We start from the raw sequence: 57,671 nt of genomic DNA, 5'->3' as shown, positions 1-57,671 counted from the left end.
GGTTTGCATTCCGCACGTCCGCGAATGTAGGCACCATATCGATGCCGGTGATGCGGATGTCGGCAACATGCAGCGCCAGCGGATCGGCGTACGTGATATGCAGTCGCGTCGTCGAAGACCGCCTGCCCCGCTGCACGTTCGCACGCAGATACCGAACGTCGAACATACGGTGCGGACTGTGCATCGTATACGCCACCTCGCCGTACCGGTATACGAGCACAGGCAGTTGGAACCGGCAATCCCATTCGCCGTCCGGCATACGGCGCGGACGACGGAAACGGTACACATGGAAATCAGTACCGAGTCTGGCATTGATGAGACCGGCATCATGGTTCATCATACGCATGGGCCGAAAGCCCTGTGCATACCGCAAGGCAAGCACGGCCCTGCCTTCGTCGTCGTTCCCGCGCGACACACTCGACATGATGCACACGTTCCTTTCCGCTCGTCGCGACCGTCGCTCTCACTTCCTATAACCGGACAAATGGCGGGACGACAGCGGATGGCGGACGACCGGCGTGTCGATACGTCGCCGAATCGTACGAACAGTGGTTTGTCCGGTTATAAGAAGTGAGTGCGGAACGATACGGACACGACGCCCGCACGGAACGACCTCACGCGGAAAGAAGTGAATCATGCAGGAACGATCATCGTTCGACGGCATCGCCGACACGTACACGTACCGGTTCGCATGGTCGGAACGTCGATTGGAGTTCTTCATCACCTGTGACGAGATGCCGTTCCGCAATCCTGAATCATCGCCGTATGCCGACCAGCTGCTGCGACGGACAAAACAGGACATCCGTTACTATCTCACCCGTCTGCGCGATTCAATCGAACCGATCCCCAAGCCGCTCCACACGAACGCCGATGCAATCACCCGCCGGTCGATGCTGAGCGCCACGCGCGACGCCGCGTTGGCGCGATCATCCGACCCGGATCCGTGGCCGCGGTTCACCGCCGAGGAGCGGTCGCTGCTCGACGAAATCCCGCTCTGGGCTCCCGTGGACACCTGCCAGTTCAACAAGGAGCAGCTGTTCCACCGTGCCACGGATGCCTACCACGGCGCGATGGACGTGCTGCTCATCATGGCCGCGAACCGTCGCGACAGCGGAGATGTCGACGACGCCGACCGAATCGACCGGATTCGCTACGGCTACGAACGCCGATTCACCCGACTCAACCCGAACAACCGCCGCAAGGCCATCGCGTTCATGGCCGACTGCCTGCACGAGTGCGCCGCCCAACTGCAGACCATGGTCGCCGACTACTATCCCACGTCGAACCATGATCTCGCACCATGGCTGCGATCACACGCCGACACATCTCCCGTTCCGCCCACCTCGATCATGCGCGCGGCGCTGCACTTGGGCACCACCCGATACGACGCGACCGTGTTCGAGCACCAATACTGGCCGTGGCTGCCTGAGACCGGCCACCTGCAGGCCGGCTGGCACATCCGGTTCGGCGTCGACATGTATATGGACTTCCAAACCGTCCTGGACTCATTGGACCGCCCCTTCCGCATCGTGCAGTACCAGCATGTCGACGGCCTGCCGCGCTTCGTCTTCACACCAACGAACAGGGGGTCACGTCTCATGCCGGACGCACTGCCCGAATCATTGCATCTCGTCGCACGGCTTTATGAGATGCTTGCCTCGCGGACATGCTTCAGCTGCGGCACCCAGCATGACGTTCGCTGGCTCATCCGCCGCCCCCGCGACTGGCGGAAACCGCTCTGCAGGAGGTGCGTACGCACGTCGCGATACTGGAGGCGCGAATGGGACGAGTTCAAACCGATCCCCGACAACGTGCTCGACGATCAGCAGACCCGGTACATGGCCAGGCGACTTCGTGAACTCGGATTCGACGCTTTGCGCATCCACGGGCTGATTGCGACGTGTCTGAACGAAACGGGGCAATCAGAACAATCACCGAAACGGACACCGGAACGAACGCCGGAACTAGCGACGCCGGCAGAACAAACGAAACAAACGAAGACAGCGAGACCGCAGTACGATCAGCCACAAGGAAAGGAACGGAATCATGCGGATTGACGATCTCATCTTCGGCACGTACGATGCCGACGACTAAGACGGGTCTGCGGCCGTCGCCAAGGCGCGCGTATTGCCCGAACCGCCGCAGCGTGCGAAACGATGGCGGCGCGGACTTGGACAGGATGGTTCGCGCGCCGACCACATCCTCTTCTCCGGCGACATCCACTGCAAGGGCACGAAGATCTGCCCGATCATCGAGGAGGCGGCGGATCGCACTGACGCCGGCACGATCGTCCTGCTTGGCGACCTGCTCAACGAGTGGGGCATCAGCGCCGCCGGCGAGATCGCCGCGTTCGAGCGGCTTGCGGAGTGGGTGAATCGGCAACGTGAGCAGCGCGAGGTCGTCGTCCTGCTCGGCCATCACGACCTCACCTACTGGGCGGATTCCGCGATGGCCGACCATCGCGCGTTCCGCGACACCTGCCCCGGCTACAACGATGGCGCCTATCCGGACGTGCATTATCTGCTGCACATGATGCGCCCGCGACTCGCCTACGGGTTCGCGGATGCGCGGGGGAATCAGGTGCTCGCCTCGCATGCCGGCGTCACGCAGGCATGGTGGGAATGGATGATCGGCAAACTCGCCGACGCGGGCGAACCACTGCCGGGAGAACCATTGTCAAACAAGCCGCTGCCGGATGAGACACTGCCGGGCGGCGACTCCGCCGAAAAGACCGGCGCCCGCTCCCCCATCCCCGGCGCGGCACAGGTAGCCGATGCGATCGACGCGTTCGCGCAAGGGCATATCGCCGGCGGCATCCGGCCGTTCGGCGTAATGGTCGGATATGAGCGCGGCGGCTGGCCCGGATCGATTCCGTCGCCAGTCTGGACCGGCATGGAGGAGTTGGCGCTCGACCCGCTCGCCGGATACCGGCAGATCGTCGGCCACACGCCGGTCACCACGACGCTCTACCGCCGCTGTGGCATCGGCACGGGTGCGCCTGCCGCAGCCGGACGCCAGTCGGGGCGCCATCGCGCGGAACTGTGGTATTGCGACACTCATTCGCTGTATCGCAACGGACGGCCGATCGGCGACGACTCACTGCTACTGTACGACCGTGCCGCCGGCGGCGCGTGGAGCGTCACGCCGCACACGCAGTGACGCGACGACGACAGGCATCACGGCCGCGACAGGCGATGATTTCATCATGGTGTTTCACGTGAAACATCACCGCGAAAACCATCGCGCCCTACATCCACGTCGACCGGCGCAACCGCGCCCCACGCGCGCCTTATGCCGACATTCACCTCATGTCGACACTCACCCCGCATCAGATTCGCATCCACATCGAAGCAGTCCCCGCCGTGTCTCATATAGCGCATATGCTATATTAAAGACATGAAAAGCATTGAGGAGCTGCGCGAGGAGCGCCGGCGACTGCACGTCACGCAGGGCGCGGTGGCGAAGGCCATGGGGACCACCCAGTCGGCGCTGTCGCGCGCGGAACGCGAAGGGAATCCGACACAGGATTTCCTGCAACGGTACGAGCAGGCGCTCGACGCCCTCGCCAGCCCGCTCACGCCGGCCACGGCAAGCTTCACCGGCATCATCTTGCCCGATGTCGATGATGAGCCCGACGTGGCCGCATCATCAGACATCGTCACGAAAACGCCGCCCCACGAATCAGCCAAGAACATTGAACTGTACCGTTCCGAGGATGGCACCATACAACTGGAAGTCAATGTGAATGGCGACACGGTATGGCTGACTCAGGCCCAGATGGCGGAGCTGTTCGGCCGTTCCGTAGCGTCGATTTCCCGGCATATCACCAACGCCATTGCGGAAGGAGAAATCAACGGAGAAAGCAATTTGCAAAAAGTGCAAATTGCCCAATCCGACAAGCCTGTCACCTACTACGATCTCGACGTCATCATCTCCGTGGGTTATCGCGTGAAATCGCAACGCGGCGTGCAATTCCGCCGCTGGGCCACCACCGTGCTGAGGCGATATCTCATCGAGGGCTATGCGGCCAACAAGCGACGTCTGGAACAGCTGGGAAGAATCGTCAACGTGCTTGCCCGCAGCGACAACCAGCTGGCAGTCGGCATCGCGGATGTGGTATCAAGCTACCTGCCGGGATTGGACATGCTGCGCGACTACGATGCGCGCGAACTGTCTCCTGAACCGCAAACACATCCGGTCTGGAAGCTCGGGACTGATGACGTCCATGCTCTGTCGATGCGTCTGAGACAGGCATACCCCGCCGATTCGTTGCTCGGGCAGGAACGGGGCGAATCCGTGGAACGCATCATCGGCGCCATCTATCAGAGCTTCGACGGTCAGGACCTGTACCCGACAGTCGAGGAGAAAGCCGCGCATCTGCTGTATTTCATGGTCAAGGACCATCCATTCGCCGACGGCAATAAACGCATGGCCGCCGCACTGTTCGTGCGATTCCTTGAAGGAAACGCCGACGCCTTCGCCGGCGGCCATACGCCGGAAATCACCAACAACGATCTCGCGGCCATCACGTTACTCGTAGCGGTAAGCGACCCTGACGAAAAGGACGTGATGATCGATTTGGTGGAACGGATGCTGACCGAGCCGCGGCGTCACTCGCTGGTCACGCCGGCCACACCAGCCGCACCGGCACCATCACCGTCGGCATCGCCGTCGACCACCGGGATCCACTTGGCGTAGCCCTCCTCCTCCATACGGGAGAGCGGCACGAAACGCAATGCGGCGCTGTTCATGCAGTAGCGCAGGCCGCCGCGGTCGGCGGGACCGTCCTCGAACACGTGGCCGAGATGAATCTGCGTGTCCGCGGTGCGGATCTCGATGCGCGGGCGGCCGGGCACACGGTCGTCGGCATGCTCGGTCAGCGACGACGCCGCAATCGGCTTCGAGAACGCGGGCCAGCCGCAGCCGGAATCGAACTTGTCACGCGACGAGAACAGCGGCTCGCCGCTCACGATGTCCACGTAGATGCCCGGCTCGAACGTGTGGTCGTATTCGTTGACGAACGGGCGTTCGGTGGCGGCGTTCTGCGTCACCGCGAACTGTTCGAGCGTCAGATCCCAGATCTTCTCCACGTACTTCTGGCGGCGCTTCACGTTCGCGATCGCGGCGAGCGGGATATGGCAGTAGCCGCCGGGATTGTTCACCAGATAATCTTGATGATGCGCCTCCGCCGGGTAGAAGTTGCGTAGCGGCTCGATGAGCACGGCCGGACGCTGCGGCTGGCGGTCGATCAGCTGCTCGATCGCGGCGATATAGGTCGACCGCTGCGCATCGGACGTGAAGAACATGCCAGTGCGGTACTGTCGACCGGAATCCTCGCCCTGACGGTCCACGGAGAACGGGTCGATGACCTCGAGGAACAGCAGCGAAAGCGTGCGCAGGCTCACGCGCGACGGGTCGAACGTCACCTTCACGGTTTCGGCGGCGTCGGTCTGGCCCGCACACACCTGCTCGTAGGTCGGGTTCTCGACGGTGGACTGCGCGTAACCGACGGTCGTGTCGGTCACGCCGTCCACGTTCTGGAAGTAGCGTTCCAGCCCCCAGAAGCAGCCGCCCGCGAAATAGGCGACGTTCGTCGCGTTGTTCTTGTTCTCGTTCGTATCAGTCATACGCCCAAGACTACTTGCGCAGGGTCCTGAGCATGCCGGCTATCTCGCCGGGCGTGACGGACGGCACGTAGGCGTGCGTGACGGCCAGGCCGATCTGCGCGAGCTTCGCCGGATCCGGGTAGCACACGTACACGGGTTCCTCGCTCGGTTGGAACTTGCGTTTGAAGTTGAACAGCGAGTGGAAGCCGTACGCGGGTTCCATCCAGTCGGCCACGAGCTGGAGCGCATGTTGCAGCACCGCGACGCCCTCGCCGCCACCGCCCGGCAGCGTGTTGTCTCGCTCCGGATTCATGCCGGCCAGCGGCGCGGCGGACAGGCTCATGAACTCGACGGCCGAGCCCGCCCCAGCCGAAACACCAGCCCCAGCCGAAGCCGAAACCCCAGCCGAAGCCCCCTCATCCCGCAACCGTTCCGCCATGCGCGCGATCAGGAACTCCATCACGCCGTTCGGGCTGTCCGTCCGATGCCGCATGAAGTCGAGCGTCCATCCGACGATCCGCCCGTCGCGCCACGTGGGCAGCCAGCTGGTCACGCCGAGCACGCGACCGCCCGCATCCACCGCGTACAGCAGCCGCACGCGCGGGTCGCGCAGCTCCTCGACGCCGCCCAGCGTGAACTTCATCTCCGGCAGCGCCTTGCCTTGCGCCCACTCCTCGGAGATGTCCTCGATCTGCTCGCGCACGTCGAGCGGCGCATCAAGGAACGTGGAGCACACGTCCACGACGCCCTGACGCTTCGCCTTGTTGATCGCGGTGCGGATGTCCTGCCATTTCTTGCCGGTCGTCTTCCACTGCCGCGGGTCGACGACCATCTCGCCGCCCACTTCGATCGACTGCCATCCCATCGCGAGCAGTCGGTCGCGCTGTTCGCGGTGCACCGCGTAGAACGCGGGCGTCAGCGACCGCGACGCGCAATACTTCGAGAACGCGATCAGATCGTCATCCCACTCGGACGGATCACCGAACGGCCCGGTGCAGGTGAGCGCCACGCCGCCCCACACACGGTACGCGACCGCGGACCGCCCGGAATCGGACATCCAATACTCGTTGCCCTCCCACGTGGTCATGAAGCTCATCGACTCGCCGCCGGCCTCGACGAGCCGTTCCGCACGGGCGCGCGCACGCTCGTCGACCGCCGTCACGTCGCCCATCCACCGCACGACGACCACCAGCACGACGATCCAGAACACGAGTCCCACGCCCTGGTACACGATCGACGCGAGCGGCGTGACCGGCACGAACGCGAGTCGCACGTGACTGAGAAACCCGATCGGCAGGAACCGTCCCGGCAGCTCGGCGAGCAGCGTCGCGGCCGTGGCGCGCGGCGCGAACTCGCCCGGAAGCGCAAGGCCGTACAGCAGGTACACGGCCGTGCATGCGAGCAGCGCGAGCACGCACGCCGCCGCGCCGCCGGCGAGACGCCGCCATCCGACGCGCACCGGGAACCGGCGCAGGCCGACGATCAGCGCCACGGCGAATGCGAACGGCGGCAGCGCGTTCGCGACGCACGCGGCGAACGCGCCATGGTCGACGAGCGAGTAGACGCCGTCCGGCGCGAACCGCAGCGGCACGACGAGATAGTAGGCGATCGCGACGCCCGCCGTGACGAGATTGACGGCGATGGAGGCGACCGCGGCGAACCGGCGGCCGCGGTACAGGCCCCACGCGAGCACGAGCGTGACGGCGGTGGGCAGCAGCGAGCGCAGCACCGCGCCGGGCATCGACGTGCGCAGCAGGTCGAACTGGAGGAAGCAGTCGGTGCGTGTGGAGCCGGCGATGCAGCGGGCGAGCGTGCCGTCGTCGGCCGCGGCGGGGCTCATGATGAGTCCCAGCGTGCTCAACGGTCCGGCGTGCGTGTGCGCGGTGATGGCGAGCACCGGGCCGAGCGCGAGCACGACGGCGATCGCGGCGTAGAGGCGGCGAATCTCGTACGAGGTGCCGCGCAGCCAGTGCCAGCGGATTTCGGCGGATTCGTCAGAATCCTCGTCGAACGCGCGCAGCCGCCGTTCGCGCTGCCGCAGCACCACGCCGGCGACGTGTCCGATGATCGCGGCGGCGAGGATGCAGTAGCCGCCGGGATTGCCGCTGTACAGCAGCGTGACCAGAATCGCCACGTAGCCGACGAGGCGGATGCGCTGCCGCCACAGGTGCGTGCAGTACGCGCTGGCGGCCATCAGCGCGCCGACCGGCAGCGTGAGCGGGCTCAGCACGAACGAGATGCGTTCGACGATGCGGGTGTCGTGCAACAGCGACCCGGTCGCGGCGCACAGCGCCAGTCCGACGATCACGCCGCCGAACGCGCATGCGACGGCGATGCGCACGGTGCGCGCGCGGCCCAGCCATCGTTCGGCGAGGGACAGCATGACGAGCCACAGCAACGCGTCGAAGACCAACTGGATGATGCCGCGCGCGAGGAACAGCGAGCATACGAGCTTGTCGAGGCTGAACTCGGCCATGCTGGTGTGCAGTCGCAGCGGGAAGTCGAATCCGGTGATGGCCGCCACGATCCACGCGACGAGGTTCACCGCCACGAACGCGAGCGTCGCGCCGACGGCGAACCGGTGCGCGGCAACCCATCGCCGCGCGTCGCCGGCGAGCGCCTGCCACGCCTGGCTGTTCCGACGGGACTTGCCAGTCTGACGGGACTTGCCGGCCAGGCGGGGATTACCGGTCTGACGGGGATTACCGGTCTGACGGGATTGCGGTCGGCCGGTCCGGCTGGCCTGACTAGTTTGGCCGGCTCGGCTAATCTGCGTGCCCTGGGCGGCCTGGCTAGTCTGACCGGTCCGGCTGGCCTGGCCTGTCTGGGGGGCCTGACTTGTCTGGGTAGCCGGGCCTGTCTGGGTGGTCTGACTTGTCTGGCTGGTCTGCTGGGTCTCTCCGCTCATTCCTGCACCTCCGCTCATTGCTGTACCTCCACTTGCGGGTACTCCTTGATGCTCTTCGTCATCTCACCGAGTCCGGTGCGCGCGCCGAACCAATCGACACCGGGGCGCCACACGGCCTGTACCGCATGCCAGTCGTGGCCGCGCCCGGGTACGACGATCTCGGTTATATCGCTCACACCGGCCTTGCGCGCGGCCGCGGCGATTGTGCGCATGTTGCGGATGGAATCCTTGTCGCGCTCCCCCGCGCCGGCGAACAGCGCGAGCCCGCGCGCCTCGTCGGGGTCGAGCGCGGCGAGCGCGTTGACCGGCACCTGCGCGTCGTAGTCGGCGCGGCGGCCGCGGAAGTAGTTCGTCGTCATGTCGGCGACGGACCCGTTGGTCGGCTTGAGTTCGCCGTCGACGGGCAGCATCGCGCTGTACAGGTCGGGGTGGCGCGGCGCGAGCTGCGTCGTGCACGTGCCACCCTGCGAGAATCCGCCAATCGCCCACATGCGCGGAGTGGCCGCAACGGGCAGCGTGCGTTTCGTCCACGCGACGACGTCGCGCGTGAGATACGTTTCGGCGTTGCCTTGGCTGGTGTCGGCGCACAGGCTGTTGTGCGTGTCGGCACCGTTCTGGTCCGGCACGACGACGACCGGCGCGAGACCGTCATGCGCGTCGGCGTACGCGTCCATCATGCGCGCGAGTCCGGCGGCGGCGACCAGCCGCCCCGGGCTGCCCGGCTGCCCGGCGAGCAGTTCCATGACCGGCAGTCGCGGCGGCCGCTTCGCGAGCGCGGCCGGCGGCAGGTACACCATCGCCTTGCGCGCGTTGAAATGGGATTTCGTGTTCGGGATGGTCACGGACAGTATGCGGCCGTGCGCGGGATGGTCCGGCGCGGCGTGGCGCGCGGCGGCGGCGCGCCACTGCGCGACCGTCATCGCCGCGCGGTGGACGGTCACCGAGTCGAGCGACGGGTACGGCGTGTATCCGACGAGACTGCCGATGGTCTGGTATTCGCCGAAGATCGCGTCGATTCTGAGTCCGGTGGCGACGAGCGTGAGCGGGATGAGGATGACGGCGATCGCGCGGGTGATGCGGCGGGCGGCGGCGCGGGGCGCACGGCGACGGTTCGCGACGACGATTGTGGCCGCGATCGCGCCGAGACCGGCGAATCCACAGGCCGCGGTGATGATGACCGGCCAGCCGAGCGAAACGCCGAACACCATGATGCCGTCGGAAAGGAACCAGGCGAGCAGCAGGCCGGCGAGGCCGGCGATCGCTGTGGTGGCGGGGATGGCGAGAATGGGGAGGAGGAGGGCGGGTGGGGCGGCCGGGGTCGAGGTCGGAGTCGGGGCGACCGTGGTCGGAACCATCTCGGACAGAGTCGGGATGACCGTGGTCGGAACGGTCTCGGTCGGAGTGGCCGCGCGGCGGGTGGGGCTGGATGATTCGGCGGAGCCGACGGAACCGGCGCAATCAGCACCGCTGACGGAATCTACGGGCTTGCCGGGAGCTGGGCGGACGAGCGCGATGACGAGTGATATGACGAGCGCAATCGCGGCGCATGCGGTGACCGCGAACACGGTTCGTGGCAATACGCCCCGGACCAGTGACACCTGCATCAGCCATGCCGACGACGCAACCGCAGTTGAGACCGAAGCAGAACCCATCTCGATCATCCCCATGACGTACTTCACAATGCGCACGTAAGCCTAACGCGCGATTCAGGAAGAGCCGAGAAAACCCACGATTCTCCCCGACGATTCCCATAATTCCTTCAGGTAGAGTGTTGCCGCCGGCACCCCGCAGACTCCCCCCTCTCCGCTCCCGCCGGCGGAAGCCGGCATACCATTCCCCCTCCCACTGGCGGACATTGCCATACCATCCCCGCTCCCGCCGGCAGAAGCCCGCACAGTCAGACGCATCCACCATCCATTCCCGCTCCCGCTGGCGGGAGCTGTCAGACGAAGTCTGACTGAGGGTGGTTCCCGCAGGTGATTTCCCACAAGTGATTCCCCGGGGTTGTCCCCGCGGGTAGGTTTCCCGGGGCCGTCCCCGCAAGCTCAAACAAAAGAGGCCGGCACATCGGGAATCAACCCGATGCGCCGGCCTCCTGTTAGCTGGCATTGTTTCCGCGTCGCCCGTCTACTCAATCCCAAGGAAGGGGGACGTATGGGGCGGACGACGTAACGCACAGCATCTGGCGCGTCTTCAGCAACGCGTCAGTCCTGCAATTGCGGACCGGCCTACGGCCGGACTCAGACCTGCCCTCGCTCGGCTCCCGCCTCGCTCAGGCTGACGCTACGGACACCCCACCGGGGTGTCCGCTTAACGGCGTCTCCTCCGGCCCTGCAATTGCGGACCGGCCTACGGCCGGACTCAATCCTGCCCTCGCTCGGCTCCCGCCTCGCTCAGGCTGACGCTACGGACACCCCACCGGGGTGTCCGCTTAACGCGTCAGCCCTCAATCGCGATCTGGTGCTTGGACTCGACTTGGGGCTGGGCCTGCATCTTCGGAACCTGGATGCACAGCGTGCCGTTGTTGTAGCTGGCGTGGATGTCGGATTCCTTCACCTCGTCGCCCACATAGAAGCTACGAGAGCAAGAACCCATGTAGCGTTCGCGACGCAGCCAACGACCGGACTCGTCCGAACCGCAGGCGCACTGCTCGCCCTTGCCCTGGGCGTCGGAGCCGTTCGCGGACTCCGGAGCCTTGTCCTCATGCTCGCTGGAACGCGAGGCGGACACGGTCAGGTAGCCGTTGTTCAGTTCAAGCTTGATGTCGTCCTTCTTGAAGCCCGGCATATCGATGTCCACGTCGTAGCCCTTGTCGGTCTCACGCACATCCGTGGTCATCATGTTCGCCATCGTGTTCGCCGGCATCATGGAACCCATCTGGTTGTCCATGTTGCGCCAACCTTCGAAGAACGGGTCGTCGAACAGATCGGAGAACATCGTGTCATTCATCAAAGCCGGAAACATCGCCATAATCGGTACTCCTTCAACAAGGAGAGAACACGGCTTGGCTACCGTCCCACCCACCGCCCTGCCATAGGCGGCGAACGGAAGCGGATATCGTGGCCGGTTCCGGAACCCCTCCCGGGGCTCTCACCTTCGCCTTTCACTTCCCTCAATTCCCGGGGCGGCGAATCATTCCAAGGTTTTACCCACAGTGAACATGCGCGGGAATCGACGAGCGACATACCCGTGAATCCGCGAATATGACCACGAATCCGCAAACGTGTATGGTCCGCGGGGCGATGTGCATGGTTCGGAACGCAACCTGCATGATTTCCGGGGCAACCTGCATGGTTTCCGAAACAATGTGTAGTCCTCTGGGCCGAACGTGTACGGTGTGGTGCTGAAGAACGCCATGGCACAGACACAGACACCTGCGCAAAAGCCCGGAATTCCAACAAATGCCCTACCGGCCGACAGGGCAAACAGGCGGCTCTTCACGCCCCTACCCCCACAGATTCACTCGGATGGACTGCACATTCGTTCCGAAACCATGCACGTTCGTCCCGAAACCATACACAACCGGTCGAAAACCCTACACAACGCTCTGCAAACCATACACATTCGCCAGGCGGATGGTCCATGTGCCCGCCGGATATAGGTCGTCGAGGGTGAATACCCGTGCCGTGATGCCCGATGGTCTATGCGTCCGCCGGCATAAGGGATATCCCGCGGCCCAAAGGGCAACGAAGCGAAGCACCCCCGCATAATCAACACCATTCAGGCATCGGGATAGACGCGGAAGGAATCGGCCTGTTCCGCCGCGCGTCGCGAACCGCCTCCGGCACGGAAACCTCTCTTGGAACCGGCTCCGTCACCCATCCCGGCGCCGTCGTCACCCTCCGTCGGAATCTCGCGCACCTGCACATGCTCGACCTGCGACCAGCGGGGGCCGACCTTCAGCGCGCTGATCAGCTGCGCGACAGAGCCCCTCGGCCCCTGCGCCTCGACCTCCACGGACCCGTCATACCGGTTGCGCACCCATCCGGAGAGCCCGCCGATCGAACGGGTCTTCATCACCACGAAGTAGCGGAATCCCACGCCCTGCACCATGCCCGTCACCACGGCATGCACGCGGATGATCTCATCACTCATCATTAATCATTCCAATCGTTCGATAGGTCCGGTGTCCCCTTCACAAGGAAAGGAACGGGAAGGAGGAAAGGGCAGGAATCGGGAGAGGCTGCGAGGAAGGAAGAGGGAAATGCCCCGAACGCGCGCCTGTCACCGCACCAGGAACACCATGGCGAGGATGAGCACGAAGCCCACCAGATCGGTGGGCGTGAACACGGCCCCGAGGAACAATACCGACGAGACGGTGGCGGCGATCGGTTCGACCGTGCCGAGCATCGTGGCGCGCATCGCGCCGACCCGCACCACGCCCGCGAGGAACAGGCCGAACGCCCCGAACGTGCCCAGTACCACGGTGAACGCCATCAGCGCCCAGCCGAGCCCGTCGAACGCGGGCGACCCGGCCCACGGCCGCACGATCGGCAGCAGCACCAGCCCCGAGATGACGAACATCACGCCATTGACCACCATGTTGCCCCACCGCTGCACGAGCCGCATCGGCAGAATCGACATCGCACCGGTCGCCGCCGCATTGATGAGCCCCCACATGAGTCCCATGGCCGGCAGTTTCAACGTGGCGAGGTCGCCGCCGGTGGCGATGAGCACGGTGCCGGCGAACGCGAGCGCGACGCCCACGCTTTCGCGCAGCCCCGGCAACCGCCGTCCGCGGATGCAGACGAACAGCAGCACGAACAGCAGGTTCAGCGACTGCAATACCGTGGCGGTTCCGGCGTTCGTCCAGTTGATCGAGGAGAGGTAGGCGACCTGCACAGCGAGCACGCATACGAGCGAGCACACGAAGAACGACAGGTACGATTTGCGGTCGCGTACCGCGCCGGCGACGAGTTTCGGCGTGCGGATGCCGGCAGCGGCGAGGAACAGGATGCCGGCGAACAGTTCGCGCATGCAGGCGAGCCACAGCGGATCGACGTGGTACGGCCCCATCAGCACCTTCGACACGGTGGCGTTGCAGCCCCACAGCAGGCCGCCGAACAGGACGAGACCGGCGCCGATCAGGATGTCGCGTGGCGTGCGTTCGAATGTGGGGGTGTTCTTCTCACTCATGGATACCAGTATGGCACCAGCCGATTATCGGCCCGCTCCGGCATAGTGCCGTTCCGCCCGGATGCGCCGAATCGCGCCGGATACGTCGAACCGCGCCGACCGCACTGTGGGGCGGCACTATGCTGGGGCGTATGAGCGAAGCACAAGGATCCAAGCAGCAGCCACGATCTCACCCGCGGGCCGACGAGAACACGGACGAGAATGGACTCAAGCCGGTGAGCGCGAAGACGCGCACCGTCACCATCATCGCGACCGTAATCGGTCTGGTCGTCGTGTTCCTCGCATTGGGCTTCTTCGTGCATTGGGGGCTTGCGGCGATCTTCGCGATCATCATGATTCCGGGCGCGATCTCGATGGCGATCGTCGCGCGTCACCCGGAGAAGACCGGCGGGCGCAGCATGTTCGGCGTCTCGAATCCGAACACGCTGCTCGAGCCGTTCACCGGGAAGCGGAAGTAGGGCTCTTCCTGTACCCCCTCAGTCGCCTTCGGCGCCAGCTCCCCCTGAAGAGGGGCGCAAAGTGAGGTCTCTCCCTCCGTCACGCTTCGCGTGCCACCTCCCTCGTCAGAGGGAGGCAGGGGAGGCAAGGGGGCCGGTGACGGGTCACATGGCTTGGGCGTTTTCGAGGAGGGCGGTCTTGAGGTCGGATTCGATCTGACGCATCTTGATTTGCGCGGCCTCGCGGTTCGCCTTGCCCTGACGCTGGATCTGCACGGTCTCCTTCAGCGTGGCGATGAGCTCCGAGTTGATCTTCTCCAGCGTCTCGATCTCCACCACGGACCGCTGGTTCGCCTTCTCCGCGTCCACCGCGCCCTTGTGCAGGGCGGCCGCGTTGCGCTGCAGCAGCTTGTTGGTCACATCGTCGGCCTTGTTCTGCAGGTCGAGCGCCTTGCGCTGGTTGGACAGGCCGAGCGCGATCACCATCTGCGACTTCCACACCGGGATCGTCGTGGAGATGGTCGTGTCGATCTTGTCGACGATGGTCTGATCCGCGTTCTGGATGATCTTGATCTGCGGCGCGGTCTGCAACGTGACGACGGAGATGCGGTCGAGGTCGTCGAGGCGCTTCTCGAACCGGTCGAGCTTCGCCTTGAAGTCCTTGAGCAGCTGCGCCTGCATCGGGTCGCCGCTCTTCGCCGCCTCCGCTTCGAGCGCGGGCAGCTGCGTCGCACGGAAGTCAGCGAGCGCCTTCTTGCCGGCGAGCACGGTGATCTTGAGTTCGCGGTACTGCTGCGCGTTCTGCTCGTACATCGTGTTGTACATGGAGATGTCGGCGACGAGACGCGCCTGCGCGGCTTCCAGCTTGGTGATGATCTCGTCGATCTGCGAGTCGACCTTCTGGTAGCGACGGCGCAGCTTGTCGATGGAGACGGCGACCTGGCCGATGATCGGAATCTTGCGGAATCCGCCGAGTTCGGCCTCGTCGATGGTGACGAGCATCGTGCCGAGCAGTTCGCCCGCCTCGCCGGTGTCCTTCGAACGGGTTTCGGAGAGGATTTCGTCGGCGAACGTGCTGGTGGCGCGCTGCGCGTCCTTGCCGTAGCTGGATTCGATGCCGGTGCGTGTGAAGTCGATCTGGTCGGCCAGCTGCGCGACGGCCTGCTGGTCGGCGGGCGGCAGCTTCGCGATCTGCTGGTCGGGGGTGAGCTGCCGCGCGTCGGCGACGGCCTGCGCGGCGGTGGGGACGAGTTCGCCGTTCGCGGCGGCATCGCCGGGGCCGTTCAGCCCGGCGAGCGCGGGATTCGTGACCGTGTTGCCGCCGGAGAGGTCGGCGAGTGAAATCTGTTTTGCCATGATGTTTGGTTCCTTTCGGTACAAGTTCCGTCCCGGATAGCGGCTATCGCACGGCCCCGCCCCCGCTGGCGGGGGCTGTCGCGAGCGAATGGGCGGGAAAGTCACGACGCGGGGTTCCCGCCCCCGCTGGCGGGGGCTGTCGACGGTAGTCGACTGGGGGTGGTCTGTTGGGTGAGTTATGAGTGGCGATTGGGGCTGGCGGGAACCACCCTCAGTCAGCCTGCGGCTGACAGCTCCCGCCAGCGGGAGCAGGTCTCTCCCCCACCCGCTTCGCGGGAGCCCGTCCGCAATTGAGGACGGGCCTACGGCCCGACCTGACATCGGCTCGCCTGTCGGCTCACACACCGCCTACGAATGCCTCCGGCATTCGCTTCACGGCGTTGTCCCGTCAGAGGGGGCCTTGGAGTCCGTTACAGCGTCACTGCGGCTGCGGCGTCACTCCTTTGAGCGCCTCGATCAGCTCCTGCATGGCGTTGTTGCGGGGCAGTTCGGAGACGGCGGGAATCTGGTCGAGCGTGCCGTTCACCTTGAAGCGTTTGATCGAGTCGGTGCCGGTGAAGTTGGCTGCACGGAACCCATGCTTCTCCCAGGCGAGCTTCTGGATCGCGGGCGATTTGAGCACGGTGAGCAGCTTCTCCCCCTTCTTGTCGAGCGCCATGAGCGTGTGCGTGCTCCACACGGTGGGCGTCGGGTAGACGATGACCACGTCGTCCTTGATTTGCTTGAACGCGTCCGGCTGGTTGGCGGCAAGGTCGAGGATCTGCGATTCGTAGCCGACCATCATCGGCTTGGACCCGACGCCGAGCGTGAGGAACTGGTTGAACGAGTCCTCGGAGGAGGTCTCCATCCATCCGGATTTCGCGAAGATCGACTTGATGGTCTCCTTGTCGCGGGCGAGCGAGTCGGTGGTGGCGGGCTGTCCGCCGTTGAGCACGTTGGCGATGAGCGCCGCGTACTCGTTGCCGGAGTTCGATTGGACCGGGTCGGTGGAGTCGATGCGGAACTGCCCGTAGCCGGCCGTGTAGCCGACGTCCGCCCACGTCTTGTCGTGGATCATCGCGTCGACGGCCTTGGCCATGTCCATCGAGTAGACGCCGTCCTTGTTTTTGCTCATCAGTCCGCCGGAGACGAGTCCGTCGGCGACGGCCTTGTGCGTGTACAGCACGATCGGCGAGTTGAACACGATGTCGCTCTGCGCGGCCTTCACACCCTTGTCCGCGCCGTATTCGACGGCGGCGCGGGAGGAGGGGAACAGGTAGTCCATACCCTTCATGTCCGAGGTCATCATCGCGAGACTGCCGGCCTTGCGGTAGTCGATGCTGATGCCCTGCGCGGCGGCGGCCTTCTGGAAGGCCGGATCGTCGAACAGTCCGATTTTCTCGCCGCCGAGGTAGCCGTTCACCTTCACCGTTTCGACGGGTGCGGCCGGCTTGGGCTGCGCCTGCCGCCAGACGAGCGTGCCGCCGATGATGGCGACGATGGCGAGCAGCGCCACCAATCCGATGATCTTCGATTTCGACAGTTTCATTGTTGTGATTCGACTTTCTGCTCTGGCTGCTCTGATGACTCGCCGGACCACCCCCCGGCATGCGGAGCCTGCCGACCCCCGCCAGCGGGGGTGGAGAAGGAAACCGCACCATCCCGCTCCCGCCGAACCGGGGTGGAGAAGGAAACCGCACTATCCTGCTCCCCGTAAGCCGGAGTGGAGAAGGAGGCCGCGCTATCTTGCTCCCGCTGGCGGGAGCTGTCGGCCGCAGGCCGACTGAGGGTGGTTCCCGGCCCGGAGGGCGCCGCGGTCTGGTAGCCGTCCATGCTGGCGAGGCGTTGGATCGCGTCGGAGTCGGCGGCGATGCCGAGCGTCTTCGAGCTGACGGCGCGGCTCAGTTCGCCGGCCGCGGTGCGTTCCAGCACCTGCAGCGCCTCGATGGTCTCCACTCTCGCCTTCTCGGTCTGGTCCCGTGCGCCGGACGATTCGACATCCACGTAGGAGCGCAGCAGTTTCTGCGTCTGTTCGCCGTACACGGTGATGTAGTGGCGCAGGATCTGATACGCGGACGTGTCCTTGGCGACGTAGTCGACGAGGCTGCGCGTCGCGGCGACGAAATCGTCCGCCTCCGCCTTCACCTGCGGGTCGTTCACCTGCCGCGTGAGCATGGCGATCGCGTTGAGGCGCGAGTTGGCGGCGTCGATCGCGTCGGCGGCCTTCTGCCCGTTGGGCAGCGCGCTGGCAAGCATGTGTCCGATGCGCCTCTCCGGCTCGGTGAGCGTCGACCCGGCGACGTAGCCGAGCGCGGCGAGCAACAGGGAGACGATGAGTCCGACGAAGCCGCCGCCGGATACGGCGAAGCCGAGCGCGGCGAGCACGCCGCCGGCGATGATTCCGCAGATGATCTGGAGCATCAGTTGAATCCCTTGACGGTGCGGAACACGTCGGCGAGGTCGCCGGTGCGGCCGTCGAACACCTTCGCGTTCGACATCTTCGCGATCGGGTCGAGCTGCGCGGAGTCGGCGTCGCCGAACATGATCGAGAAGATCGGCACGTCGAGCTTGGAGTCCTTGTACTGGGCGAGCGCGGCGTCACGGTTGCTGACCTCGGAACGGCCGTCGGTCATCAGCACGATCGCGGTCGTGTAGTCGTTCTTCTGAGCGTCGGCCGGCAGCTGCTTATACGCGGCTTCGAGGCCCGCGTAGATGTCGGTGCCGCCGTCGGCCGCGGTCGCGTTGGCAGTGTTGAGCAGGCCGCCGGTGTTGGCGCCGTCGGCGCGGACCGGATCGTGCGGGGCGCTTTCGAACGGGATGAGGATGTTGACGTCGTTGCCGGCGGGCTGGATGTGCGCCTTCGCGGATTCGTTCGGGTCGAGCGCCGCGTTGAGGCCCTTGACGACGCCGTTCTTGCCGTCGCCGCTCATCGAACCGGAGTAGTCGACGACCCACACGGTCCAGCTGGGCTTGCGCAGCGCGGTCTGGTACACGTCGAGCGCCTTGGTGATGGTCTTCGCGGTAGGCAGCGGGATCGCCTTGAGGGTGCTCGCGTCCGTGTTGATGCCCCATTCGGCGCGGAACGACTGCCTGACCTCGCCGTCGGAGGCGTAGGTGAGGGCGCCGCCGAGTCCGGTGCGGCGGCCCGCGCGCTCGAATTCGAGCTTGGAGTCCTTGGAGCGCAGCGCCTTCGCGAACGCGTCGTACGCCTTGCGCTTGCCGGAGGCCTGGCCGCGGTCCACGTAGCCGAGTGGCGAATCGGACACCGCGATGCCATCGGACGGGTAGATGGTGAGGAGCGGATCATGGCCGTTCTTGGTGAGCGTCTTGTCGGCCTGGATGACGAGCGACTCGTAGTTGACCATCGAGTCGAAGCGGTCGGGGCTGGCGACGACCATGTCCTTCAACCAGTCGGAGGAGCCGGAGGAGCGGTCGACGCCCTTGAGCAGTTGCGCGACCGACGAGGTGAGCGAGCTGTCGGAGAGGTCGGAGTCGGTGATCGGGCCGGTGCCGCCGCGCAGCGCGGTCATGAACGCGAGGTATGCGGAGGCACCCGAGTTGGACTGCGTGGCGGAGGTCATCGAGAACTTGAGGTCGCCGCTCTGCACTTTGGCGAGCACGTCGGCGGTGGAGACGGCCTTCGTCTTGCCGGAGGAGTCCGCCCAGCCGAGCTGTTCGGCCTTCTTCTTCGCGATGCCGAACACGATCGGCGTGGTGGACGTGCTCTGCGCGTCCTTGACGAGATGCTTGGTGTCGCCCATCGAGATCCACATCGATGAGGCGGGCCAGACGGCGTCGTATTCGGCCGCGCCGGATTCGAGCACGTTCATGATGTCGAGCGAACCCATGTAGTCGACGGTCACGGTCACACCGGACTCGTCGGCGGCCTTCTGGATCGCGTCGGCCACCTCCTTGTTCTCGGAGCCGGAGGCGATGCGGATGTCGCCCGCCGAGCCGGAACCGGGCTTGAACGTCTGCGTGGTGCCGCTGTTGCTCGTCGATGAGGCGCCGGCGGGGGCGGAACCGTTGCCCGAACCATTCGATCCGTTGCCGCCCGACGCGCATCCGGTGAGCATCATGGCGGCGGCGCAGATCACTGCCGCCGCTGCGGCGATTCGACGGCGAAACCCAACTTTCTTATCCATGGTTCCATTGTCGAACGCGGTTCTTTCGTCACCGGGACCGCCAAGCGACATCAAGGTGAACAATGGATGAAAAACTACACCCGCCTACGTAGCCGGCTTTGCCGCCACTAGTCTTCGGCCAACACCTTCTCGCCGTAGAAGGCAAGGATCCGCTCCAGATACGGCTCGTAGACCTTGTTCGGCATCGAGAACACCTCATGCTCCGAATCAGGCAGATGCACGAGAGTCGCCTGGCCGGAACCGTCCTTGACGCGGCGCACGAACTCGGTCTGCGGCTGGTTGCGCACCCAGATGTCGTGCCCGCACTGGAACAGCAGGATCGGCGTCTCGATCTCGGCGCACGCGGCCGGGTTGAGCACGGCGCGGTTCATGTGCATCGCCTGCCGCACCCATTCGAACGAGGCGCAGTACGTCTGATACTCGGGATTGTCGCAGCGCAGCTGATGATACCAGCGTTCGCGCGGCTCGCTCGACAGCTGGTACGGGCCCAGGTCGAGCACGCCGTCGAAGTCCTTCTGCCCGAACACGCGGTGGCGTCCCAATCCGCACGCGCACAGCGCGCCGACGAGCGCGCGCGCCAGCCACATCGCCATGCCGGTCTGCGGCGCGATCATCGGCGCGGACAGCACGGCCCGGTCGAACAGCGACGGGTAGCGTTCCAGCACGGCCGCGCCGATGCCGCCGCCCATCGAATGACAGAACAGGTTGAGCGGGCGGCCGTCCGCATACGACTGTCCGATCGTCTCGGCGAATCCGGCGAGGTCGGCGACGTACCGCCGCCAGTCGTCGATCCACACGAGGCACGGATTGTCGACGTCGCGCGCGGACTTGCCGTGCCCGCGATGGTCGAGCACGCACACCGAGTAGCCGGCGAGCAGGAAATACCAGACGAGCTCGTCGTATTTCTCGGCGAACTCGGTGAACCCGTGGCTGATGACGATCGCGCCGCGGAAGGCGGCGGTGGCGCCGGCCTCCCGCTGGGCATCGAACTTGGCCGCGTCGTAGCACAGGTAGTGCAGCTGGCCGGAACGGCCGCCGGTGTCCATGTTGCCGGGCAACGGTTCGAGCCCGGCGGCCCGCTCGGCGGCCGACGGGTCGAACCAGCCTTCGTCGCGGCACGCCTCCAACGCGGGAATCACGGTGCCGCGCATCGTCTCGGCGTATCGGCGTTCGTCGATCATGTTCAGCTGCGTCATGCCGCCCATCCTACGCGACCTTCGCGGCGTTACGCGAGCGCGTCCTTGAGGAAGTCGCGCTGCAGCGTGAGCAGGTTCTCGGCGACGGTCTCGTCGTTGGTCATATGGGTGATGCCGGTGAGCGGGAGGAACGTATGCGGGCGTCCGGCGGCCATCAGCGCCTGGGAGAGGCGCAGACTGTGCGCGATGGTCACGTTGTCGTCGGCGAACCCGTGGATGAGCATGAGCGGGCGGCTCAGTTTCGGCGCATCCGCGATGATCGAGTTGCGTTCGTACACGGCCGGGTCGAGACCGAGATACCGCTCGGTGTAGTGGGTGTCGTAGAGCGTCCAGTCGGTGGGCGGCGCGCCGGCGCACGCGGCGGCGAACACGTCGGGCGCGTCGAGCACGGCGAGCGCGGAAAGGAACCCGCCGTACGACCACCCGATCATCGCCACCCTGTCGAGGTCCGGCACGGGGATGTACGACCGAACGAGACCACCCTCAGTCGGCTCCGCCGACAGCTCCCGCCGGCGGGAGCGGGAATCGCGGGACACGTCCTCTTCCTCCCGCTGGCGGGAGCGGGAATCGGCGTCCGCGTTGAGCGCGGCGACGGCGTCGGGCAGGGCGCGCACGGCCTCGATCTGGTCGGCGAGGGTCACGTCCTTCATGTTCTCGAAGATCTCGCGGTCCCAGCGCGGTCCGCGGCCGGTGGTGCCGCGGCCGTCCGCGGTGACGACGAGGAAGCCTTGGTCGGCCCACCATTGCGCGTCCCAGTAGAAGGACTGCGCGTCGACGACCTGCTGGAATCCGGGGCCGCCGTACGGCTTCATCAGCACGGGCAGCTTCTCGGCGCGCGCGTACGGGCTTCCGGCGCTCGGCGCGACGATCGCCGTGTACAGGCGATGCTCGCCGAGCCGCGTGAACGTCACGTTCGGCGTGAATCCAGGTTCGGCCGCGTGGTTCGCGATGCCCTGCCCGTTATGGGCCATCAACGCGTGCGCGTGGTCCATGTCGCGGCCGGAGACGACGATGCCGCGGGCGGCGCGCGACGCGGTCCACACGCCGGGCGTCGTCGTGACCGGCGTCGCCGAACCGTCGTAGCCGAGGCTCACCACGTCGAAGCTGCGGGCGTCGCGCTGGACGACGGCGAGCACGTCGTCGTCGGTCACATCGAGCACGGTGCGCACGTTCCAGCCGAGCGGCGTGAACGCGTGGCCGTCGACAGTGAGCCGGTTCGTGTCGCCGTCCATGTCGTTCCACGCGCTGACGAGCCGTCCGTCGGGCGTGAGCGCGGGCGTTCCGGCGACGAGGTCGATCCACTGGTCGTTCGCATGCTCCTCCATCACGTGGGTGGAGCCGAACGGATGGTCGGCGGTCGGGCGCGCGACCGTGATCTGGAGCACCTGGTCACGCGTCTGACGGCGGTTCTGGACGAGCACGATCGGGTCGTGGCCGCGCGTCCAACGCACGGCGGCCACGTATTCGTAGGATTCGCTGTCCCAATCGATGTCGGCGTTCGCGAGGATGCCCGTGTAGCGTCCGTCCGCGTCGAAGTCGAGCGTGAGCGCGGTCAGGTAGACGTCGGCGTTGCGGGTGAGTGCGCGCGGGTAGCGGCGGCCCGCGGCCGGCTGTTCCGGGTCGGCGGGATCGGAGATGTACCAGACGGGTTCGTCGGCGGTGTCGAAGGATTCGAAGAGCACATGATGCGAATCGGGCGCCCACCAGAAGCCGTCGTAGCGGTCCATCTCCTCGCCGGCGACGAATTCGGCGAGGCCGATCCGCCACGTGTTCTCGGCAGGATTGCCGTCCTCATCCTCGACGGAAACACCATAGATCGCGGTCACACGGTCGTCGAGCGGCTCGTAGTCGTCATCCTCATAACCACCCTCAGTCGGCTCCGCCGACAGCTCCCGCCAGCGGGAGCGGGAATCGGCCTCTTCCTCCCGCTGGCGGGAGCGGGATTCGTTGTCGTCCGGCCAGTCGCCGATGTCGACGAGCATGAGCCGTTCGCCGGTGGTGTACAGCACGTGGTCGCCGTCCGGGCTGATGCGCGGGTTGAGCACCGGCGTGTACAGCGCCGGATCCTCGGCGAGCCATGCGCCGGCGAGTTCGCGCGTGACGACGTCCGGCGCAACGGCATGGCCGCGCGTGACGACGTCCGGCGCGGACGCATGGCCGTATCGGGCCGCGCTGTCGCCGGTTCCGTCATCTTCCGGCGTCTCGTCGTTCCAGTCGATTTCGGTGAGATACAGACGGCCGTTGATGGTGAACACGACGCGGTCGCCGTCGGCGCACACCGAATAGGAGACGATGCCGGCGCCGCCTTCGCGGGCGCGTTCGCGGCGGGCCTTCTCCTCGGCTGGCACGTCCTCGCTGTCCGCGTGCGCGCCGAGCAGGTCGCGCGGGTCGGCGAGCTTCGTCTCGTGATGACGGCCGTCCGCGTCGAACCAGCTGAGCCACAGGGCGGTCACCAGATCCTCGGGGCCGTCGGAGCGGAGGAACAGGGCTTCGGAACCGTCGCCGATCACCGTGGCGGATCGCGGGGCTCCGCAGGTGAACCGCAGGGTGCGCGCCTTCGCGCGGGGGAACTCATCGATAACACTCATACGGGCCACGATACCCGTACTCGCGCGGAAGGCCGGACGACTGACCACCGGGGCCCGTTGCCGCTCCGCGGAACCACCCCCAGTCGGCTCCGCCGACAGCCCCCGCCAGCGGGGGCAAGGTTCTTATCTGCCCGGCTCCGCCGACAACCCCCCGCTAACGGAGGCCAAATCGCGGGACGTCTGCTTCCTCCCGCTGGCGGGAGGTGGCACGCAGTGCCGGAGGGTGGTCGACGGCAACCCCCGTCGCCACGCGCGAGACCACCCCCAGTCGGCTCCGCCGACAGCCCCCGCCAGCGGGGGCGAGATCCTTGGCCGTCCGTCCTCCGCCGACGCCCCCGTCGGCAGGGCGAGGAGGAAGGTGAGTGGGCACTGGGTGGGGAATCGGCCCTAAAACGATGCGGGACACGCGCCGGAACACGCCGTGATTTGTTGCTTTTGCAAGTATCGACGCGTGAAATATGGCCCGTTCCAACCCATGCGTACACTAGTCAAGGATAGAAAGGGATGACTATGAGCGTTCTCGACCGTTTTGAGAAAAGCGTGGAAGGCGCAGTGAACGGAGTGTTCTCGAAGTTCGGCTCCAAGGACCTGCAGCCCGTCGATTTGTCCAGCGCACTTGAGCGCGAGATCGACAACGAGGCCATGCCCGTGGGCCGCGACCGCACGGTCGCCCCGAACGAATACCGCTTCAAGCTGAGCACGCCCGACTTCGACCGCATCGAACAGTGGGGCAGCGAGACCCTCGCCGACGAGCTGGCCGACAACCTGACGAACTACGCGCGCACCCAGCACTACGCGTTCGTCGGCCCGGTGGTCGTGATCTTCGAGGAGGACCTCGACCTGAGCAAGGGCAGCTTCAAGCTGACCTCCGCCTCGGTGCAGGGCAACGCGGTACCGGTCACCACGAACGACCAGAACCAGGACAGCCCGCTGCTGGAGATCAACGGCAGCCAGTACCTGCTCACCAAGGAGAAGACGATCCTGGGCCGCGGCTCCGGCTGCGACATCGTCATCGACGACCCGGGCATCTCCCGCAAGCATCTCGAGATCGACATCACCCCGAACGGCGTGATCGCCCGCGATCTCGGTTCCACGAACGGCACGTACGTCGAAGGCCATCAGGTGCCCGCCGCCACGCTGCTGGACGGCAACACCATCACGATCGGCCGCACGCGCATCCTCTACTGGGCCTCCTCCCAGGAGCAGGAGTGACGCGCCCCACGGCGTGAAACCCGTGCAGGCCCGTAGAGAGTAAGGTCGAAACCGCATGACCGAACTGACATTCGCACTGCTCAAGTATGGATTCCTGATCCTGCTGTGGGTGTTCGTATGGCTGGCCGTGCGTTCTTTGCACAAGGACATCGAGTCCTTCAGTCCGCGTCCCTCGCGTTCGCGTCGCCGCAAGGAGCGCCACGCCGCCCGCAAGGCCGCCGCCCCCGCCGTTCCGGTGACGGGCGGCGCTCCCGTCGTGGCGCCCTCCTCCCCCGCCGGCGAATCGCCGCGCCGTAGCCAACGCGCTTCCGCGCCCGTGCAGCAGCGTCCTGCGGCGGCGCAGGGTCCGTCGCTGCTGGTCATCATCGACGGCCCGTTGGCGGGTTCGTCGGTGCCGTTGACCGGCGAGGCGATCACGCTCGGCCGCGCCGCGTCGAACACGGTCGTGCTCGACGACGAATTCGTCTCCTCGCATCACGCCCGCGTGTACGCCGATCCACATTCCGGCCAGTGGGCGATCGAGGATCTCGGTTCCACGAACGGAACCGTCGTCAACAACCAGCGCCTGACCGTGCCAACCGTACTTCCCGCCCGTGTGCCCGTGCGCATCGGCGCCACTACCTTCGAGCTGAGGTGATGCATCCATGACAGGATCCGCCGACCAGTCGCCCACCACGCCGATGCCGCAGCACGCCGCCGCGGAACCGTCCGCGCGCGCCGATCAGGACGCGCAGGCCACGCAGGCGCTGCACGTCAACGCGAGCGACGTCGAGACCACGACGCCGCTCGTCGTGAACGCCGCCGCGCACGACGACTACGACGATGACGGCGACACGATCGCGTCGGTCCTGCACGGCACCGCCGCCAGCCACGAGCTGTTCGACGGCGACACGATCGGCGACACGATCAACGACGCCGACGAGCGCGCCGAGACCGATCGCGCGGCCACCGCCGACACCGCCGACCAGAAGCTCTTCCTGTGCTCGACCACCGTCTCCGACGTGGGCACGGTGCGCGCGAACAACCAGGATTCCTCGTTCGCCGGCGAGCATTTCATCGCGATCTGCGACGGCATGGGCGGCCATGCGGGCGGCGACACCGCCTCGACGATCGCCATCCGCTCGCTCGCGCACATCGAACGCGACGACGTGACCGACGACGTCGCCGCCATCGCGTCGATGATGGAGACGTCGGTGATGGCCGCGCACGACGCGATCGTCGGCAAGGCCCGCCGCGAACGCAAGCTCGCCGGCATGGGCACCACGGTGACCGCCGTGGCGCTCGTCAACGGCTGGTGGGTGCTCGCGCACATCGGCGACTCCCGCGCCTACCTGCTGCGCGACGGCGTGCTCAGCCGCGCCACGCAGGACCACAGCTACGTCCAGCATCTCATCGACACGGGCCGCATCACGCCGTCCGAGGCGAAGAACCATCCGCAGCGCAACGTCGTGATGCGCGTGCTCGGCGATTTCGACATCGACCCGCATCCGGACATCGCGATCCTCAAGGCGCATCCGGCCGACCGTTGGATGCTGTGCTCCGACGGCCTGTGCGGCGTGCTCGAGGATTCCACGATCTGCGAGACGATGACGGAACTGTCCGACCCGGCCGAATGTGCCCAGCGTCTCGTCGCGATGGCGTTGCGCGCCGGCAGCACCGACAATGTGACCGCCGTGATCGGCGACGCGACGCTCGCGCTCGACGCGCACGCGTTCGCGCTGCCGCAGCAGACGCCGCTCGTCGGCGGCGCGGCAAGCGCGAGCCTCGAACCGCTCGCCGACATCGTCAACGAGCCGGTCGCGACGGCGCCCGCGCTGCGCGACGACGGCTCTCCGGCCCGTCGCGCCGCCGCGCTCACGCAGGAGGCGCACGACGCGGCCTCCGCGAACGCCCCGCAGGCGCAGGACGAGACGCCGCGCGTCGCGCAGCCGTCCATCGTGCGCGATGAGGCGGGCGAACGCAGGAACCCGGATACGGGCGAAATCCCGGTCGTCAAGAAAAGCGACGGCGAAGTCACCACCGATCCGAACGATCCGGCCGTCAGGCAGGCGATCCGCGAGGAGCAGGTCGAGAAGCGCAAGACCGAGCACGGGCGTCGCAAGCGCCGCCGCGTGGTCGTCGTCATCGTGGTGATCGCGCTGCTCGCGGCGATCGCGGGCGGCCTGTTCGGCGCGTACCGCTACAGCCAGTCGAAGTACTACGTCGGCGAGGCGGACGGCGTCGTCGCGATCTATCAGGGCGTGCCCACGAACCTCGCGGGCTTCGAACTGTCGCATGAGGTGGAGCGCACGTCGATCCAGGTGAGCAAGCTGCCGTCCACGTGGCGCACCGAGCTCAAGCAGGGCATCGTGCGCGACAGCCTCGGCGAGGCGCAGGATCATGTCAAGCTCATCCGCGACGAGTTGAAGACGATGGAGAAGGAAGGCGGATCCCAGCAATGATCGCCCTCCGTCTGCGACAGATCGCGCTGCTGCTGGCATCGCTCGCGATCTGCGGCGTCGCGTTCTATCAGATGTTCTACCGTATCGACGGCTCCTTCCCGCAGGAGTACTTGGTCGCGCTGGGCGTGGCCGTCGCGCTCTCCCTCGTGTTCTGGATCCTCGTGGACCGGTTCCAGCCGTATGCGAGCCAGGTGATCCAGCCGTGCGTGCTGCTGCTCACCGGCATCGGCGTGCTGATGATCGCGCGCATCGACCATGAGAACGAGACGTCGACCGGCCTGCGCCAGATTATGTTCGTATGCGTCGCGGTCGTGCTGTGCGCGGCGCTCGTCATCGGACTCAAGGACTACCGCGTGCTGCGCCGGTTCTCCTACGTGAGCATGGTGGTGGGCCTCGTGCTGCTGCTCTCCCCGATGCTGCCCGGTCTCGGCCAGGAGATCAACGGCGCGCGCATCTGGATCCGCATCCCCGGCATCGGGCAGATCCAGCCGGGCGAGTTCGCGAAGCTGTTCCTCGCGTTCTTCTTCGCCGCCTACCTGTTCGACCACCGCGACCAGCTGGCCGTCGGCGGCAAGAAGATTCTCGGCCTGCAGCTGCCGCGCATCAAGGACCTCGGCCCGATCATCATCGTGTGGGTGGCTTCGATGGGCGTGCTCATCATGCAGCACGACCTCGGCACCTCGCTCATGTTCTTCGCGATGTTCGTCTCGATGCTGTACGTGGCGACCGGCCGTCTGAGCTGGATCGTCATCGGCTTCATCGCGTTCGCCGCGGGCGCCGTGCTCTCCGCGAGCGTGTTCAGCCATGTGGGCGCCCGCGTGGACGCCTGGCTGCATCCGTTCGACAACGAGCTGTACAACCGCGCGTACGGCGGCTCCTACCAGATCGTGACCGGCCTGTTCGGCCTCGCCTCCGGCGGCCTGCTCGGCACCGGACTCGGCCAGGGGCATCCGAACATCACCCCGTTCGCGAACTCCGACTACATCTACGCCTCCGTCGGCGAGGAGCTGGGACTCGTCGGCTGCATGGGCGTGCTCGTGCTGTACGTCGTCATCATCGCCTCCGGCTTCATCACCGCGATGAAGATCAAGGACGGATTCGGCAAGCTGCTCGCCTCCGGTCTCGTGTTCACGATGGCGTTCCAGGTGTTCACCGTGGTCGGCGGCATCACGCTCGTCATCCCCCTGACCGGCCTCACCCTGCCGTACATGGCGGCAGGCGGCTCATCGCTCATCGCGAACTACATCCTCGCGACGCTGCTGCTCATCATCTCGAACGCGGCGAACAAGCCCGCGCCGGACACCGATTCGGAGACGTTCCAGTACGAGGCGATGGCCGTGCTGCGCGACCACGAGTTGAAGGAGCGCCAGGCGGAGCGCGCCGCGGCCGACGAGGCCGACGCGGAGCGCGAACGCCGCAACGCGCGCCGCGGCCGCCACGGCGCCTACCAGCCGGAAGGCGCGTTCGCCTACGAGATCGACGAGCCAATCGACGACACCAGTCAGGCGCCGCGCGTCGAGGCGGAGACCGAGGCGCTGCCGCGGCACGCCGGCACCCACGCGCGCAGGGGAGGCGCCCGATGAACAAGACGCTGCGCCAACTGTTCACCGCCGTGATCGTGCTGTTCACGATCCTCGGCCTCTCCACGACGATCATCACCGCGATCCGCGCGACCGAACTCAACTCGGACACGCGCAACTCGCGCGCCTTCTACCATGAGTTCGGCGCGCCGCGCGGCTCGATCCTCGCCGCCGACGGCACGGTGCTCGCGAAGTCCGACCCGTCGAACGACGCGTTCAAATACCAGCGCTCCTACTCGAACGGCCCGCTGTACGCGCCCGTGACCGGCTACTTCTCGATCAGCCAGCGCGCCGACCGCGGCATCGAGGCGTCGCGCAACTCGTTGCTCTCCGGCGAATCGGACAGCCTGTTCTGGCAGCGCATCAAGTCGACGCTCACCGGGTCCGAGAACAAGGGCGCGAACATCGAGACGTCGATCAGCACGGGCCTCCAGCAGGTCGCGTACAACGCGCTCGGCAACCAGTCCGGCTCGGTCGTCGCGATCGAACCGAAGACCGGCCGCATCCTCGCGATGGTGTCGACGCCCAGCTACGATCCGAACGTGCTCGCCACGCATGACGGCAAGACGCTGACCAAGAACTACGCGGAGCTCACGCAGGATCCGAACAATCCGATGCTCAACAACGCGACCAGCCAGCTGTTCCCGCCCGGATCGACGTTCAAGACGGTCGTCGCGGCCACCGCGCTGGAGACCGGCCAGTACCAGACGGACACGCAGATCCCGGCCGGTGCGAGCTACACGCTGCCCGGCACGGTCACGAACCTCACCAACGTCGAATACCAGGCGAACGGCTCGAACGGCACGATCAGCTTCGAGGACGCCCTCGCCTACTCGTCGAACACGGCGTTCGCGCAGCTCGGCGTCGCGCTCGGCGAGGACAAGATCGCCGACATGGCCACGAAGCTCGGCTTCGGCAGCTCGATCGTCGTGGACGGCACCGACTCAACCGGATCGCCGTCGAAGGCCGTCGCCTCGAACTTCCCGACGTCGATGACCGACGACAAGCTCGCGCTCGCCTCGATCGGCCAGGGCGACGTCACCGAAACGCCGCTGCAGAACGCGATGATCGCCGCCGCGATCGCGAACGACGGCACGCTGATACGGCCCACGCTCGTCGACCGCGTGCGCGCCAGCGACCTGTCCGTATTGTCCGAGACGAAGGCCTCGACGATGTCCGAACCGTTCAGCTCGGACACGGCGAACAAGCTCACGCAGATGATGCAGGCGGTCGTCACGAAGGATTCCCCGACGCTCGCCCCGGACGGCGTGAGCGTGGCGGCGAAGACCGGCACCGCGCAGATCGGCGCCGACAACAGCGCGATCGACGCATGGGTGATGGGCTTCGCCCCCGCCGACGATCCGAAGATCGCGATCGCCGTCGTCGTCCACAACACCACCGGCTACGGCATCACCTCCGCCGGCCCGATCTTCCGTTCCGTACTCGAGGAGGCGCTCAAGCAATGAAACTGATCGAAGGACAGCTCATCCATCGCCGATACCGCCTCGACTCGCGCATCGCGAAGGGCGGCATGGGCGAAGTGTGGAAAGGCTGGGACATCCAGCTCGGCCGGCCGGTCGCCATCAAGGCGCTGCGATCCGACCTGACGAACGCGGAGGCGAAACTGCGCAGGCTTCGCGCCGAGGCGCACAATTCCGCGAACCTCGCGCACCCGAACATCGCCGCGCTGTTCGAATACTACGAGCATGACGGCATCGGGTTCCTCATCATGGAGTACGTGCCGTCGAAATCCCTGGCGGACATCTTCCACGAGAAGGGCGCCATGGACCCGCTCGAACTGCTGCCGATCCTCATCCAGACCGCGCGCGGCCTGTTCGTCGCGCACAGCCACGGCGTGATCCACCGCGACGTGAAGCCCGCGAACATCATGGTCGCGGACAACGGCGAAGTGAAGATCACCGACTTCGGCGTCTCCTACTCCACCAACCAGGAGCAGATCACGCAGGACGGCATGGTCGTCGGCACCGCCCAGTACATCTCCCCCGAACAGGCGCAGGGCCAGCAGGCCACGCCCCAATCGGACATCTACTCGCTCGGCGTGGTCGCCTACGAGGGCCTGTGCGGGCACCGCCCGTTCACCGGCGCGACGCCCGTCGACATCGCCGCCGCGCACGTGAACGACCCGGTGCCGCCGCTTCCCGCGGACATCGACGTGCAGCTACGCGAATTCGTCATGTCGATGCTCGCCAAGGACCCGCTCGACCGCCCGAAGGACGCGCTCGTCGTCTCTCGCACGCTCGCGCGCATCGAACGCCGTCTGCTCGACCAGCAGACCGAACTCAACGACTCCACCATCATCACGGGGCGGCGCCTGCCGCGCAGGATCTCCAGCACCCCGCACATCCCCCTCGTCTCGACGCCTGACAGGCGTGCCGACGGCACGGACCGCCAAGCGCATTGGAAGGAGCAGCAATGAGCAACATGCCCTCTTCTCTCGCCCAGGGCCGCTACCAGCTGGGACAGCTGGTCGGCCGCGGCGGCATGGCCGAGGTGCACGTCGCCACGGACACGCGACTGGGACGCACCGTCGCCATCAAGATCATGCGCGCCGACCTCGCCAACGACGAGATCTTCCTCAAGCGGTTCCGCCGCGAGGCGCATTCGGTCGCGCAGATGAACAACCCGAACATCGTCAACATCTACGATTCCGGCGAAGAGACGGTGATGGGCGACAACGGTCAGGCGGAGCGCCTGCCGTACCTCGTCATGGAGTATGTGAAGGGCCAGACGCTGCGCGACATCATCCGCGTGAACGGCGCCCTGAGCCAGCGCGACGCCGAACAGGTGATGCTCGGCGTGCTCAACGCGCTCGAATACTCGCACCGCATGGGCGTCATCCACCGCGACATCAAGCCCGGCAACATCATGATCTCCGAGCAGGGCATGGTCAAGGTCATGGACTTCGGCATCGCCCGCGCGCTCGACGACTCCGCCGCCACGATGACCCAGTCGCAGGGCGTGGTCGGCACCGCGCAGTACCTCTCCCCCGAGCAGGCGCGCGGCGAGACCGTCGACATGCGCTCCGACCTGTATTCGGCCGGCTGCGTGCTGTACGAGATGCTCACCGGCCGTCCGCCGTTCACCGGCGATTCGGCGGTGGCGATCGCCTACCAGCACGTCTCCGAAGTGGCGACGCCGCCGAGCGCCGTCGTGCCGGGACTGCCGAAGATGTGGGATTCGATCTGCGCGAAGGCGATGGCGAAGGACCGTCAGAACCGCTACGCGACGGCCGCCGACTTCAAGAACGACATCCTCACGTACATGAACGGCGGCGTGCCGGTGGCCGCCGCGTTCAACCCGCTCACCGATCTGGCGAACATGAAGGCGCGCAAGCAGGCCGAGCAGGACGCCGCCACCGTGCCGCTCAACCCGAACGACAAGAACTCGACGCAGGCGTTCAACCCGGTGACCGGCCAGTTCGACCGCGTGCCGGCGAACGTCGGCGCGGGCCAGCAGACCGCCGCCGCGGCGGCCCGCACGCGCGCCGCGCAGCGCGAGGCGGCCGCGAAGGCGAAACGCAAGAAGCAGATCATCATCGGTTCGGTGATCGGCGGCCTCGTCGTCGTCGCGATCCTCATCGCCGTGTTCTTCGCGATGGGCGGCGAGAAGGCGGCCACGCAGACCGCGACCGTGCCGACGATCACCTCCGCGATGACGAAGGACCGCGCCAAGTCGACGATCGAGGCAGCCGGATTCCAGTTCCAAGCGATGGTCGACAACGATTCGACCGAACCGGAGGGCACGTTCACCAAGCAGAGCCCGAAGGGCGGCGAGAAGGCGCGCAAGGGCTCCACCGTGAAGGTGTGGTTCTCCTCGGGCCCGCAGAGCACGACCGTGCCCGATGTGAAGGGCATGTCGCAGTCGGAGGCGAAGGCCACGCTGGAGAAGGCCGGCTTCAAGGTCATGGCCAACGTGCAGACCGAAGACAGCGCCGACATCGACCAGAACGACGTGACGCGCACCGATCCGGCGGCCGGCACCTCGCAGCCGAAGGGCACCGCAATCCAGCTGTTCGTCTCCTCCGGCATGACGAAGATCCCGGACGGCATCGTCGGCCAGAACAAGGACGCGGCCACCTCCACGCTGCAATCGCTCGGCTTCACGGTGACGATCACCGAGGAGTATTCGGACACGATCGCCGCCGGCACGGTGATGAGCGTCAACCCGGGTTCGGGCTCGTCCGTCGCCCAAGGCTCCGCGGTCACGATCGTCGTGTCGAGAGGCAAGGAGCAGGTGACGGTGCCCAACGTGACCGGCCAGACGTACTCCTCCGCGAAGGCCCAGCTGGAGGCGCTCGGCTTCACCGTCGCGCAGTCCGGTTCGACCGGCACGAATGACAAGGTGACCGCACAGAACCCGCAGGCCGGTCAGGCCGAGAAGGGCGCGACGATTACGCTCACCACGCAGGGCTCCAGCTCGGGTTCCGATTCGGATGACTCCGGCGAAAACGGTTCCGGCACCACCGGTTCCAACTCCAGCAACCAGTGATTCGACGGGAGAGGGAGAGACATCGGCCGTAGGCCAACGGAAATGGAATCGGCCGTCGGCCGATGCGATATTCCCGTGCGGCCGCCAGCGGGGCTGGCGCGTAGATAGGCTTACGTGTACCCGTGCCCCCGCTGGCGGGGGCTGTCGGCCGCAGGCCGACTGGGGGTGGTCCACGACAACCCATCCAACCATCCTCAGTCCCGCTTCGCGGGACAGCTCCCGCCAGCGGGAGCACAACGGGCCGTTACTTCACTACTTTGGGCTGGAGGCCTTGGGCGTTGGCCACGGCGCTGGTCTGGCCGCAGACGGCCAGCCAGTTGGCGAGCAGGCGGTAGCCGTCCTGCGTCATCACCGATTCGGGGTGGAACTGGACCGCGAACATCGGCTTGCCCTTCACGCGGATGCCCTGCACGATGTGGTCGCCCTGCGTCCACGCGGTCACTTCGAGCGTGTCCGGCACGGAATCCGGCTCGACGGCGAGCGAATGATAGCGGGTCGCGGTCATCGGGTTCGCAACGCCCGCGAAGATCTCATCATCGACATGCTCGACGAGGCTCGTCTTGCCGTGCATGATCGTCGGCGCATGGTCGACGGTGGCGCCATACACTTCGGCGAGCGCCTGCAGTCCGAGGCACACGCCGAACATCGGTTTGCCCTGCTTGGCGCACAGTCGAATCATGTCCTCGCTGGCGCCGGAATCGGCGGGGGCACCGGGGCCGGGGCTGATGAGTACGCCGTCGTAGCCGTCGGTCACGTGCTCGTCGTGCGGATCGACGGCGTCGTTGCGCACCACGTCCACGGTCGCGCCGAGCGTCTTCAGATAGCCGACGATCGTGTAGACGAACGAATCATAGTTGTCGATCACCAGAATATGCGCGGAATCGGTCACGATGGCTCCTTTACGGCATCCTCACGGGCGTCCTGTCACAGGCTCCCGTCGCGGGAAATGGGGACGTACTGACCGACAGTCTACCGCCGCGCGCGCGACGTGGCCGCGGGATTCCCGCGCCACGGACGCGTCACGACGTCACCGCGAAATTGCTCATCTGCTGGAGGAACGGGATAGTGGTGGCCGCCCACGGGAACGTCCACTCGAACAAGGCCGCCGCGGCGGCGACGCACAGCAGCGCGAGCAGCACGACGCGCACCGGCAGCACGCCGGGCTGGAGCCGCAGCAGGCCGCCGTAGATGCTCGCGTCGGGACGCGGGCGGCGACCGGCGCGGATTGCGGCGCGCGCCGGCCAACGCCATGCGACCGCGGCGGCGATGAACAGGACGATCCAGGCGACGAGCGCGCCGATCACAACCGGCTTCATCGAGCCCATGCGCGCGGGCAGCGACATGGCGGTGGTGCTGTTGCTCGCGAACTTCACCTTGCCGGACGCGTCGGTGGTGGCAAGCTCCTGCGGGATGCCGTCGGACACCTTCGCCCAGTATTTGAGTTCGCCCCACACGATCCAACGATGCGTCGGCGTCGAGTATTTCGGCTCGCAGGTGGTGAGCGTGATCATGCGTTTCGTGGCCTGCTGGCCGCTGTTGAACGGGTCGGGGGCGATCACGTACACGTCTTCGGGCAGCACGATCTTGTACTGGGTGAACGTGTACACGTACCAGTAGTCCTTCGTGCGCACGACGATCGCGTCGCCCGTCTGGAGCTTGTCGACGTCGCCGAGCGGCTCGCCGTAGCCGTTGCGGTGTCCGGCGACGGCGAAGTTGCCGACCTGACCGGGCATCTGCGTGTTCTCGTAGTGGCCGAGACCGTGGCGGGCCAGCTGGGCGGCGTCCGTGCCTTCGACGATGTTGCGCTGCCAGCCCGAACCGAAGCGCGGCACGTACAGTTGCGCGATCAGGTCGCCGTAGCTCGCCGACTCCGGCTGCACGGGGGCGTCGCCGGACTGCGCCTTCGCGATCGTCGTCTCGCCGCCGTTCTTGGACGGGTCGGACCAGGAGACCTGCTGGCGGGTCTCGACCTGCGTGCGTTCCGCCTCGACGCCGGTCCACCACATCTGCCACACGATGTACAGCGCGCAGATCGCGGCGAGCGTGATGAGGATCTCCGCGAGGATGCCGATCGCCTGCCAGAACGGGCCGTTGCGGCGCGCGGACCTGCCGCGGGAGGCGCGGGGGCCGGGAGTGGTTCCGGTTGTTCTGGGAGCGGTGGTGGTTACGGGCGTGGTGACGGGTGTGCTGCCGCCGTGACGTGCGCTGTGCTTCATCTGTCGTTACTTCCCTTCCGTCGCGGATCGGCCTGACGCGGTGTCGCCGGACTGCGCGTCCGTCGTGTCCGTGCTGGTCTCGTCGTTCTTGCCTTTGACCACCGTCGCGTATTTGAGCGGCTGCAGCAGGGACGGCGTCTCGTCGAACGTGAGGCTCTTCTTGCGTTCCACTTTCCATCCGAGGCCGAACGCGCTCACATACTGCTTGTAGATTTCGATCGCCGGAGAATCGTCGAGCGCCTTGACGAGCTGATCCGGGTCGCCGATCGCGGAGATCGTGAACGGCGGCGAATATTTCTTGCCGTGCAACGAGACCACGTTGCCGGAACAGATGACCGCCGAATTGAACAGCATGCGCTGATCCATGAACTGCATCGAATCGGCGCCGCCCGCCCACAGGGCGTTGATGACCGCTTCGAGATCCTGCTGGTGAATCACGTACTTGTCGATATCGTCGCTGGAACCGGACGAATCGACCGCCTGCTCCCACATCGGCGAATCGTCGAGCGTGACGGCGATGCCGGGACCCTCCACTTTCGGCAGCGTGGTGCCGGTACCGGAATCCTCGCTGGTGGCCGGAATGTCGCTGTTCTTCGCGGTGAGTTCGGTGAGCGTGCTCACGTCGGAGCTGAGCTTCTTCACGTCGGCGGACAGGCCGTCGACCTCCTTGACACGCTGCTCGACCAGCTGCGCCGTGTCCGAATTGACGACGGCGGTACGGTTCGCGCGCAGATTCGTCACGAGCAGATAGCCGGTGAGCGCCACGACGACCATGACGGTGACGCTCCCCCGCAAGGATCGTTTCGCGATATGCCTGCCGCCGTGTCTGGCCATACGCTCGCCTTTCGTCTGTGCCCCGGCCGTCCCGCCATCATCCCGTCTCCGCGCGAATATCGTGCGCGAATCGTGCGATTCGCGCACGATATTCGCGCATAGGTTCCGCACCCGAGACCATCATGGCGGGCATTGTTCGCCGCTTTCGAGTGTAACCACTATGATGACTTCTAGCCTATTGAAATGGAGACTACGCTGATGGCTGACGAAGAGCTCAACGAGAACGATTCGAGGGGACAGAAGGACTGGCAGTCCGAGACCGCGACGGATGCGGCCACGACTGCGGACGCGGACGCCAAGTCCGATTCCTCTGATGAGGCTTCCACCGACAACGGGTTCACCGTGGACATGGATCAGGTCGAAGCCGTCCTGAACGCCACCGCCGACAAGTCGTCGATGACGCCGCAGATGAAGCGCATGATGGCCCGTCAGGAGGAGAACACCCGCCGCGTCGAGGAGACGATCAAGGGCACCAAGTCGAACCCACGCTGGTTCGTGCCGCTGTTCTGCATCCTCATGGTGATCGGCCTCGTGTGGGTCGTCTGCTACTACCTGACCAGCAATTACCCGATTCCGAACATCGGCGCCTGGAACCTGCTCATCGGCTTCGTGATCATCATGATCGGCTTCCTCATGACCATGTGGTGGCGCTGAACGACAGCGCGTCCAGCGTATTAGTTGTCGGGGGTGCGGCTCATTCATGCATGAATGAGCCGCACCCCTTCGTCATATCACCCGCGCGCAAATCCTTTGCGCACGGACTGCCGTGCCACAACAGCTCCGGCGGGTCTTGTGTGGCACGGCGATGCGCCACACAAGGGCGGAATCGGGCGAATGAGGGATTGTGCGGCGCGATTTCATGCCACACAAGACGCGGAATCACATTCGTGAGCTTTGTGTGGCGAACTGCCCGTGCCACAACAGGCGTCACACGGCCTTTCGGCGCTTACGTGGAGCAGTATCGCACCATACGAACGCCACGCAAGACGCAATCGACCGTTTCGGAGCTTGTGTGGCATGGGACCATGCCACACAAGCTCCAGGCGCCCCTTATGTGGCGCAATCGCCCTCGCATGCGAGCAATCCGCGTGGTTCAATCCCGTCCGAGCACGTGGACCGGACCGAAGCTCGCATCCCACCACCACAGTGGATAACTGTGGATAACAGACGGGGATAATTATCCACAGTTATCCACAGAGCCTCAGACATTGGAAATACTGGGACTGCGGACGACACTCACAGGGTTATCCACAGGTTATCCACAGTTGTGCACAACTTATCCACCGGTTGTCCACCGAAATCCACAGGTTATCCACCGCGAAGGGCCAGCATGTGCGGAAAACGGTGTAATCCACGGTGAACAACAACGTTGTGGATAACTTCGGACGCGCGTTGTCCACAACGCATAATCGTTGCGATATCAACGATTATGTGACTTATCCACGGAATCTATCCACTGTTGTCCACCGGTTATCAACTGGTTATCCCCAAGTTATCCACACGTTTTTCCACATTTGTGGAAAACTACATATGTGTGATTATCCACCGAATCACCCATATATGGGTGAGCCGTTGTGCTCACCATACCGGCGCGCAGAGCAGCATCACGGCGATCAGGAGCACGACCATCGCACCACCGTAGATCCACATGCGCTGGGTGAAGGAACGACGCCGCAGCGCCGGTACACCGGCGACGAGCAGCCAGGTGAGTGCACCGCCGACCACGAATCCGCCGACATGCGCCTGCCATGCGATGCCGCCGACCACGAACGGCAGCAGGAAGTTGACGGCCATCCAGATCATCATCGACCGAATGTCCTCGCCGACGCGACGGTACACGACGAGTACCGCGGCGAACAGGCCGAACAGCGCGCCGGACGCACCATAGGCGGCGGTCATCCAATCGCCGGTCACGCGCGACCAGACGAGCATGCCGACGGCGCCGCCGAACCCGGAGATCAGATACAGCGCGAGGAACCGCCAATGGCCCATCAGCCGTTCGAGCATCGGGCCGACCGACCAGAGCGCGATCATGTTGAACAGGATGTGCATGAAGTTCGGCGCATGCAGGAACATCGATGTGAGAATCGTCCACGGTTTGGCGAGCATCGTGAGCGGCATCACCATGCCGGAACCGACGAACGCGTTGAACGCGGCGGGCGCGACGAGACTGAGCAGCATCTCGACCGCCCACACGGCCACGCACAGACCGATGATCGTCCATGTGACGACCGGGCCGCCGTTGCGCCACTCGTATTGGATCTGCCGTTTCGTCGGGAATCGCATCTGCATGGTGTCATCGTATCGGGCGGGGAGAATCCCCGGTGTCGTTCCACCCAATCCACACATAACCGCGCCTATGATGGGTTGCAGGGTTGGCTTGAACGGACAGGCCGACGAGAATGGGAAAGGAGCCGTCATGGAGAACAAGTCTTCGAACGGTTGGAAGTTCTTTGCGCTGCTGTTCGGCGCGCTGCTCGCAGGTCTGGTGGGCCTGTACATCTACAAGCAGCAGAACCCGGATTACGATCCGTGGGAGGAGCCGTGGGAGAACAGCTCCTCGCCGGTCGATCTGGGCCTGAACAAGGGCAAGGACGAGGAGGCCGATGAGGCTCCCGCCGAGGATGCTCCGGAAGCCGCCGCCGAAGCCTGAGTGTTTCCCTCGGGAGTGTTTCCTCGGGTGGGCATCCATGCATGATATGCGTGATGACCGCCCGTGAATACCCACGTGAGCATACGGAAAGCCCCGCAACCTGATAAAGGTTGCGGGGCTTTCCTGCGTTTCCGACAGACAACGGACTCGCCCCCGCTGGCGGGGGCTTCCGCGAAGCGGGTGGGGGTGGCCGCTCCGCAAACGGAAAAGACCACCCCCAGTCGGCTACCGCCGACAGCCCCCGCCGGCGGGGGCCAGATCACACCGCGGAGGACACTCCATCATCAGGCGAGCGGGCCGGTGTGCCAGATGTCCTTGAGGTAATCCTCGATCGCGCGGTCGGAGCTGAAGAAGCCGGAGCGGGCGACGTTGAGGAGGGCCTTACGGTTCCAGTCGAGCGGGTGGGTGTACAGCTCCTCGATCTGGGCCTGGATGTTGGCGTAGGAGGAGAAGTCCGCGAGCGTCATGAACCAGTCCTTGGTCAGCCAGTCGGCGACGAGCGGCGCGTAGGCGTTGCGGTCGCCCTCGGAGAAGGTGCCGCCGGCGACGAGGTCGATGGCCTGCTTGAGGCGCGGATCGGACTCGTAGTACTTCGCCGGATCGTAGCCGGTCGCGTAGAGGGACTCGACCTCGTCGACGTTCATGCCGAAGAGGAAGAAGTTCTCGGCGCCGACGCGTTCGCGGATCTCGACGTTCGCGCCGTCGAGGGTGCCGACGGTGAGCGCGCCGTTGAGGGCGAACTTCATGTTGCCGGTGCCGGAGGCCTCCTTGCCGGCCTGGGAGATCTGCTCGTCGAGCTCGGTGGCCGGGATGAGGTTCTGGGCCATCTCGATGTTGTAGTTCGGCAGGAAGTGGACGGCCAGCTTGCCCTTAACGTCCGGATCGTTGTTGACGACGCGGGCGACGTTGTTGATGAGCTGGATGGTCATCTTGGCCAGGTAGTAGCCCGGGGCGGCCTTGGCGCCGAAGAACACGGTGCGCGGCAGCACGTCGTCGGCGTTGATGGTGCCGTTCTTGATGCCGGCGTAGCGGGAGATGACGGCGAGGATCTTCAGGCTCTGGCGCTTGTACTCGTGCAGGCGCTTGCACATCGTGTTGAACATGGTGTTCTCGTCGATGTCGATGCCGTAGTGATCCTTGGCGAAGCCGACGAAGGCGTGCTTGTTGGCCTGCTTGACGGCGGCGAACTTCTTGACGAACTCGTCGTCGTTGGCCAGCGGCTCCAGGCCTTCGAGCAGGTCGAGGTCGGAGATCCACTTGTCGGTGCCGAGGCCTTCGGTGATGAGGTCGGACAGGCGCGGGTTGGCGAGCTTGATGAAGCGACGCGGGGTGACGCCGTTGGTCACGTTGGTGAACTTGGACGGGTAGGCGTCGGAGAAGTTCTTCAGCGTCATGTCCTTGAGCAGCTGGGAGTGCAGCGCGGCCACGCCGTTGACGTAAGAGCCGCCGTAGGTGGCGAGGTAGGCCATGCGCACGGCGTCGCCGGTGTAGATCGCCATGTCGTTGATGGTCGCGTCGTCCACGCCCTTGCCCTTGAGCTCGGCCTTGAACTGGTCGCTGATCTTCTCGATGATCTCGAGGTGACGCGGCAGCAGCTCGCCGATCAGGCTGGCCGGCCAGACTTCGAGGGCTTCCGGCAGCAGCGTGTGGCAGGTGTAGTTGAACGCCTTGGTGGTGATGCTCCAGGCGGTGTCCCAGTCGTAGTCGTATTCGTCGATGAGGATGCGCATCAGCTCGGGGATGCCGATCACCGGGTGGGTGTCGTTGAGCTGGAAGCAGATCTTGTCGGCGAAGGTGGTCAGATCCGGCTTGTCCTCGCCCGGGTAGAAGAAGCGGATGGCGTCGTGCAGGGAGGCGGAGACGAAGAAGTACTGCTGCTCGAGGCGCAGCTCCTTGCCGACCTTGGTGGAATCCTCCGGGTAGAGGATCTTGGAGATGTTCTCGGCGGCGACCTGCGGCTTGACGGCCTCCATGTACTCGGAACGGTTGAAGGCGAGCAGATCGAACTCGTCGTAGGCGCGGGCGGTCCACAGGCGCAGCGTGTTCACGTTGCCGGACTTGTAGCCGGGCACGAGGTAGTCGACCGGGATGGCGCGCACCGACCAGGCCGGCTTCCACACGCGCTTGCCGTTCTCCTCGACGACCTCGCCGCCGAAGGAGACCTTCTGGTCGCGGTTGTAGTCGATGTGGCCCCACGGCTCCTCGTTCTTGAGCCAGTAGTCCGGGGTCTCCACCTGCTTGCCGTTCTCATCGAAGGTCTGCTTGAAGATGCCGTAACGGTACTGGATGCCGTAGCCGAACGCCGGCACGCCCAGCGAGGCGAGGGAGTCGACGTAGCAGGCGGCGAGACGGCCGAGGCCGCCGTTGCCGAGGCCCGGCTCGTACTCGGCGTCGACGATGTCCTTCGGCTCGAAGCCGAGGGCTTCGACGGCCTTGTCGAACTGGTCGGTCAGGCCGGCGTTGAGCAGCGCGTTCTCCAGCTGCTTGCCCATGAGGAACTCGGCGGAGAAGTAGGCGACGGTCTTGGTCTCGCCCTTGGCGGTCCTGGCCTGGGTGTCCATCCACACATCCTGCAGATGGTTGCGGACGGCCTTCGAAGCGGCGACGTACACGTCGGCGGCGGTGGCCTGCTCGACGGTAACGCCCTGGCTGTACTTCAGTTGTTCACGAATCTCATCGGCGAACTGCTCTGCCGTGACAGGAGATTTCGGAGCGGTAATCTCGGTCATAGTATTCTCGTTTCCTTCCGGGGAGGGACTTCCCTGACCATCATAAGACGCGCCGCGGGGCGCATCCCAACACATACATGAACAGTGCGTTACATTCGCACGGCATCGTGCATACGTTTTCATCGGTCAACACTGGCCACTCTACTACGTAGCCCCAACGAGAGCGCCAAGGCGCGTGTTCGCCGCGCGCATGGCACGGCAGGGGTCGCGGCACAATGGCGGTTATGGCAGTGATTCTGGAGAAGGATTTGGCGCGCGGCAGGCAGTCGTACGACGCGTGGCGCGCCGCGGCATACACGATGATGACGGACGCGCGCGCGGCAGGCGGCGACGACGACGCGACGCGCGACGCGCGGCTGTCGATCGCGCCGCGGCTGGCACGTCCGACGACGGCGATGGCCGTGCGCTACTCGCTGCACCTGCTGGAACGCAAGGCGCCCGGGCCGGGCGTGGAGGTGCGCGTGGCGCCGTGGGGCGCGGTGAAGATCCTCGACGGACCGGCATCCGATCCGCACAACCTCACGCCGCCGGATGTGATCGAACTCGATCCGGACGTGTGGCTGCGCGTCGCGACCGGCGTGACCACGTGGGCGGAGGAAAAGGACGCCGGCCGCATCAGCGCGGTCGGCGAACGTGACGATCTGGGATGGCTGCTGCCGCTGGAGGCGTGAGCTCAGGCCTTCTTGGGCTTGAGGGCGCTGGGCATCGGCATCCGAATCGGCTTGTGCGGAGGCATCGGCTTCGGCGCGGCCGGCTTGGCCGACGTCTTCGGGAATTCGCCGCTGGTCGCCTTCGCCGCGGCCTCGGCGGCCCACTTGGCGTACTCGTCGAGGTCGTCCTCGGCGGGGGCGGCGGACTTGCCGGCGGCATCATCCGCGTCGCGGGCGGAATCGCTCGAAGCGACGTCCGCATAGTGGTCATCGTAGTGATCGTCGAGGTCGGCGAACGGGTCGACCGAGCCGGTCCCCGGCTCCTGGCCGCTCAACTCCTTGGCAAGCTCGTCGTAATCGGTGTCGGTTGTCAGATACTTGAGCTTACGGGCAATTTTCTGCTGCTTGGCTTTCTGACGTCCGCGGCCCATGTGACCCCCTGAAAATAATGCTTGCTATCGATTCATCAACTAAGAAGAGTACCACTTGTTTTCCGCTGCGGGCTTGTCGGCTCGCGCTTTTACGATAAAAGCGATATTTTGCACGGTTTTGACACAACCCGCGACGGCGACACGCGCCCGATCGGGCTGCCCCCATCAATCAAAGGACGATGAGCATGACGGACGAAACGCAGGCGCAGACCACGCAGGCGCAGACCACCGAACCGCAGGTCACGGCGGCCGGCAACGAGATGAGCGCAAGCTTCCTGGCGGCGAAGAAGCGCTCGGACGCGACGCTCGCCAAGCTCGAAGCCGACCCGGGCAAGTTCACGATGCTCACCGGCGACCGCCCGACCGGCCGCCTGCACCTCGGCCACTACTTCGGCTCCATCCGCGAGCGCGTGGCCATGCAGAACAAGGGCGTGCACTCGAACATCATCATCGCCGACTACCAGGTGATCACCGACCGCGACACCACCGAACACATCCAGGACAACGTCCTCAACCTCGTGCTCGACTACATGGCCGCCGGCATCGACCCGAAGAAGACGATGATCTACGCGCACTCCGCCGTGCCGGCCGAGAACCAGCTGCTGCTGCCGTTCCTCTCCCTCGTCACCGAGGCCGAACTGCACCGCAACCCGACCGTCAAGTCGGAGATGGAGGCCTCCGGCCACGCGCTGACCGGCCTGCTGCTCACCTACCCGGTGCATCAGGCGTGCGACATCCTCTTCTGCAAGGCGAACGTCGTGCCGATCGGCAAGGACAACCTGCCGCACATCGAGATCACGCGCACGATCGCCCGCCGTTTCAACGAGCGCTACGCGAAGAAGCACCCGGTGTTCCCGGAGCCGGCCGCGATCCTGTCCGATGCCCCGGAGATTCCGGGCCTCGACGGCCGCAAGATGAGCAAGTCCTACGGCAACTCGATCATGCTGGGCGCCACCGCGGCCGAGACCGCGAAGCTCATCAAGAAGAGCAAGACCGACGCCGAGCGCACAATCACCTTCGACCCGGTCAACCGTCCGGAGGTCTCCGCGCTGCTCACCACCGCGGGCCTCGTCACCGGCCGCGACCCGAAGGACATCGCCGCCGAGATCGGCTCCGCCGGCGCCGGCGCGCTCAAGGCATACGTCACCGAGTCCGTGAACGAGTTCCTCGCCCCGCACCGCGAGCGCCGCGAAGAGCTCGCCAAGGACATGGACTACATCCGCGACGTGCTGCACGACGGCAACAAGCGCGCCAACGAGATCGCCAACGCCACCCTCGACGAGGTGCGCGAGGCGATGGGCATGAAGTACTGATCCAATTCGCCGGCCAACCTGCATTTGGGGATTCCAGGGGTTGACCGACACAACAACAAGCCGGCCAACCTCGGAAACGTATCCTCCGGAGTTGGCCGGCTTGTTTTCCATGGGTCGGATAGCAGGTGTGTGCGCTCACATCCAAGTGGCATGATGGCGTTCATGGGTACATCGCTGAACATCCTCAACGCGCTCGTCCCCGGCGGCGACGAGCGTGTGGACCTCGTCGTCCGCGACGGGAAGATCACGGCCGTCGGCCCCGCCGTCGCACGGCCCGACACGGACGAAACCATCGACGCGACCGGCCTGTGGGTCATCCCCGGGCTGGTCGACTGCCACACGCATTTCACGCAATGGTCGAAGACGCTCGGCCGTCTCGATCTCATCGACGCGAAATCCGCCACCGAGGCGATGGCGATGCTGCGCGCGCATCTCGACGCGCGCCGTGCGGCCGGCACGCTCGACCCGGACGCGTTCGTGGTGGGCATGCGCTTCCGCCACTCGCTGTGGGCCGATGACGAGCAGCCCACGCTCGCCGCGATCGATGCGGCGGCCGGCGAGCAGCCGGTGGCGCTGTCGAGCGCGGACATGCACTGCGGATGGGTGAATTCGGCGGCCGCACGCCGTCTCGGCGTGCATGCGGACGCGAAGACCGGGCTCGTCGGCGAGCTCGAATGGTTCGACGCATACACGAAGTTCGACAAGGCGCCGGGCGCGGCCGAGGAGACCGATCGGCTGCTGCGCGAGGCGGAGAAGGATGCCGCAAGCAAGGGCGTCACCGCAATCCGCGACTACGAGATGGCGGAGAACATCGACACGTGGATCGCGCGCTTCGCCGCTGGCATCGACGGACTGCGCGTGAAGGCGGGCGTCTACCCGGAACGGATGGAGGCCGCCATCGCAGCCGGCTGGCATACCGGCAAGCCGTTGCCCGGCAGCCGCGGACTCGGCGAGGTCGGCGCGATGAAGCTCATCTCCGACGGCTCGCTCAACACGCGTTCCGCCTACTGTTCCAAGCCGTATTCGGGCATCACGCCGGCCACGTACGGCACGCTCAGCTATACGCCGAGCCAGATCGCGCGCTACATGCGGCTCGCCACCGAACACGGCTTCCGTATCGCCTGCCACGCAATCGGCGACGAGGCGAACGCGGTCGTGCTCGACGCGGCGGAGCTCACGCACGCACGCGGGTCAATCGAGCACGCGCAGATGCTGCGCCGCGAGGACATCCCACGTCTGGCCGCGCTCGGCCTTGAGGCGAGCGTCCAGCCGCAGCATGCGATGGACGACCGCGACGTGATCGACCGGTTCTGGGCGAATCCGGCCGGCGTCCCGTACGCGTTCCGCTCGCTGCATGCGGCGGGCACGCGGCTTCGTCTGGGCTCCGATGCGCCGGTCGCGCCGCTCGATCCGTGGATGGCGATTTCGGCGGCCGTGTTCGCGACGGAGAGTTCCGCGCGCGAACCGTTCCAGCCGGAGCAGCGTCTGCCGCTGCGCGTCGCGCTCGCGGCATCCACCGAGGTCGGTCGCGGGTATCTGCGTTCCGGCGATGACGCGGATTTCGTGCTGCTGGACGCCGATCCGTACGCGATGGAGACGCCGGAGGCGATGCGCGCGATGCGCAACCACGTCGCGATGACGTTCCTCGCCGGACGACGGACGTACTGAGGAACGATGCCTCTCTTGGCCCCCTCTGACAGGCTGAGCCGTGAAGCGGAGAGCCCGGCGGGCTCTCCGTAGGCGAAGGCGAGCGACAGCGAGCTGATATGAAGCCAGCCGCAGGCTGTCCTTGATTGCGGTCGGGCTGTCGAACGCAGTGAGACTGGGGGAGAGATAGCCGGAACGTAACGTCGACGGTATCTCTCCCCCACCCGGCTACGCCGGGAGCCCCCTCGTCAGAGGGGGCCGAAAAGAGCCGAGGCTACTTGCCGGTGACGCAACGACTCGCCTACGGCGAGGCGATCTCCTGCCGTCGCTCGGCTATCGCCTCTCTCCGGCCGAGTCGGTGGACAGCACACCGTGCTGTCCACTCACCTCCTCGGCCATGGCCTCCATCGGCTCGTCGACGAGCACGGAACCGGATGGCAGGGTGCCGGGGAGCGGGTCGTCCATGTAGTGGTCGAACTCGTAGAGCATCCGGTCGTTCGGCTTCTCGGTGACGAGCGAGAACACGACGATGCACAGCAGCGAGACGAGGAACGCGGGCAGCAGCTCGTAGATCGCGAACACGCCGCCCAGTGGCTTGACGAGATTGTGCCAGATGAACACGGTGGCGGTGCCGGAGACCATGCCGGCGACGGCGCCCACCTTGTTCGCGCGGCGCCAGTACAGCGCGCACAGCATGAGCGGGCCGAACGAGGCGCCGAGGCCGGCCCACGCGTAGGAGACGACCTGGAAGATCGAGGAGTTCTGGTCGTAGGCGACGAGGCAGCCGAACAGGAACATGAGGACCAGCGTGATGCGCGCGACGATCATCACCTGACGGTCGGTGGCCTTCTTGTGGAGCAGGCCGCGGAAGATGTTCTCGCCCATCGCGGAGGCGCCGATGATCATGTACGAGGAGCTGGAGCTCATCGACGCGGCGAAGATGCCGGAGACGACCACGCCGCACACGAAGCTCGGCAGCAGCGTCTGCGCGAGCACGATGAAGATGGTCTCCGCGTCCGTGCCGGTGAGCAGGTGGGTCGGCATCATCGCGCGGCCGACGAGGCCGATGCACACGGCGCTGGCGAGCGACAGCACGCACCAGGAGGTGGCGATGATACGCGACTTGCGCACCTCCTCGGCGTCGCGGATCGACAGGAACCGCACGAGCACCTGCGGCATGCCGAAGTAGCCGAGACCCCACGCGAGCATCGAGACGATCGTGATGATGCCATAGTCGGTCGGAGCGCCGAACACGGCCTTGCCGGCCTCGACGATCTGCTTGCCGGTCTCGGGGTCGAGCGTCGGGGAGGCGACCTGCGTGCCGGAGATGAAGCCGGGGATCGCGCGCAGGAACGCGACGGTCTCGCCGATGCCGCCGGCGGAGGCGACCGTGCCGACGAACACGACGGCGAGCGCGAAGAACATGAGCAGACCCTGGATGAAGTCGGTCATCACGACGGACAGGTAGCCGCCGACGATCGTGTACACGAATACGACAAGCGCGCCGAGCACCATCATCAGGTGGTAGTCGAAGCCGAACAGGGCGGTGAATAGTTTGCCGACGGTCACGAAGCAGCTGCCCACGTACACGCAGAAGAAGACGAGGATGATGATCGCGGAGATCGTCGAGATGACGCCTTTCTTGTCGTGGAATCGTTTGGCGAAGAAGTCGGGGATGGTGATCGCGTCGCCGGCGACGACCGAGTAGCGGCGCAGTCGACGGGCGACAATCTTCCAGTTGAGGTAGGTGCCGATGGCGAGGCCGAGCGCGGTCCACATCGGGTCGGCGGCGCCGGTGAAGTAGGCGAGGCCGGGCAGGCCCATGAGCAGCCAGCCGGACATGTCGGAGGCTTCGGCGGACAGGGCGGTCAGCCACGGCCCGACGCCGCGGCCGCCCGCGAAGTACTCCTTGGAGGAGGAGTTGGACCGCTTCGAGTAGATGAATCCGATGGACAGCATGGCCGCGAAATAGATGACCATGGCCAGCAGAATCCAGAAATCGTTCGCCACGCTAACCGCCTTATCCGAAATATCCACGGTGCCGCGCAGACGCGTGATGCCGGCAGGTGACGACCGTGGGTTTCTCTCTGGGAATTCCTAGTACTGTCGCCGACCTTCCCCGAAAGTGCGGACAATCCCACGGCGACGTCTCGTATGCTGAGCGAATCAGATGTCGTAGCGCCAGGACTTGTCGGTGATGACGCGGGCCATCGCCAGTCCGATCGGCAGGCAGACGATGACCATGAACGCCTTGAACGCCCAGTCGAGCGCGGTCAGCGTGTCGAACGAGCCGAGGTGGAACATAGCCTGGTACATGTACAGGCCGGGCACCATGATCACGATCGACGGCACGGTCAGGCAGATGCGCGGGTAGCCGAAGTGCGGCGCGAGCCAGCCCTTGCGCACGGACGAGCGCCACGCGGTGGCGAGCAGGCCGGCGAGGAGGGCGCCGATGAACGCGCCCGCCTCGGCCGGCACGCCGTGGTCGACGAGCTCGAGTCGCAGCGTATCGGTGATGGCGCCGATGATCGCGGCGACGAGGCACATGCGCTGCGGCGAGTTGAACATCACGGAGAAGCCCCAGACACCGAGGAACGCGAACACGAAGCGCAACGCGCCGTTCACCCACACGTTGAGGCCGAGCGGCTCGAATCCGGTCGGGTTGAGGTGCACGATCGAGGCGACCATCCAGCCGGCGAGCGTGGCCATCAGCACGATGCACAGGAAGTACGTGAGACGTTGGATGCCGGACGGGAAGTCGATCTTCGCCATGTCGAGGCCGCTGGTGATGAGCGGGAATCCGGGGATGACGAACAGCATCGCGCCGATGTACGCGGTGTCGTGCTGCAATGCGATCGGGTCGAACAGGCCGATCAGACGCAGCGTGCCGGTGCAGACGAGCGCGGCGAGTGCAACGCACACGAACGTGACGAAGAACTGGTTCAGATGGTGCTTGAACAGGCGGCGGCGCAGCCAGTGGCCGAGTCCGGCGCCGAAGAACGCGCCGATCATGTCGTATGGGCCGCCGCCGAGCAGGAACACGAAGGACGCGCAGGCGATCGCGGAGGCGAGTCCGGCGAAGGCGGGCGAGTAGAGCGGCTTGCGGTGCTCGATCATGTCGAGGCGATGGTGCGCCTGACGCACGGTGATGCCGCGGCTGCCGCGGCCGTTCGCCGCGGACGAGCCGTCGGCGAAGTGTTCGGCGTATTCCTTCGGCGGTTTGCTGTCGGCCAGTTTCGACTTGCGGCGGCGCGACGGTTTGACGGCGGATTCGGCGGCGCCCGCCGTGCGTCCCGCTTCGCGCTCGGCCTCGCGCGCCTGTTCGTCGGCGGCGCGCGCGGCGAGCGACTGGGTCATCGCGGACTGCGACCAGTCGTCCTCGTGCACGCGCAGCTGGTGGGCGCGCGGATCGCCGGGATCGCTGTGGCGGCTGGCGTCCTCCAACGCGTCGAGCACGGCGTCCTGACCGGGGCGGGAGGCGACGCGCTCCTCGCGAGCCTCCTCGCGAGCCTCCTCCTTCTCTTCCTTCTCCTCTTTGCGCAACTGCTTGGAGAGGTCGGCGGAGACCTGCGAGGCGTCCTTCGCGTCGAGATGCTGCATGAGGCCCTGCGAGACCTCGGGCTGCACGTGGTACATGCTCTCCTCGCCGAGGTTCACGCTGAACCAATCGGCGAAATGCTCGAGCAGCCAGATGCGTTCGGTGTTGACGCCGGTGCTCGGCAGGTCGATGACCTCGGTGATGCGGTCCTTGCCGTCCGTGCAGGCGGCTTCGATGTCGGTGAGGTTGACGTCGGCGCGCACATGCACGCCGAGCGGGTAGGCGATGCGGTGCATCATCTCGCGCACGCGGAACGATCCGGTGCCGGCCGACAGGTCGAGCAGGCCGACGCGCACGATCACGCTGGCCTTCGCGGCGATGCCCGCCTCGGCGATCGGCTTGTCCCAATCGCGTTCGATGTCCTCCATGTCCAACGGGATGGAGTGGGTGTGGAAATGCTGGACGGCGATCGCGCCGTGCTCATGGCTGTTCCTGATGTCGGCATGCCCCTGGATCGGGGTTTCGCCGCCCTGATGCTGGCTGTGTTCTTGGCTCTCACTCACGCTGTCCATTACTACCGCGCGGCATGCCCGCAATCATCGGCACAATCGCCGTCGCCCACCACTGAGTCCACATACCGGACTTTCCGGCGTCACGATTCGACAAACGCACAAAATCCACTCACTATCGCGCACAAAAAATGGACTTCGTAACATGAAGTGCGATTACGCGTGGCTACAATGACGACCACAACCAAACGCTGCGCAGGGCTGTGGGCTCGCAACGGCCGATCTCAACAACCATGGAGGAGCCATGGACGATCGGCAGACCGAGCAACCCTCAACGTGGCAGAAGGAGGTCTGATGACAGATAACGATCAGCAGATCACGCCCGCCGACGCGACGATAGTCTCGACCGGCACCGGAACCAAGGGTCCCGAAGAGCGTCATCTTCCTGAATCACTCGCCAGCGATATGGATCTGTGCCTGCGCATTCTGCGCGACGTGCTCGGCGAGTTCGATCCCAAATTGCTCGCCACTTTCGATGAAGTGCGCCAGTATGCGGTCGAGGCCAGCGCCGAACACTTCGAAGGCGTCATGGTCGATCCCGATCCGGATCACGACGGACTGAAGAAGGCAGTGGAGACCATCGACAAGATGAAGCTCCACGACGCCCAGCTGCTGGCCCGTGCATTCGCCACCTACTTCCACCTCGCGAACCTGTGCGAGGAGGACTACCGCGTCTCCGTGCTGCACGCACGCGAGGCCAAGGTGACCGAGGACAGCGCCGTGGACCCGATCAACGAGCTCACCGTCGCCTACCACCAGCTCATCAACGAGATGGGCCCGGCGAAGGCGAAGGAACTGCTCGACCGACTCGAGTTCCACCCGGTGTTCACCGCGCACCCGACCGAAGCCCGACGCAAGGCCGTCGAAGGCAAGATCCGCCGCATCTCCGAACTGCTCACCGCGCACAAGACGCTCGGCGGCTCGGACAAGAAGGAGAACAGCCGCCGCCTCTACAACGAGATCGACGCGCTGTTCCGCACCTCGCCGATCGCGCTGAAGAAGCCGACCCCGGTCGAGGAGGCGGACACGATCCTCGACATCTTCGACAACACGCTGTTCCACACGATTCCGCAGGTCTACCGTCGTTTCGACGACTGGGTGCTGGGCGACAAGGCCGGACTCGTCGAGCCCGTCTGCCCCGCGTTCTTCCACCCGGGCAGCTGGATCGGCTCCGACCGCGACGGCAACCCGAACGTCACCGCCAAGGTGAGCCGTCAGGTGGCCCGCAAGTTCTCCGACCATGTGCTCGCCGCCCTTGAGGAGGCCACCCGCACCGTGGGCCGCAACCTCACGATGGAAGCGGAGACCACGCCGCCGAGCTCCGAGCTCAAGGTGCTGTGGAGCCACCAGAAGGAGATGAGCGAGAGGCTCACCGACAAGGCCGCGCTGATCTCCACCAAGGAGCTGCACCGCGCCGTCATGCTGGTGATCGCCGACCGCCTGCACTACACGATCGAGCGCGACGCCGACCTCATGTACCACACGTGCGAGGACTACATCGCCGATCTGAAGACGGTCCAGAAGTCGCTGGCCGACGCGGGCGCCAAGCGCTCCGCCTACGGCCCGCTGCAGGACCTCATCTGGCAGGCCGAGACCTTCGGCTTCCACATGGTCGAGATGGAGTTCCGTCAGCACTCCGTCGTACATTCGCGCGCTCTCGCGGACATCCGCGAGCACGGCCTGCACGGCGAGCGCGGCGATCTGCAGCCGATGACCCAGGAGGTGCTCGACACCTTCCGCGCCCTCGGTTCCATCCAGAAGCGCAACGGCACGAAGGCCGCCCGCCGCTACATCATCTCGTTCACGAAGAGCGCCCAGAACATCAAGGACGTCTACGAGCTGAACCGTCTCGCCTTCGCGCATCCGGAGGACGTGCCGACCATCGACGTGATTCCGCTGTTCGAGCAGCTCGAGGATCTCCAGAACTCGGTGGACGTGCTCGAGGACATGATCAAGATCCCCGAAGTGCAGGCTCGTCTCAAGGCCACCGGCAACAAGCTCGAGGTCATGCTCGGCTACTCCGACTCCTCGAAGGACGCCGGCCCGACCTCCGCGACGCTGGCCCTGCACTCCGCGCAGGAGCGCATCGCCAAGTGGGCGAAGTCGCACGACATCGACCTGACCCTGTTCCATGGCCGCGGCGGCGCCGTCGGTCGTGGCGGCGGCCCCGCCAACCGTGCGGTGCTCGCCCAGCCGGTCGGTTCCGTCAAGTGCCGCTTCAAGCTCACCGAACAGGGCGAGGTCATCTTCGCCCGCTACGGCAACCCGGTGCTGGCCATCCGCCACGTCGAGTCCGTCGCGGCGGCGACCCTGCTCCAGTCCGCGCCGAGCGTCGAGAAGCGCAACACGGACATGACCGTCAAGTACGCGGAGATGGCGCACGAGCTCGACGAGGCAGCGCACGAGCGCTTCCTCGACCTGCTGCACACGCCCGATTTCGCGCAGTGGTTCTCCACCGTGACGCCGCTGACCGAGATCGGTCTGCTGCCGATCGGCTCCCGCCCGGCCAAGCGCGGCCTCGGCGCGAAGTCGCTCGACGATCTGCGCACGATTCCGTGGATCTTCTCCTGGGCCCAGGCCCGCATCAACCTGGCCGCCTGGTACGGCCTCGGCACCGCATGCGAGAAGTTCGGCAATCTGGAGACGATGCGCCAGGCCTACGAGGAGTGGCCGCTGTTCTCCACGTTCATCGACAACATCGAGATGTCGCTCGCCAAGACCGACGAGCGCATCGCGAAGATGTACCTGGCGCTGGACGACCGCACCGATCTGCCGGAGAAGGTCATGCACGAGATGGAGCTCACCCGCAAGTGGGTGCTCGCCATCGTCGGCGACAAGTGGCCGCTCCAGCACCGTCACGTGCTCGGCCAGGCCATCCGAATCCGCTCCCCCTACGTGGACGCGCTGTCCGTCACCCAGGTGCTCGCGCTGCGTTCGCTGCGTAAGAAGGTGGACAAGGAAGAGCTCTCCAAGAGCCAGCAGGCCGAGTTCATCTATCTCATCCTCTGCACCGTGTCGGGCGTCGCCGCCGGCCTGCAGAACACGGGCTGACGTTTGCGGTCGGTTGTTGCAGCTCGCGCTGCAACAACCGGTTTGGAAGCCCAGTGGGCTTCCAAACCCGCAAACGTAGGCGGTGATTTGCGCTTGTGCGCTTCGCGCGCGCAAATCACCGCCAATACAGCAAGGGACCGCGACTCAGCGGTCCCTTTCCTTTTCCCGTCACCGCGGCGAAGCCGCGAATCAACACAGTCTCGCCGAAGGCAAGTCCACACAACCGCCCCGCCGGCGGGGGCTCCCGGCGAAGCGGGTGGGGGTGGTCCAGACGGGTGATCCGGACGGGCAATCCGGGCGGGGCCTGCACACCGGCGACGCGAACCACCCCCAGTCAGCCTTCGGCTGCCAGCCCCCGCCAGCGGGGGCGCTCCCCGGGCGCGTTGTCAGGTGCCTCCACTTCAATGCCAGCCCCAGCCGGCGGGGGCGTTTCCGGCACCGCGCCCTCACCATCCACGCCCGCACCGCCAGCCCCGCCGGCGGGGGCGTTTTCCGAGTCCGCATCACGACACGGCCACCCTTGCGAAAGCGTGTGAACTTTCTCACACGGGACACCACCGCCCTTCCGCGAGCCATGGTATGAATCCTCGTTATAGTGCTTTTTGTCGGCGTCGACAGGGGGCAAGAACGCCGGCGAAACACACATCGGAGATGTTCGGTTGAAACATCGGATATCCGCGATGCGCATGATGTGAATCATCGTGCACGTCATATGACCTATGACATGCGGATTCCGCATCATCGCACGATCAGCGTGCACGCAATCGTTTCGCATGACCGTTCCGCGCGGAACGGCTCGGCGCCCATCCACCCCTTGCGCATGCCGGCAGGCCATCGTATCCCGCTACGAAAGGAACCCCGCGCATGGCGAAGATCACCGCGAACCGTTGGACCAGCGCGATCGCACCTGCACTGCTCATCCACATCCCGATCGGCACCGTCTACTGCTGGAGCGTGTTCAAGCAGCTCATCGCCGACCAGATGCACGTCGCACCCGCTTCCGTGGAATGGGCGTTCTCGCTCGCCATCTTCTTCCTCGGCATGTCCGCCGCGTTCGCGGGGCCGATGGTGGAGAAGGACATCCGCAAGTCGGCGCTCGTCTCGATGATCTGCTTCGTGGCCGGATTCGCGGGCACGGGCGCGAGCATCGCGCTGGGCTTCCTGCCGGGCGTGTTCATCTGCTATGGCGCGATCATGGGCGTGGGACTCGGCGTCGGCTATCTGACGCCGGTCAAGAACCTGATGCTCTGGTTCGCGGACAACAAGGGCCTCGCCACGGGTATCGCGGTCGCCGGATTCGGTCTCGCCAAGGCGATCGGCAGCCCGCTGATGGAGCTCCTGATCGGCGCGGTCGGCCTCGTGAACATGTTCTACGTGCTGGCCGCGATCTACGCGGTGATGATGCTCGCCGGATTCCTGCTCATCCGCCGTCCGGCCGGCTGGACGTACGATCCGGTCACCTCGCATGTCAGCCGCCGTTCGATCCTCACGAAGCCCGTGTTCTGGGGCATCTGGATCGCGTTCTACCTCAACATCACCTGCGGTCTGGCGCTCATCAGCCAGGAGAAGGACATCCTGCACGACGTGCTGGCCGCGCTGCCCCGTTACTCCTCGCTGAGTCCGAGCGCGTTCTCCGCGGCCTCCGCGGGCGTCATCGGACTGGTGCTGGCCGTCGACTCCGTGTTCAATACGGCAGGCCGCGTGGGCTTCTCCACGCTTTCCGACCACTTGAAGCGCCGCGAGAGCGTGTATCAGGTGCTCTTCGTCATGTCGATCGCCGTCTGCCTGCTGCAGATCGCGATTAACAGCATCGACAATGCCCTGCTGTGGGCGGTGCTCGCCATGCTGTTCCTCGTCAACGCGGGCTACGGCGGCGGATTCTCCACGCTGCCGGTGCTGCTCGACCAGCACTTCGGCACGAAGACCGTCTCCACCACGCACGGACTCACGCTGAGCGCGTGGGCGTTCGCCGGCTTGTCCGGCAACCAGCTGGCTTCGTTCGTGGTGACGCACGCGCCGGATCAGGCGCATCGCTACGCCGCGCTGATCCCGGTGCTCACCGCGCTGTACGTGGTGGCGCTGGTGAGCGTCACCCTGGTCAAGGCCGCCGGCAAGCGCGTCACCGTCCGCGACGCGGCCCCGACTCCGGCCCCCGAGACGGCACGTCCCGCTCGCCCCGCCATCGGCAAGGCCGCCTGACGCGCTACTGACAATACACGGGTCGACCAGCCCAATCACGGGGTCCGTGATGCCACCATTCACGGACCCCGTGGATTACACACGCACGTATCGAGACGATGGGCCATTCCCTTCACGACGGATCGTACCGGCATCTTCGAGTTTCTTCAGCAGCCGATAAGCGCTGATGTAACTCAGACCGAACAAATCCATGACATCGGCGGTAGTGGCTATGCCATCATTGTTCTCCATGAATCCCAGAACAAGGCCCTCACGCCGTGTGGCATCGATATTGCGTTGACGCATATAGGACTTCAGCCCGTCCGAACGCTTATACACTTGGGCACTCAGCATATACGACCGATAGGCTCCCCCACCAACGGCTTCCACCAAGCCGGCCTCCACAAGCGCTTCGATGGAAGAGACGATACGTCTACGTTCAAGGTGGGAGAAGTCACACAACTGCGTCATGGTCATTCGTCGATGCTCGCGCAGCAAGGAAAGCACTATCAACGACCAAACCGACAGCGGCGCCCCCCGTCGACGTTCCTCCGCGCTGATCATGCCGATGAACGCCTCATCCGGCACTACACGGCGTAGGAACAGCACCACTTCTTCGGCGCTCGATTCGGAATAATCCGGGAAGGCCCCACCTGACGCGATGGATCCGGCATAGATGGCATCCACTCCGCGTCCGGTCCGTTCAACGTACCCGGCGGCCTTCAGAATCAGCGCAAGTTGGGGATTGCGTGAACGTGGCTGCACGGTAAGCAAGTTGTCTTCGGAAACGCCTTCGATGAATCCTCCGGGATTGGCTATGGTTAATCCATCATCGTCGATCAGGAACCTTACCGAGCCCATTTGCGCATAGTCCCGATGACAGAAGGCGTTGATCATAGCCTCGCGAAACGCCGTGTGGTCGAAGTCCGGCAAATCGACGCGAATCAGGCCGCTCATGATTTCGTGACTTGGATTCCATGGGGTCATCAACTCATCGATACGGTCAAACATGTCCACCAAAGGCCGTACGAACGGGTCGGTATTGACCTTCGGGGACATGCCCTTCATCACTTGGAATACGGCGGATGCCGCGGGGACCGAACGTCGGATGGCATCAATTGTGCCGATGGTCAACAAGCCGGCGACGGAAGGCTGCGGACCGTCCGGTCCGTCAACGACCAATTCCAACGCCCTGTCGAAATCGACATCGTCAAAAGACAGCAATGAGCTTTGGGCATTGGCGCTGCGGATACTGCTCCGTAATTTATTTCGCGCTTCCGGATTCAAATCAGACAGCCGTGCTTCGGGGGCCGGTTGCGCACTGAAATCATACGAACGTTGCTGGGATAGACGGCTGATGAACTGTGCCACGAACAGAGGAACGACTTCGGGCGTACCGTCTGCTTTCAGGCGTCGTTGCAGTGTTTTTCCTTGGCTGGTGGAGACAATCTGCTGGCTATTGTCCACTTCGATGGAAACCACCGGCAAACCGTTCTCATGGAGCAAGGAGACACGCGTTGAGAGCTGCGGAACGGTTTTGTTGAAAATGAACGCGGCCAACCCGTTGATGTTGCAATGCCGTCTGTCCGCGCCTGTTACGGTTCCCCCGTCTTCGACGCCGAGGTATAGAGCACCGCCCTTCGTGTTTGCCAATGCGACCACATTATCGACGATCTCATCATCAGTCTGAGGACGGTACTGTTCGCCCTTGAACTCCACCGTCAGGCTTTCCTTATCCGGCAGCATGCCGCCTCCTCTCATCTTTCATCTACTTGCAATAGTTCTAACATGTTAACTCTTAGTTCTTACATGTAAGAACTATTGCAAGCGGACGGAGAAGGATGCGGCACAACCTCCGTTACGCACCCAGCAAATCGAGCATCTGGGCGATGTTCTTCTTGCCGAACTCGACCTTCTGCTCGCCGCCCTTGTCGATGACGATGCAGGGCACGCTCATCGCGCCGTACTGATCACGCAGTTCCGGGAAGTGCGAGACGTCGTAGGCTTCGGCGCGCACGAGCGGGTTGAGCGAGGCGATGCGCTGCGAGGCGAGCACCGTCTCCGGGCACATCGTGCAGGTGAGCGATACGAGGATCATCACATCGGTCGTCTCGGCAATCGCCGCGGCCCGCGCCTTGAGGTCGTCGTCGAGCGGCTGGCCCGGGCCCGCCGCGTTGTACAGGCCCAGCACGAACGAGTTGAACTCGTGGCCGGACGGCACGCCATGGAAGGCGAGCCCGGTGAAGACGAGACGGGCCCCGTCACCAGCACCAGCGCCGTCACCAGCGGAATCATCGGCCACGCAGATGCGCACGGCCGGACGGGCCGCCGGCATCACGCCGGACGGGTCGAATTCGGCGCGGCCGGAATCGTCGAGCGTGCCGTACACCGGCAGCACGGCACCGGCGCTAGCCGCATCACCGGTACCAGCTGTCCCACCATCACCGGCACCGCCCGCCGAAGCGACGATCTCCAACGGCTCGCCGACGACCAGACCGGCCGGCGCCGACGCACCATCCACCGCCGTGATCACCCCGGACGCATCCACGGCCACCGAATTCAGCTTGCCGCCGGACAGCGCGATCATCTCGCCGATGAATCCCTGCAATTCCGCGGACAGCGGGGTGTCGTCGAGTTCCAACGCGAGCGTGACCGGGCGCGCCATGCGACCGAACACGACGCCGAGCTGCTGCTTGATCGCGGCGGAGAACAGCTCGCCCGGCTTGCGCTGCGACGCGGCCTTCGCGGCGGCCGCGTCGGCGCTGCGCT

38 protein-coding genes and 4 pseudogenes (1 of these 42 running past the window's edge) are annotated in these 57,671 nt (G+C 65.5%); 18 read left to right on the top strand and 24 right to left on the bottom strand.

Going from position 1 to position 57,671, the window contains the following annotated elements; all coding sequences use genetic code 11:
• Nucleotides 1-340, bottom strand: partial view of a hypothetical protein gene (locus tag BSTEL_RS08400; RefSeq protein WP_156963239.1) — the 5' end (the start) only. The gene continues 392 nt to the left of window position 1, outside the view; the window shows 340 of its 732 coding nt (coding positions 1-340); its start codon is at nt 338-340; the stop codon falls past the left edge of the window.
• Between the two features lie 295 nt (nt 341-635).
• Here BSTEL_RS08400 and BSTEL_RS08395 point away from each other — a divergent pair, with 295 nt between their 5' ends.
• From BSTEL_RS08395 to rhuM, 3 genes are all read left to right on the top strand, one after another.
• Nucleotides 636-2,057, top strand: a complete 1,422-nt coding sequence (locus tag BSTEL_RS08395; RefSeq protein ID WP_034529505.1) for a hypothetical protein — start codon at nt 636-638, stop codon at nt 2,055-2,057.
• 70 nt (nt 2,058-2,127) lie between these two features.
• Nucleotides 2,128-3,159 (top strand): metallophosphoesterase, encoded by a 1,032-nt coding sequence (locus tag BSTEL_RS08390; RefSeq protein ID WP_034529502.1) that lies wholly within the window; start codon nt 2,128-2,130, stop codon nt 3,157-3,159.
• A gap of 237 nt (nt 3,160-3,396) precedes the next feature.
• Nucleotides 3,397-4,698, top strand: coding sequence for a RhuM family protein (gene rhuM, locus BSTEL_RS08385; protein WP_202962082.1), 1,302 nt, complete (start codon nt 3,397-3,399; stop codon nt 4,696-4,698).
• Here the strand turns inward: rhuM and msrB are convergent.
• From msrB to BSTEL_RS08355, 6 genes and pseudogenes are all read right to left on the bottom strand, one after another.
• A complete protein-coding gene (gene msrB / locus BSTEL_RS08380; RefSeq protein WP_051922986.1) occupies nt 4,611-5,627 on the bottom strand; it encodes a peptide-methionine (R)-S-oxide reductase MsrB in 1,017 nt (338 codons plus the stop codon). The genes rhuM and msrB overlap by 88 nt on opposite strands.
• Before the next feature lie 10 nt (nt 5,628-5,637).
• The gene (locus tag BSTEL_RS08375; RefSeq protein ID WP_202962081.1) at nt 5,638-8,514 is read right to left on the bottom strand and encodes a bifunctional lysylphosphatidylglycerol flippase/synthetase MprF; all 2,877 of its coding nucleotides are present in this window, start codon (nt 8,512-8,514) and stop codon (nt 5,638-5,640) included.
• Nucleotides 8,515-8,528: 14 nt separating this feature from the next.
• Nucleotides 8,529-9,869 carry an alpha/beta hydrolase gene (locus BSTEL_RS08370; RefSeq protein ID WP_420796404.1) on the bottom strand — a complete coding sequence of 447 codons (1,341 nt, stop codon included), beginning with the start codon at nt 9,867-9,869 and terminating at the stop codon, nt 8,529-8,531.
• 1,084 nt (nt 9,870-10,953) lie between these two features.
• Nucleotides 10,954-11,484 (bottom strand): Hsp20/alpha crystallin family protein, encoded by a 531-nt coding sequence (locus BSTEL_RS08365; protein ID WP_034529497.1) that lies wholly within the window; start codon nt 11,482-11,484, stop codon nt 10,954-10,956.
• Nucleotides 11,485-12,354: 870 nt separating this feature from the next.
• Nucleotides 12,355-12,612 (bottom strand): annotated as a pseudogene (locus BSTEL_RS08360) (acylphosphatase); the annotation flags it as partial.
• A gap of 126 nt (nt 12,613-12,738) precedes the next feature.
• Nucleotides 12,739-13,650 (bottom strand): DMT family transporter, encoded by a 912-nt coding sequence (locus tag BSTEL_RS08355; RefSeq protein WP_034529495.1) that lies wholly within the window; start codon nt 13,648-13,650, stop codon nt 12,739-12,741.
• Between the two features lie 131 nt (nt 13,651-13,781).
• Here BSTEL_RS08355 and BSTEL_RS08350 point away from each other — a divergent pair, with 131 nt between their 5' ends.
• Nucleotides 13,782-14,108: an efflux RND transporter permease subunit gene (locus tag BSTEL_RS08350; protein WP_238567676.1), complete on the top strand. Its 327-nt coding sequence runs from the start codon at nt 13,782-13,784 to the stop codon at nt 14,106-14,108.
• Between the two features lie 144 nt (nt 14,109-14,252).
• On the opposite strand, the gene BSTEL_RS08345 is transcribed toward BSTEL_RS08350, so the two are convergent.
• From BSTEL_RS08345 to BSTEL_RS13040, 7 genes and pseudogenes are all read right to left on the bottom strand, one after another.
• Complete coding sequence (locus BSTEL_RS08345) at nt 14,253-15,443, bottom strand: toxic anion resistance protein (protein WP_238567675.1); 1,191 nt, start codon at nt 15,441-15,443, stop codon at nt 14,253-14,255.
• A gap of 418 nt (nt 15,444-15,861) precedes the next feature.
• The gene (locus BSTEL_RS11870) at nt 15,862-16,971 is read right to left on the bottom strand and encodes a substrate-binding domain-containing protein (RefSeq protein WP_084686208.1); all 1,110 of its coding nucleotides are present in this window, start codon (nt 16,969-16,971) and stop codon (nt 15,862-15,864) included.
• Complete coding sequence (locus BSTEL_RS08330; RefSeq protein ID WP_238567674.1) at nt 16,968-17,843, bottom strand: hypothetical protein; 876 nt, start codon at nt 17,841-17,843, stop codon at nt 16,968-16,970. The genes BSTEL_RS11870 and BSTEL_RS08330 overlap by 4 nt, the downstream gene beginning before the upstream one ends.
• Entirely contained in the window at nt 17,843-19,567 is a 1,725-nt protein-coding gene (locus BSTEL_RS08325) for a substrate-binding domain-containing protein (RefSeq protein ID WP_034529487.1), read from the bottom strand. The genes BSTEL_RS08330 and BSTEL_RS08325 overlap by 1 nt, the downstream gene beginning before the upstream one ends.
• A 107-nt stretch (nt 19,568-19,674) precedes the next feature.
• Nucleotides 19,675-20,772: an alpha/beta fold hydrolase gene (locus BSTEL_RS08320; RefSeq protein WP_034529483.1), complete on the bottom strand. Its 1,098-nt coding sequence runs from the start codon at nt 20,770-20,772 to the stop codon at nt 19,675-19,677.
• Nucleotides 20,773-20,792: 20 nt separating this feature from the next.
• Nucleotides 20,793-22,595, bottom strand: a pseudogene (locus BSTEL_RS08315) (prolyl oligopeptidase family serine peptidase); the annotation flags it as partial.
• Between the two features lie 129 nt (nt 22,596-22,724).
• A pseudogene (locus BSTEL_RS13040) lies at nt 22,725-23,351 on the bottom strand (peptidase); the annotation flags it as partial.
• A gap of 510 nt (nt 23,352-23,861) precedes the next feature.
• On the opposite strand from BSTEL_RS13040, the gene BSTEL_RS08310 reads away from it, so the two are divergent.
• The 7 genes and pseudogenes from BSTEL_RS08310 to pknB all read left to right on the top strand — a co-directional run bounded on the left by BSTEL_RS08310 (nt 23,862) and on the right by pknB (nt 33,093).
• Nucleotides 23,862-24,563, top strand: coding sequence for an FhaA domain-containing protein (locus BSTEL_RS08310; protein ID WP_034529472.1), 702 nt, complete (start codon nt 23,862-23,864; stop codon nt 24,561-24,563).
• A gap of 55 nt (nt 24,564-24,618) precedes the next feature.
• Complete coding sequence (locus BSTEL_RS08305) at nt 24,619-25,200, top strand: FHA domain-containing protein FhaB/FipA (RefSeq protein ID WP_034529469.1); 582 nt, start codon at nt 24,619-24,621, stop codon at nt 25,198-25,200.
• Between the two features lie 7 nt (nt 25,201-25,207).
• Nucleotides 25,208-26,645 (top strand): annotated as a pseudogene (locus BSTEL_RS08300) (PP2C family protein-serine/threonine phosphatase); the annotation flags it as partial.
• A 355-nt stretch (nt 26,646-27,000) separates the two neighbouring features.
• Nucleotides 27,001-28,587: an FtsW/RodA/SpoVE family cell cycle protein gene (locus BSTEL_RS08295; RefSeq protein ID WP_084686207.1), complete on the top strand. Its 1,587-nt coding sequence runs from the start codon at nt 27,001-27,003 to the stop codon at nt 28,585-28,587.
• Entirely contained in the window at nt 28,584-30,050 is a 1,467-nt protein-coding gene (locus BSTEL_RS08290) for a peptidoglycan D,D-transpeptidase FtsI family protein (protein WP_034529467.1), read from the top strand. Before BSTEL_RS08295 ends, BSTEL_RS08290 begins: the two co-directional genes overlap by 4 nt.
• A complete protein-coding gene (locus tag BSTEL_RS08285) occupies nt 30,047-31,021 on the top strand; it encodes a serine/threonine-protein kinase (protein ID WP_051922985.1) in 975 nt (324 codons plus the stop codon). The genes BSTEL_RS08290 and BSTEL_RS08285 overlap by 4 nt, the downstream gene beginning before the upstream one ends.
• Nucleotides 31,018-33,093, top strand: coding sequence for a Stk1 family PASTA domain-containing Ser/Thr kinase (pknB, locus tag BSTEL_RS08280; protein ID WP_420796402.1), 2,076 nt, complete (start codon nt 31,018-31,020; stop codon nt 33,091-33,093). The genes BSTEL_RS08285 and pknB overlap by 4 nt, the downstream gene beginning before the upstream one ends.
• Nucleotides 33,094-33,337: 244 nt before the next feature.
• Here the strand turns inward: pknB and BSTEL_RS08275 are convergent, their stop codons facing one another.
• The 3 genes from BSTEL_RS08275 to BSTEL_RS08265 form a co-directional block, all read right to left on the bottom strand.
• Nucleotides 33,338-33,982 carry an anthranilate synthase component II gene (locus BSTEL_RS08275; RefSeq protein ID WP_034529464.1) on the bottom strand — a complete coding sequence of 215 codons (645 nt, stop codon included), beginning with the start codon at nt 33,980-33,982 and terminating at the stop codon, nt 33,338-33,340.
• A 130-nt stretch (nt 33,983-34,112) separates the two neighbouring features.
• Nucleotides 34,113-35,309 carry a class E sortase gene (locus tag BSTEL_RS08270; RefSeq protein WP_084686206.1) on the bottom strand — a complete coding sequence of 399 codons (1,197 nt, stop codon included), beginning with the start codon at nt 35,307-35,309 and terminating at the stop codon, nt 34,113-34,115.
• Nucleotides 35,310-35,315: 6 nt separating this feature from the next.
• The gene (locus BSTEL_RS08265) at nt 35,316-36,143 is read right to left on the bottom strand and encodes a DUF881 domain-containing protein (protein WP_051922984.1); all 828 of its coding nucleotides are present in this window, start codon (nt 36,141-36,143) and stop codon (nt 35,316-35,318) included.
• A 198-nt stretch (nt 36,144-36,341) separates the two neighbouring features.
• Between BSTEL_RS08265 and crgA the strand changes: the two genes are divergently transcribed.
• Nucleotides 36,342-36,797 carry a cell division protein CrgA gene (gene crgA, locus BSTEL_RS08260; RefSeq protein ID WP_034529461.1) on the top strand — a complete coding sequence of 152 codons (456 nt, stop codon included), beginning with the start codon at nt 36,342-36,344 and terminating at the stop codon, nt 36,795-36,797.
• 924 nt (nt 36,798-37,721) lie between these two features.
• On the opposite strand, the gene BSTEL_RS08255 is transcribed toward crgA, so the two are convergent.
• Nucleotides 37,722-38,429, bottom strand: a complete 708-nt coding sequence (locus BSTEL_RS08255) for a rhomboid family intramembrane serine protease (RefSeq protein ID WP_034529641.1) — start codon at nt 38,427-38,429, stop codon at nt 37,722-37,724.
• Between the two features lie 133 nt (nt 38,430-38,562).
• On the opposite strand from BSTEL_RS08255, the gene BSTEL_RS08250 reads away from it, so the two are divergent.
• Nucleotides 38,563-38,796: a hypothetical protein gene (locus tag BSTEL_RS08250; RefSeq protein WP_034529458.1), complete on the top strand. Its 234-nt coding sequence runs from the start codon at nt 38,563-38,565 to the stop codon at nt 38,794-38,796.
• A gap of 284 nt (nt 38,797-39,080) precedes the next feature.
• Here the strand turns inward: BSTEL_RS08250 and BSTEL_RS08245 are convergent, their stop codons facing one another.
• Complete coding sequence (locus BSTEL_RS08245) at nt 39,081-41,525, bottom strand: glycogen/starch/alpha-glucan phosphorylase (protein WP_034529455.1); 2,445 nt, start codon at nt 41,523-41,525, stop codon at nt 39,081-39,083.
• Between the two features lie 224 nt (nt 41,526-41,749).
• Between BSTEL_RS08245 and BSTEL_RS08240 the strand changes: the two genes are divergently transcribed.
• A complete protein-coding gene (locus tag BSTEL_RS08240) occupies nt 41,750-42,196 on the top strand; it encodes a sterol carrier family protein (RefSeq protein WP_034529452.1) in 447 nt (148 codons plus the stop codon).
• Between the two features lie 2 nt (nt 42,197-42,198).
• Here the strand turns inward: BSTEL_RS08240 and BSTEL_RS08235 are convergent, their stop codons facing one another.
• Nucleotides 42,199-42,606: a DUF3073 domain-containing protein gene (locus BSTEL_RS08235; protein WP_034529449.1), complete on the bottom strand. Its 408-nt coding sequence runs from the start codon at nt 42,604-42,606 to the stop codon at nt 42,199-42,201.
• A 185-nt stretch (nt 42,607-42,791) separates the two neighbouring features.
• On the opposite strand from BSTEL_RS08235, the gene trpS reads away from it, so the two are divergent.
• Nucleotides 42,792-43,919 (top strand): tryptophan--tRNA ligase, encoded by a 1,128-nt coding sequence (trpS, locus tag BSTEL_RS08230; protein WP_034529448.1) that lies wholly within the window; start codon nt 42,792-42,794, stop codon nt 43,917-43,919.
• A 153-nt stretch (nt 43,920-44,072) separates the two neighbouring features.
• Nucleotides 44,073-45,587, top strand: coding sequence for an amidohydrolase (locus BSTEL_RS08225; RefSeq protein ID WP_034529446.1), 1,515 nt, complete (start codon nt 44,073-44,075; stop codon nt 45,585-45,587).
• 312 nt (nt 45,588-45,899) lie between these two features.
• On the opposite strand, the gene BSTEL_RS08220 is transcribed toward BSTEL_RS08225, so the two are convergent.
• Nucleotides 45,900-47,576, bottom strand: a complete 1,677-nt coding sequence (locus BSTEL_RS08220; RefSeq protein ID WP_156963237.1) for a sodium/proline symporter — start codon at nt 47,574-47,576, stop codon at nt 45,900-45,902.
• Between the two features lie 156 nt (nt 47,577-47,732).
• The gene (locus BSTEL_RS08215) at nt 47,733-49,532 is read right to left on the bottom strand and encodes a threonine/serine exporter family protein (RefSeq protein ID WP_420796403.1); all 1,800 of its coding nucleotides are present in this window, start codon (nt 49,530-49,532) and stop codon (nt 47,733-47,735) included.
• A gap of 435 nt (nt 49,533-49,967) precedes the next feature.
• Between BSTEL_RS08215 and BSTEL_RS08210 the strand changes: the two genes are divergently transcribed.
• Both BSTEL_RS08210 and BSTEL_RS08205 read left to right on the top strand, forming a co-directional pair.
• Nucleotides 49,968-52,724, top strand: coding sequence for a phosphoenolpyruvate carboxylase (locus BSTEL_RS08210; RefSeq protein WP_034529444.1), 2,757 nt, complete (start codon nt 49,968-49,970; stop codon nt 52,722-52,724).
• A gap of 864 nt (nt 52,725-53,588) precedes the next feature.
• Nucleotides 53,589-54,923 carry an OFA family MFS transporter gene (locus BSTEL_RS08205; protein ID WP_084686204.1) on the top strand — a complete coding sequence of 445 codons (1,335 nt, stop codon included), beginning with the start codon at nt 53,589-53,591 and terminating at the stop codon, nt 54,921-54,923.
• A gap of 75 nt (nt 54,924-54,998) precedes the next feature.
• Here the strand turns inward: BSTEL_RS08205 and BSTEL_RS08200 are convergent, their stop codons facing one another.
• Nucleotides 54,999-56,648 carry an RNA-binding domain-containing protein gene (locus BSTEL_RS08200; protein ID WP_051922983.1) on the bottom strand — a complete coding sequence of 550 codons (1,650 nt, stop codon included), beginning with the start codon at nt 56,646-56,648 and terminating at the stop codon, nt 54,999-55,001.
• A gap of 112 nt (nt 56,649-56,760) precedes the next feature.
• Nucleotides 56,761-57,671 (bottom strand): thioredoxin family protein (locus BSTEL_RS08195; RefSeq protein WP_034529440.1); only part of this gene is annotated, 911 nt, incomplete at its 5' end.

This window comes from Bifidobacterium stellenboschense, from assembly GCF_000741785.1.
GTDB classification, from domain to species: Bacteria; Actinomycetota; Actinomycetes; order Actinomycetales; family Bifidobacteriaceae; genus Bifidobacterium; species Bifidobacterium stellenboschense.
Note: the sequence above shows the minus strand (reverse complement) of the source record. Positions and strands in the feature narration are given on the sequence as shown.

What these genes read in the sequence shown, in the direction of transcription:
- BSTEL_RS11870 (WP_084686208.1), bottom strand. Translation starts at nt 16,971, where the DNA reads ATGAAACTGTCGAAATCGAAGATCATCGGATTGGTGGCGCTGCTCGCC.
- BSTEL_RS08240 (WP_034529452.1), top strand. Translation starts at nt 41,750, where the DNA reads ATGGCAGTGATTCTGGAGAAGGATTTGGCGCGCGGCAGGCAGTCGTAC.
- BSTEL_RS08365 (WP_034529497.1), bottom strand. Translation starts at nt 11,484, where the DNA reads ATGGCGATGTTTCCGGCTTTGATGAATGACACGATGTTCTCCGATCTG.
- BSTEL_RS08215 (WP_420796403.1), bottom strand. Translation starts at nt 49,532, where the DNA reads ATGGAGGACATCGAACGCGATTGGGACAAGCCGATCGCCGAGGCGGGC.
- BSTEL_RS08320 (WP_034529483.1), bottom strand. Translation starts at nt 20,772, where the DNA reads ATGGGCGGCATGACGCAGCTGAACATGATCGACGAACGCCGATACGCC.
- BSTEL_RS08265 (WP_051922984.1), bottom strand. Translation starts at nt 36,143, where the DNA reads ATGGCCAGACACGGCGGCAGGCATATCGCGAAACGATCCTTGCGGGGG.
- BSTEL_RS08200 (WP_051922983.1), bottom strand. Translation starts at nt 56,648, where the DNA reads ATGCTGCCGGATAAGGAAAGCCTGACGGTGGAGTTCAAGGGCGAACAG.
- msrB (WP_051922986.1), bottom strand. Translation starts at nt 5,627, where the DNA reads ATGACTGATACGAACGAGAACAAGAACAACGCGACGAACGTCGCCTAT.
- pknB (WP_420796402.1), top strand. Translation starts at nt 31,018, where the DNA reads ATGAGCAACATGCCCTCTTCTCTCGCCCAGGGCCGCTACCAGCTGGGA.
- BSTEL_RS08210 (WP_034529444.1), top strand. Translation starts at nt 49,968, where the DNA reads ATGACAGATAACGATCAGCAGATCACGCCCGCCGACGCGACGATAGTC.
- BSTEL_RS08310 (WP_034529472.1), top strand. Translation starts at nt 23,862, where the DNA reads ATGAGCGTTCTCGACCGTTTTGAGAAAAGCGTGGAAGGCGCAGTGAAC.
- BSTEL_RS08350 (WP_238567676.1), top strand. Translation starts at nt 13,782, where the DNA reads ATGAGCGAAGCACAAGGATCCAAGCAGCAGCCACGATCTCACCCGCGG.
- BSTEL_RS08255 (WP_034529641.1), bottom strand. Translation starts at nt 38,429, where the DNA reads ATGCGATTCCCGACGAAACGGCAGATCCAATACGAGTGGCGCAACGGC.
- BSTEL_RS08330 (WP_238567674.1), bottom strand. Translation starts at nt 17,843, where the DNA reads ATGCTCCAGATCATCTGCGGAATCATCGCCGGCGGCGTGCTCGCCGCG.
- BSTEL_RS08235 (WP_034529449.1), bottom strand. Translation starts at nt 42,606, where the DNA reads ATGGGCCGCGGACGTCAGAAAGCCAAGCAGCAGAAAATTGCCCGTAAG.
- BSTEL_RS08395 (WP_034529505.1), top strand. Translation starts at nt 636, where the DNA reads ATGCAGGAACGATCATCGTTCGACGGCATCGCCGACACGTACACGTAC.
- crgA (WP_034529461.1), top strand. Translation starts at nt 36,342, where the DNA reads ATGGCTGACGAAGAGCTCAACGAGAACGATTCGAGGGGACAGAAGGAC.
- BSTEL_RS08290 (WP_034529467.1), top strand. Translation starts at nt 28,584, where the DNA reads ATGAACAAGACGCTGCGCCAACTGTTCACCGCCGTGATCGTGCTGTTC.
- BSTEL_RS08305 (WP_034529469.1), top strand. Translation starts at nt 24,619, where the DNA reads ATGACCGAACTGACATTCGCACTGCTCAAGTATGGATTCCTGATCCTG.
- BSTEL_RS08250 (WP_034529458.1), top strand. Translation starts at nt 38,563, where the DNA reads ATGGAGAACAAGTCTTCGAACGGTTGGAAGTTCTTTGCGCTGCTGTTC.
- BSTEL_RS08355 (WP_034529495.1), bottom strand. Translation starts at nt 13,650, where the DNA reads ATGAGTGAGAAGAACACCCCCACATTCGAACGCACGCCACGCGACATC.
- rhuM (WP_202962082.1), top strand. Translation starts at nt 3,397, where the DNA reads ATGAAAAGCATTGAGGAGCTGCGCGAGGAGCGCCGGCGACTGCACGTC.
- BSTEL_RS08245 (WP_034529455.1), bottom strand. Translation starts at nt 41,525, where the DNA reads ATGACCGAGATTACCGCTCCGAAATCTCCTGTCACGGCAGAGCAGTTC.
- BSTEL_RS08225 (WP_034529446.1), top strand. Translation starts at nt 44,073, where the DNA reads ATGGCGTTCATGGGTACATCGCTGAACATCCTCAACGCGCTCGTCCCC.
- BSTEL_RS08370 (WP_420796404.1), bottom strand. Translation starts at nt 9,869, where the DNA reads ATGGTTCCGACCACGGTCGCCCCGACTCCGACCTCGACCCCGGCCGCC.
- BSTEL_RS08345 (WP_238567675.1), bottom strand. Translation starts at nt 15,443, where the DNA reads ATGGCAAAACAGATTTCACTCGCCGACCTCTCCGGCGGCAACACGGTC.
- BSTEL_RS08270 (WP_084686206.1), bottom strand. Translation starts at nt 35,309, where the DNA reads ATGAAGCACAGCGCACGTCACGGCGGCAGCACACCCGTCACCACGCCC.
- BSTEL_RS08375 (WP_202962081.1), bottom strand. Translation starts at nt 8,514, where the DNA reads ATGAGCGGAGAGACCCAGCAGACCAGCCAGACAAGTCAGACCACCCAG.
- BSTEL_RS08205 (WP_084686204.1), top strand. Translation starts at nt 53,589, where the DNA reads ATGGCGAAGATCACCGCGAACCGTTGGACCAGCGCGATCGCACCTGCA.
- BSTEL_RS08295 (WP_084686207.1), top strand. Translation starts at nt 27,001, where the DNA reads ATGATCGCCCTCCGTCTGCGACAGATCGCGCTGCTGCTGGCATCGCTC.
- trpS (WP_034529448.1), top strand. Translation starts at nt 42,792, where the DNA reads ATGACGGACGAAACGCAGGCGCAGACCACGCAGGCGCAGACCACCGAA.
- BSTEL_RS08325 (WP_034529487.1), bottom strand. Translation starts at nt 19,567, where the DNA reads ATGGATAAGAAAGTTGGGTTTCGCCGTCGAATCGCCGCAGCGGCGGCA.
- BSTEL_RS08285 (WP_051922985.1), top strand. Translation starts at nt 30,047, where the DNA reads ATGAAACTGATCGAAGGACAGCTCATCCATCGCCGATACCGCCTCGAC.